This window comes from Flavobacterium sp., from assembly GCF_031422135.1.
Classification (GTDB): Bacteria; Bacteroidota; Bacteroidia; order Flavobacteriales; family Flavobacteriaceae; genus Flavobacterium.
On record NZ_JANOQD010000118.1, the window covers coordinates 1 to 57,671 of the forward strand.

At 32.6% G+C, this 57,671-nt stretch carries 47 protein-coding genes and 2 tRNA genes (1 of these 49 running past the window's edge); 25 read left to right on the forward strand and 24 right to left on the reverse strand.

Annotated features, from left to right (window positions below; genetic code table 11):
- The first annotated feature begins 43 nt into the window (after positions 1-43).
- From RMO70_RS15435 to RMO70_RS15455, 6 genes are all read left to right on the forward strand, one after another.
- Positions 44-190: a class IIb bacteriocin, lactobin A/cerein 7B family gene (locus RMO70_RS15435; RefSeq protein WP_310557339.1), complete on the forward strand. Its 147-nt coding sequence runs from the start codon at positions 44-46 to the stop codon at positions 188-190.
- An 8-nt stretch (positions 191-198) separates the two neighbouring features.
- Positions 199-348, forward strand: coding sequence for a class I lanthipeptide (locus RMO70_RS16970; RefSeq protein WP_409025098.1), 150 nt, complete (start codon positions 199-201; stop codon positions 346-348).
- Positions 349-572: 224 nt separating this feature from the next.
- Positions 573-1,727, forward strand: coding sequence for an HlyD family efflux transporter periplasmic adaptor subunit (locus RMO70_RS15440; RefSeq protein ID WP_310557340.1), 1,155 nt, complete (start codon positions 573-575; stop codon positions 1,725-1,727).
- Positions 1,720-3,879, forward strand: coding sequence for a peptidase domain-containing ABC transporter (locus RMO70_RS15445; RefSeq protein ID WP_310557341.1), 2,160 nt, complete (start codon positions 1,720-1,722; stop codon positions 3,877-3,879). The genes RMO70_RS15440 and RMO70_RS15445 overlap by 8 nt, the downstream gene beginning before the upstream one ends.
- An 18-nt stretch (positions 3,880-3,897) precedes the next feature.
- On the forward strand, positions 3,898-7,023 hold the full coding sequence (locus RMO70_RS15450) for a lantibiotic dehydratase (protein WP_310557342.1): 3,126 nt from the start codon (positions 3,898-3,900) through the stop codon (positions 7,021-7,023).
- An 11-nt stretch (positions 7,024-7,034) separates the two neighbouring features.
- Positions 7,035-8,132 carry a medium chain dehydrogenase/reductase family protein gene (locus tag RMO70_RS15455; protein ID WP_310557343.1) on the forward strand — a complete coding sequence of 366 codons (1,098 nt, stop codon included), beginning with the start codon at positions 7,035-7,037 and terminating at the stop codon, positions 8,130-8,132.
- Positions 8,133-8,193: 61 nt separating this feature from the next.
- Here the strand turns inward: RMO70_RS15455 and RMO70_RS15460 are convergent, their stop codons facing one another.
- Both RMO70_RS15460 and RMO70_RS15465 read right to left on the reverse strand, forming a co-directional pair.
- Positions 8,194-8,547, reverse strand: coding sequence for a hypothetical protein (locus tag RMO70_RS15460; RefSeq protein ID WP_310557344.1), 354 nt, complete (start codon positions 8,545-8,547; stop codon positions 8,194-8,196).
- A gap of 70 nt (positions 8,548-8,617) precedes the next feature.
- A complete protein-coding gene (locus RMO70_RS15465; RefSeq protein ID WP_310557345.1) occupies positions 8,618-9,592 on the reverse strand; it encodes a polyprenyl synthetase family protein in 975 nt (324 codons plus the stop codon).
- 140 nt (positions 9,593-9,732) lie between these two features.
- On the opposite strand from RMO70_RS15465, the gene RMO70_RS15470 reads away from it, so the two are divergent.
- The 5 genes from RMO70_RS15470 (at position 9,733) to RMO70_RS15490 (ending at position 16,776) form a co-directional block, all read left to right on the forward strand.
- Positions 9,733-10,329, forward strand: coding sequence for a TetR/AcrR family transcriptional regulator (locus RMO70_RS15470; RefSeq protein WP_310557346.1), 597 nt, complete (start codon positions 9,733-9,735; stop codon positions 10,327-10,329).
- On the forward strand, positions 10,329-11,660 hold the full coding sequence (locus RMO70_RS15475) for a TolC family protein (protein WP_310557347.1): 1,332 nt from the start codon (positions 10,329-10,331) through the stop codon (positions 11,658-11,660). Before RMO70_RS15470 ends, RMO70_RS15475 begins: the two co-directional genes overlap by 1 nt.
- Positions 11,661-11,677: 17 nt before the next feature.
- On the forward strand, positions 11,678-12,820 hold the full coding sequence (locus RMO70_RS15480) for an efflux RND transporter periplasmic adaptor subunit (protein WP_310557348.1): 1,143 nt from the start codon (positions 11,678-11,680) through the stop codon (positions 12,818-12,820).
- Positions 12,821-12,916: 96 nt separating this feature from the next.
- Positions 12,917-13,276, forward strand: a complete 360-nt coding sequence (locus RMO70_RS15485; RefSeq protein ID WP_310557349.1) for a four helix bundle protein — start codon at positions 12,917-12,919, stop codon at positions 13,274-13,276.
- Positions 13,277-13,308: 32 nt separating this feature from the next.
- Positions 13,309-16,776 (forward strand): efflux RND transporter permease subunit, encoded by a 3,468-nt coding sequence (locus RMO70_RS15490; protein WP_310557350.1) that lies wholly within the window; start codon positions 13,309-13,311, stop codon positions 16,774-16,776.
- Between the two features lie 161 nt (positions 16,777-16,937).
- Here the strand turns inward: RMO70_RS15490 and RMO70_RS15495 are convergent, their stop codons facing one another.
- The 3 genes from RMO70_RS15495 to RMO70_RS15505 are packed head-to-tail and all read right to left on the reverse strand — an operon-like array spanning position 16,938 to position 20,333.
- Entirely contained in the window at positions 16,938-17,714 is a 777-nt protein-coding gene (locus RMO70_RS15495) for a hypothetical protein (RefSeq protein ID WP_310557351.1), read from the reverse strand.
- A gap of 2 nt (positions 17,715-17,716) precedes the next feature.
- A complete protein-coding gene (locus RMO70_RS15500; protein WP_310557352.1) occupies positions 17,717-18,421 on the reverse strand; it encodes a hypothetical protein in 705 nt (234 codons plus the stop codon).
- Between the two features lie 4 nt (positions 18,422-18,425).
- Positions 18,426-20,333: a hypothetical protein gene (locus RMO70_RS15505; protein ID WP_310557353.1), complete on the reverse strand. Its 1,908-nt coding sequence runs from the start codon at positions 20,331-20,333 to the stop codon at positions 18,426-18,428.
- Between the two features lie 412 nt (positions 20,334-20,745).
- Between RMO70_RS15505 and RMO70_RS15510 the strand changes: the two genes are divergently transcribed.
- The gene (locus tag RMO70_RS15510; protein WP_310557354.1) at positions 20,746-20,982 is read left to right on the forward strand and encodes a helix-turn-helix transcriptional regulator; all 237 of its coding nucleotides are present in this window, start codon (positions 20,746-20,748) and stop codon (positions 20,980-20,982) included.
- Positions 20,983-21,034: 52 nt separating this feature from the next.
- On the opposite strand, the gene RMO70_RS15515 is transcribed toward RMO70_RS15510, so the two are convergent.
- Positions 21,035-21,111, reverse strand: a tRNA-Ala gene (locus tag RMO70_RS15515).
- Positions 21,112-21,207: 96 nt separating this feature from the next.
- Here RMO70_RS15515 and RMO70_RS15520 point away from each other — a divergent pair.
- Positions 21,208-21,534 carry a 2Fe-2S iron-sulfur cluster-binding protein gene (locus RMO70_RS15520; RefSeq protein ID WP_310557421.1) on the forward strand — a complete coding sequence of 109 codons (327 nt, stop codon included), beginning with the start codon at positions 21,208-21,210 and terminating at the stop codon, positions 21,532-21,534.
- A 13-nt stretch (positions 21,535-21,547) separates the two neighbouring features.
- Here the strand turns inward: RMO70_RS15520 and RMO70_RS15525 are convergent, their stop codons facing one another.
- From RMO70_RS15525 to RMO70_RS15545, 5 genes are all read right to left on the reverse strand, one after another.
- Complete coding sequence (locus tag RMO70_RS15525; RefSeq protein ID WP_310557355.1) at positions 21,548-22,453, reverse strand: metallophosphoesterase; 906 nt, start codon at positions 22,451-22,453, stop codon at positions 21,548-21,550.
- Between the two features lie 88 nt (positions 22,454-22,541).
- Positions 22,542-23,720, reverse strand: coding sequence for an acyl-CoA dehydrogenase family protein (locus RMO70_RS15530; RefSeq protein WP_310557356.1), 1,179 nt, complete (start codon positions 23,718-23,720; stop codon positions 22,542-22,544).
- Between the two features lie 230 nt (positions 23,721-23,950).
- The gene (locus tag RMO70_RS15535) at positions 23,951-24,664 is read right to left on the reverse strand and encodes a methyltransferase (RefSeq protein ID WP_310557357.1); all 714 of its coding nucleotides are present in this window, start codon (positions 24,662-24,664) and stop codon (positions 23,951-23,953) included.
- A 56-nt stretch (positions 24,665-24,720) separates the two neighbouring features.
- Positions 24,721-25,245, reverse strand: a complete 525-nt coding sequence (gene rimM, locus RMO70_RS15540) for a ribosome maturation factor RimM (protein ID WP_310557358.1) — start codon at positions 25,243-25,245, stop codon at positions 24,721-24,723.
- Between the two features lie 17 nt (positions 25,246-25,262).
- A complete protein-coding gene (locus RMO70_RS15545) occupies positions 25,263-25,847 on the reverse strand; it encodes a 30S ribosomal protein S16 (RefSeq protein ID WP_310557359.1) in 585 nt (194 codons plus the stop codon).
- A gap of 180 nt (positions 25,848-26,027) precedes the next feature.
- On the opposite strand from RMO70_RS15545, the gene RMO70_RS15550 reads away from it, so the two are divergent.
- Together RMO70_RS15550 and RMO70_RS15555 are read left to right on the forward strand one after the other, a co-directional pair.
- Entirely contained in the window at positions 26,028-26,720 is a 693-nt protein-coding gene (locus tag RMO70_RS15550) for a DUF6252 family protein (RefSeq protein WP_310557360.1), read from the forward strand.
- 110 nt (positions 26,721-26,830) lie between these two features.
- The gene (locus tag RMO70_RS15555; protein WP_309609476.1) at positions 26,831-27,238 is read left to right on the forward strand and encodes an RNA-binding protein; all 408 of its coding nucleotides are present in this window, start codon (positions 26,831-26,833) and stop codon (positions 27,236-27,238) included.
- Positions 27,239-27,509: 271 nt separating this feature from the next.
- On the opposite strand, the gene RMO70_RS15560 is transcribed toward RMO70_RS15555, so the two are convergent.
- The 7 genes from RMO70_RS15560 to RMO70_RS15590 form a co-directional block, all read right to left on the reverse strand.
- On the reverse strand, positions 27,510-28,871 hold the full coding sequence (locus RMO70_RS15560; RefSeq protein ID WP_310557361.1) for a hypothetical protein: 1,362 nt from the start codon (positions 28,869-28,871) through the stop codon (positions 27,510-27,512).
- Between the two features lie 70 nt (positions 28,872-28,941).
- Positions 28,942-30,327, reverse strand: a complete 1,386-nt coding sequence (locus RMO70_RS15565; RefSeq protein WP_310557362.1) for a hypothetical protein — start codon at positions 30,325-30,327, stop codon at positions 28,942-28,944.
- Positions 30,328-30,353: 26 nt separating this feature from the next.
- Entirely contained in the window at positions 30,354-30,671 is a 318-nt protein-coding gene (locus RMO70_RS15570; RefSeq protein WP_310557363.1) for a Bor family protein, read from the reverse strand.
- 35 nt (positions 30,672-30,706) lie between these two features.
- A complete protein-coding gene (locus RMO70_RS15575) occupies positions 30,707-32,419 on the reverse strand; it encodes an ELWxxDGT repeat protein (protein WP_310557364.1) in 1,713 nt (570 codons plus the stop codon).
- A 16-nt stretch (positions 32,420-32,435) separates the two neighbouring features.
- The gene (locus RMO70_RS15580; RefSeq protein ID WP_310557365.1) at positions 32,436-34,691 is read right to left on the reverse strand and encodes a tail fiber domain-containing protein; all 2,256 of its coding nucleotides are present in this window, start codon (positions 34,689-34,691) and stop codon (positions 32,436-32,438) included.
- A 55-nt stretch (positions 34,692-34,746) separates the two neighbouring features.
- Entirely contained in the window at positions 34,747-36,252 is a 1,506-nt protein-coding gene (locus RMO70_RS15585) for a hypothetical protein (RefSeq protein WP_310557366.1), read from the reverse strand.
- Positions 36,253-36,254: 2 nt separating this feature from the next.
- The gene (locus tag RMO70_RS15590) at positions 36,255-36,737 is read right to left on the reverse strand and encodes a T9SS type A sorting domain-containing protein (protein ID WP_310557367.1); all 483 of its coding nucleotides are present in this window, start codon (positions 36,735-36,737) and stop codon (positions 36,255-36,257) included.
- 161 nt (positions 36,738-36,898) lie between these two features.
- Between RMO70_RS15590 and RMO70_RS15595 the strand changes: the two genes are divergently transcribed.
- The 6 genes from RMO70_RS15595 to trxA all read left to right on the forward strand — a co-directional run bounded on the left by RMO70_RS15595 (position 36,899) and on the right by trxA (position 46,179).
- Positions 36,899-38,833 (forward strand): sensor histidine kinase, encoded by a 1,935-nt coding sequence (locus RMO70_RS15595; RefSeq protein WP_310557368.1) that lies wholly within the window; start codon positions 36,899-36,901, stop codon positions 38,831-38,833.
- 2 nt (positions 38,834-38,835) lie between these two features.
- Positions 38,836-39,450 carry a response regulator transcription factor gene (locus RMO70_RS15600; protein ID WP_310557369.1) on the forward strand — a complete coding sequence of 205 codons (615 nt, stop codon included), beginning with the start codon at positions 38,836-38,838 and terminating at the stop codon, positions 39,448-39,450.
- A 98-nt stretch (positions 39,451-39,548) separates the two neighbouring features.
- Entirely contained in the window at positions 39,549-44,150 is a 4,602-nt protein-coding gene (dnaE, locus tag RMO70_RS15605; protein ID WP_310557370.1) for a DNA polymerase III subunit alpha, read from the forward strand.
- Positions 44,150-45,046: a hypothetical protein gene (locus tag RMO70_RS15610; protein WP_310557371.1), complete on the forward strand. Its 897-nt coding sequence runs from the start codon at positions 44,150-44,152 to the stop codon at positions 45,044-45,046. Before dnaE ends, RMO70_RS15610 begins: the two co-directional genes overlap by 1 nt.
- Entirely contained in the window at positions 45,039-45,680 is a 642-nt protein-coding gene (locus RMO70_RS15615; protein WP_310557372.1) for an ATP-binding cassette domain-containing protein, read from the forward strand. The genes RMO70_RS15610 and RMO70_RS15615 overlap by 8 nt, the downstream gene beginning before the upstream one ends.
- 181 nt (positions 45,681-45,861) lie before the next feature.
- Positions 45,862-46,179: a thioredoxin gene (gene trxA / locus RMO70_RS15620; protein ID WP_310557373.1), complete on the forward strand. Its 318-nt coding sequence runs from the start codon at positions 45,862-45,864 to the stop codon at positions 46,177-46,179.
- A gap of 130 nt (positions 46,180-46,309) precedes the next feature.
- Here the strand turns inward: trxA and RMO70_RS15625 are convergent, their stop codons facing one another.
- The 3 genes from RMO70_RS15625 to RMO70_RS15635 form a co-directional block, all read right to left on the reverse strand.
- Positions 46,310-49,585 carry a reprolysin-like metallopeptidase gene (locus tag RMO70_RS15625; protein WP_310557374.1) on the reverse strand — a complete coding sequence of 1,092 codons (3,276 nt, stop codon included), beginning with the start codon at positions 49,583-49,585 and terminating at the stop codon, positions 46,310-46,312.
- 138 nt (positions 49,586-49,723) lie between these two features.
- A complete protein-coding gene (locus RMO70_RS15630; protein ID WP_310557375.1) occupies positions 49,724-51,703 on the reverse strand; it encodes a tetratricopeptide repeat protein in 1,980 nt (659 codons plus the stop codon).
- Between the two features lie 19 nt (positions 51,704-51,722).
- Positions 51,723-52,421 (reverse strand): LytTR family DNA-binding domain-containing protein, encoded by a 699-nt coding sequence (locus tag RMO70_RS15635; RefSeq protein WP_310557376.1) that lies wholly within the window; start codon positions 52,419-52,421, stop codon positions 51,723-51,725.
- A 277-nt stretch (positions 52,422-52,698) separates the two neighbouring features.
- Here RMO70_RS15635 and RMO70_RS15640 point away from each other — a divergent pair, with 277 nt between their 5' ends.
- The 3 genes from RMO70_RS15640 (at position 52,699) to RMO70_RS15650 (ending at position 54,563) form a co-directional block, all read left to right on the forward strand.
- Positions 52,699-53,325, forward strand: a complete 627-nt coding sequence (locus RMO70_RS15640) for a hypothetical protein (protein WP_310557377.1) — start codon at positions 52,699-52,701, stop codon at positions 53,323-53,325.
- A 152-nt stretch (positions 53,326-53,477) separates the two neighbouring features.
- Positions 53,478-54,404 (forward strand): DUF58 domain-containing protein, encoded by a 927-nt coding sequence (locus RMO70_RS15645; RefSeq protein ID WP_310557378.1) that lies wholly within the window; start codon positions 53,478-53,480, stop codon positions 54,402-54,404.
- 85 nt (positions 54,405-54,489) lie between these two features.
- Positions 54,490-54,563, forward strand: a tRNA-Asp gene (locus RMO70_RS15650).
- Positions 54,564-54,723: 160 nt separating this feature from the next.
- Here the strand turns inward: RMO70_RS15650 and RMO70_RS15655 are convergent.
- Positions 54,724-55,227, reverse strand: a complete 504-nt coding sequence (locus RMO70_RS15655) for a DUF456 domain-containing protein (RefSeq protein ID WP_310557379.1) — start codon at positions 55,225-55,227, stop codon at positions 54,724-54,726.
- A gap of 54 nt (positions 55,228-55,281) precedes the next feature.
- Here RMO70_RS15655 and RMO70_RS15660 point away from each other — a divergent pair, with 54 nt between their 5' ends.
- Entirely contained in the window at positions 55,282-55,746 is a 465-nt protein-coding gene (locus RMO70_RS15660) for a hypothetical protein (protein WP_310557380.1), read from the forward strand.
- A gap of 515 nt (positions 55,747-56,261) precedes the next feature.
- On the opposite strand, the gene RMO70_RS15665 is transcribed toward RMO70_RS15660, so the two are convergent.
- The gene (locus tag RMO70_RS15665; RefSeq protein WP_310557381.1) at positions 56,262-57,164 is read right to left on the reverse strand and encodes a glycosyltransferase; all 903 of its coding nucleotides are present in this window, start codon (positions 57,162-57,164) and stop codon (positions 56,262-56,264) included.
- Positions 57,152-57,671 carry the 3' portion of a hypothetical protein gene (locus RMO70_RS15670; RefSeq protein WP_310557382.1) on the reverse strand. The gene runs 407 nt beyond the window's last position, so 520 of the gene's 927 nt are visible here — the last part of the coding sequence; its start codon lies off the right edge, out of view — the gene reads right to left on this strand; its stop codon occupies positions 57,152-57,154. Before RMO70_RS15670 ends, RMO70_RS15665 begins: the two co-directional genes overlap by 13 nt.

Below are 57,671 nucleotides of genomic sequence, written 5' to 3' on the forward strand. Positions count from 1 at the left end.
ATTATCAGTTTATTAATAACAAGACTAGACGAAAATTAAGAAGATGAAAAAACAAAATGGAATCAACAAGTTGGCTTTTAATAAAGTTGCTGTTGCAGAATTAAACGAGAATCAGTTACAAGACGTGAATGGTGGAACTTCGCCTCTTTGTGTAGGAATCATTATCAGTTTATTAATAACAATGGATTAATTAAGAAGATGAAAAAACAAAATGGAATCAACAAGTTGGCTTTTAATAAAGTTGCTGTTACAGAATTAAATGATGGTCAATTAAATGACGTAAATGGAGCAAGTACTCCATTGTGTTTAATATCTATTATTTCTATTACATACTATTTTCTAGATTAGTATTACTATTTTATTCCAAAAATGCTATCAATTTATACTAAATTGGTAGCATTTTTTATATTTCTAAAACGCAACCATTGTATGTGTATTGATAGCTATAAGTTATTGAAAATCAATACAATAAAATTATTTATTATTGTCTTTTTTTATAAAAATAGGTTTTTTTTATTTTTTAATTCCTTAAATAGTATGTTCATTTGCCTTAAGTTTTAAAAATAAATACAATGAATAGTAAAAACATATTTCCGCAAGAGATTTTAGACAATACTATAGAGAGTCATGTTGTAAAACATAATAAGAAAACGTCACTACTTTTCTTAGTTACATTTGTTGCATTACTAACTGTTGCTATCTCACTTCCGTTTATATACCTAGATATATATACGACTAGTCGAGGGACTATAATTCCTGAAGAAAAGAAACTAAATATATACGCTCCAAATAGTGGTAAAATTTCTTTTTTTAAAATTGAAGAAAATCAAAAAGTACGTAAGGGAGACACGTTACTAATTATTGAACATAAAGTTTTGAAAGAAAGAGAAAATTTAAATAGTATTCAGAGTTCAGAAAACAATACGTATGCAAACGATCTTAAAAACTTAATGAATAGAAATTATGTAAATGTAAAATCGGAACAATATAAAAAAGAGTATTTAAGATACCAACAAGAAGTGTATAACATTGATGTGATACTAAAAAATGTTCAAACTGAATTTGAGAGAAAAGAACACTTATTTCAAAAAAGTGTTATTTCAAAATCAGAATATGAAAAAGCACAATTGGATTTGGATAAAGTTAAAAATGACAAAACCAATTTAATAAAACAAACAGAACTTTCTTGGCAAAAAGAATTAACACAATTAAATCAATCAAACAAAAACATTTATTCAAATCAAAAACAATTAAAAGAGGAAGAGAATAATTATATTATCATTTCTCCAATTGATGGTGAATTGGTAAATATGCAAGGTTATCACGAAGGAAGCGTGGTTGCCCCTGGAAATTTAATAGTTGAAATTTCTCCCGATAAAGATGTTATTGTAGAGACCTATGTAAATCCATCTGATATAGGTTACATAAAAGAAAACGGGATAGCGATTTATCAAATAGATGCTTTTAATTCTAATCAATGGGGTTTTGCAACTGGTAAAATAATCGAAATAAGCAAAGACATATTGATAGTCAATAATACTCCCTTTTACAAAATAAAAAGTTCCCTTGACAATAAATCTTTAGTTCTAAGAAATGGATCTAGAGGAAATTTAAAAAAAGGAATGACATTGACCAGCCGTTTTTTCTTAACCAAAAGATCTGCTTTTCAATTACTATTTGACGGAGTAGAGGATTGGCTTAACCCATATAACAATAAAAATGAGTAAAATAGAAATAAAACAGCATGATTTTTCTGATTGTGGCGCAGCATGTTTGGCATCAATATCTGAATATTACAATTTAAGTTTACCAATATCAAGAATTAGACAATATGCTAATACGAATCAAAAAGGAACTACATTACTAGGATTAAGAGAAGCTTCGGTAAAACTAGGTTTTTTGGCAAAAGGGGTTAAGGTATCTCCTGAAGGATTAGTAGATATTCCATTGCCAGCTCTTGTTCACGTAATAATTAAAAAAGGAGGCCATGAATTTCCACACTATGTGGTGGTTTATAAAATAACGAGTAAGTATGTTCAAGTAATGGATCCTGCTGAAGGGAAATTAGAAAAAAAACCACTAAGCGAATTCGAAGAAATGTTTACTGGATTTGCTCTTATCTTAATCCCTGATGATGATGTTTTTAAAGAAAAAAATGAAAAATTTTCTAATTTTAGGAGAATGACTTTCTTGCTGAAACCACACAAATTTATTTTAATTCAAGCCATTATAGGAGCTGTTTTATATACACTGTTAGGTTTTTCGGTTTCAATATATATAGGAAAAATAACGGATTTTGTTTTGGTCAGTGGCAATAAAAGTTTGCTTAACTTAATGAGTGTTATAGTCATAGGATGTTTAATTCTTCAAATACTATACAGCGTTTTAAAAGATGTTTTTATTTTAAAAATCAGTCAGCAAATAGATTCAAGATTGATTTTAGGATATTACAAACACCTTTTCACAATGCCACAAAAATTCTTTGATACGATGAGAATTGGAGAAATTATGTCAAGAATAGGCGATGCCGTAAAAATCAGAGCTCTAATCAATGAAACTGCTTTAAGCATATCCGTGAATGTATTAATTGTAATTTTTTCGTTCATCTTAATGTTTATCTACCATTGGAAATTGGCTTTAATTGTTTCGCTTATTATTCCGTTTTATATTATAATTTATGTTATAGCCAACAAGCTAAATAAAAAAGTAGAGCGAGAAATAATGGAAAAAAATGCATTGCTCGAATCGCAACTGGTGGAATCAATCAAAAACATTGGAACAGTAAAAAGATTGTCACTTGAAGATTTTTCTAAAATAAGAACCGAACTTAAATTCATTGATTTATTAAAAAGTATATATAAATCAGGGATTAACGGAATTTTCTCTAGAACATCTACCGATTTTATTTCAAGGCTTTTTACAATAATTTTATTATGGGTTGGTACCTATTATGCTATTGATGGTGAAATTACGCCTGGAGAATTATTTTCGTTTTATTCCATAATTGGATATTTTACGGGACCAGCTTCACAATTAATAGGAACAAACCAATCCATTCAAAACGCTATGATTGCAGCAGACCGATTGTTTGGTATTATGGATTTAGATCGTGAAGAAATGGAATCTAAAATAAATTTAACAAACAAGAATTTTGGCGACATTCAATTCAAGAACGTAGATTTTTCTTATGAATTAGGAAGATACATCTTTAAAGATTTGAATTTGCTAATTAAAAAAGGACAATTTACAGCATTTATAGGAGAAAGCGGAAGCGGTAAGAGTACAATTGCCTCACTTATTCAAAATATATACCACCCAAAAGAAGGTAAAATATTGATTGGCGAATACGATTTGAATTACATCTCTAAAGATAGTATTAATTCTCTTATTACTACAGTTCCTCAAAGTGTTGAATTATTCGATGGGACCATTGCTTTCAATATTTCAATAGGTGAATCTGAACCAGATATGCAAAAAATAATTGATGTGAGTAAACAAGTTGGAGCTTATGATTTTATTGAAGCTTTACCGAATGGATTCAATACCTATCTAGGAGAGTTTGGCGCCAATCTTTCTGGTGGCGAAAGACAACGAATTGCTTTTGCAAGAGCTTTATATAAAGATCCTGAGATTTTAATTCTTGACGAAGCTACTTCTGCATTGGATTCAGAATCAGAATTGGTAATCAAAAAACTAGTGGAAGATTTAAGAAAAAACGGAAAAACAATTATTGTAATTGCTCATAAATTACAAGCAATTAAAAATGCCGATATTATTTATGCTTTCAAGAAAGGGGAAATTATAGAGTCTGGATCACACGAAGAACTCATGAATAAAAAAGATTATTATTATAAAATGTGGAACAATATAACTGTTTAATAACAAAATTTAACAAAAATGAAAAACTATTCTTTTACAAAAACTGCGATTGTTAGAACTCCTATTGGAGAAAAACAAATTGACCTTACATGGGAAAAAATACAAGAAATTTTTTCTAAAAAAGAAAATAGAGAAGCATTGTTTATCGGATCACCAAACATTTATAAAGCAATGTTATTGTGGGAAAAAGGCGAAGCTTTCCAAACAGATGAAGATTTAAAAAATCTCAAAGGCTCATTGTACAAATATGCGTCTCGATTGTCTAATAGAAGCACGCCTTTTGGAATGTTTTCTACAGTAGCCGGAGTTGATGTAACATCGGAGACTAATTTAAATATTGCAGAAAGCACTTTTGGTAGATATACAAAATACGACATGTATTTTTTAGGGAGCTTATTACCCATTTTAACTAAAGAAGACTCCATTCGTTCCGTCCTAAAATATCGATCTAATAACTCATTATATACTGTTTTTGATAAATACAGGTATGTAGAATATTATTTCAAAGACAACGTAAGATTTCATAAAATTTCTGAAGTAGAAATCACAGAATATCTAGAATTAATTATAGAAAAAAGCAAAAACGGAATTTTAATCAAAGATTTGATTCCTATTTTAGTTTCTGATGATATTTCTGAACAAGATTCGCTAGAGTTCATCAATACACTTATCGAGAGTCAGTTTATAGTGTCTGAATTAGAATTTACAATTACGGGGGAAGATTATTTCGAAAAATTATTAAGAACATTCTCTGAAGAACGATTTGATTTTTACGAAGGACACGTTGTCAAAAAATTAGTAACGAATTTAAAAAATAAAATAAATGAGCTTGATCAAAATACTATTAACGATCCTTCTTTATATTCTGAAATCCATCAGCTTCTAGAGGATGAAATAAACAATGTTGATATCTCTAAATTATTTCAAGTAGATAGCTACAGAAAAATCGAAAATGGAGCTATTGGATTCAAAACGCTAAAAACATTACGACCTGCGATAAGTGTTTTAAATAAATTACAATCCAGTTATGAAAATGCAAATTTAAAAGAGTTTAAAAGAAAATTTCAAGAGCGATACGAAGAATATGAGCAACCTCTTGTAAAAGTACTGGATCCTGATATAGGAATTGGATATGGTAATAAATCTGGAGCAAAAGCACCACTTATAGACGAGCTTGCAATAACCCCAAATTATTCAAAAGAGAGACAAGTAATTCTTGATGACAAAAAATCTTTTTTATTAAAAAAATTAATACAATCTACAAAAAACAATACTGAAACGGTCGAATTAACGGATGAAGAGATTAATAAATTTGAAGAAAACGAGTCGCTATATCCTGATACATTTTCAACTTTTTTAAATGTTTTTAACGAAAACGGAAAAGAAAAAATTTACATTAAATCCATTTCAGGTCCTTCTGCCAACGGATTAATAGGGAGATTCACGCATTTAGATTCAAAGATATTAGACTTATCAAATGAAATATCTTCGATAGAAAGCCAATTGCATCCAGATAAAATAATTGCAGAAATTGTTCATTTGCCACAAGCAAGAACAGGAAATGTTTTATATAGAAATTTTCAAAGAGAATATGAAATACCATATTTAGGAAATGCCTCTGTAGATCAAGAGCATCAAATAGCAATCGATGACTTATACATATCTATTAATAAAATGAATAGAGTGGTGCTTTTTTCAAAAAAACTAAATAAAGAGATTATTCCTAGATTAAGCAATGCTCATAATTTCAGTTCAAATGCTTTGCCTATTTATAATTTCTTGTGCGATATTCAAAACCAAGAAGCTACAGGTTTTGGATTTAGTTGGGGTGGTTTGCAACATGATTTCGATTTCTTACCAAGAGTAAGTTATAAAGAAGTAGTGTTGTCTAAAGCGACTTGGAATATTAACAAGAATGATATAGACACTATACTAGCTAACCAGGAATCGAAAGCGATTGAAGTCGTTAGAAAGTTTCAAGAAGATAGAAATATTCCAGATGTAATTTATTTTACACAAGGAGATAACGAAGTGTTAATCAACTTTAAAAATGATTTAAGCTGCTTTGTTTTTTACATTATGTTAAAAGGGGAAAAATTCATTCAACTAAAAGAATTCTTATTTAATGACGATTCCATAACTAATAATTACTGTAACGAAATTATCTTTTCTGCGCACAAAAATATTGAAGTTAAAAAAGAAGTAGTAACAACTGGATATGCACCAGTAGAGAGTAAAGCGAACGTTATTTCATCATTTTCAATAGGAGAAAAATGGTTGTATTATAAGTTTTATTGTGGTGAAAGAGCTGGGGAAGAACTGCTTAATAGAGCCATAAACCCAATTGTAGAGGAATTGAAGTCTAAAGAAATAATCGACAAATGGTTTTTTATTCGATACCAAGATGCGAGCGGACCACATTTAAGATTTCGAGTTCTTTTGAAAAACACCGATTTTTTTACAGAAAGTATTCAAATTGTAAAGAAACACATTAAACCATTTGAGGACACACATATCATTTGGAAGACCCAAACTGATAATTATTTAAGAGAATTGCAACGGTATGGTTTTGAGGCCATAGAAGATACAGAAACACTTTTCTATAATGATAGCGAATGTACTTTGCAATTTGCAGATATGATTGAAGGGGATTCTGGCGAAAAGATACGATGGTTATTTTCTTTATTGTCAATGGATCAGCTATTAAATGATTTTGGATTTTCACTAGAAAACAAAATAGAAATGTTAAACGTAGCAAAAACAAATTTCGGGAAAGAATTTAATCGTAATGGAAATTTAAACAAACAAATTAATGAAATGTTTGCCAAAAATGAATACGAAATAGAATGTTTTCTTAACCATGAAAATATTGATGAGTCCTATAAACCATTATGGGAAATTGTGAAAGAACGTTCTGAAAACAATAAACCAGCTGTAAAAAATATTAGACATTTATTTCAAGAAAGAAAATTACCAATATCCCTTCATAGCATTGCCATAAGTTATCTCCATATGATTTGCAATCGAGTATTCTTATCCAAGCAGAGAATACATGAGATGGTAGTTTACGATTATTTATATAAATATTACAATAAGCAATTGTATATGGGGAAAAAAGTGGTTAAAGAATTAGCGGAAGTATAAAACGAAAGGAAATGAAAGCATTAGCAGTTGTAACGTCTTCATTATTTGAAGAAATCGATGATAATAATAAACATTTGCTCTCGATTGATGGCTTGCAAATTCCTTTGGCATTCGTCAAAGGAACTAAACCTGATTTTGATAGTCAGTCGGATCAATGTGCTGATTTAGTTTTGATAAAAAAATCGAGTTTTTCATTAAATTATCGCGACTTAGCAATTATTGAAATGGCTTGGTATAGGTTAAAATCTGTTGAAGAATATACGTATTACCCAATAGGCTCTGATTTTTCGGGATATGTTGAAGCAGTTGGCAAAAATGTTACATCATTAAAAATTGGAGATTTAGTAATCGCAGATTGTTTTTTCCCTGAAGCTAAAAATGGAGTTATGCCTGGCATACCATCAAATCATTCTAGTCGAGAATATGAAATATATCATCATGCAAAATTATTAAAAGTCCCTTCTAATATTACAGATTACGAAGCGGGAACATTAAGTATAGGCACTCAAACCGCCACTTCAATGATTAGGAAAGGTGATATAAAAAAAGGAGAAAATGTTTTGATAACATCCATAACATCCAACACTTCTTTTTTCTTGCTTAATAATCTATGGGACAAAGATTGTAATGTTTATGGACTTTCTTATTCTGGGGAGAATATAGTGGCGGTAAGAAATCATTTCCCTTTTATCAAAGATGTATTTTCTATAAAAGAAAATAATATACCACAAGATGTGATGTTTGACGTTGTTTTAGATGCTTTTTCAGATACGTATTTAGAACGATTAATTCCAAAATTAAATTCGAATGCGAGGTACGTAACTTGTGGGATTTTTAATCAATCAAATGATAAAATAACGACTGCTAAACCTACTAATTTGTCTATGTTAATTGCAAATTTAATGATGAAAAATGTTAGTTTTATAGGAAATTGTTTGGGAAGCACTCAAGATTTAATTGACGGTTTAGATCAGTATAAAAATCATAAAATGGTTATTGACAAAGTGTTTACCGAAGAAGATTCATTGTCAGATTTTATTTCTAAATCATATAATTTGGATGGTAATAAGTTTGGAAAAGTGGTGTACCAATATGCGAATGATCTTTAAAAATAATTTAAAAAACAATTAGATTTAAGAAAGAGCAACTAAAATGGTTGCTCTTTCCGTTTTAATATCGATTTCGAAACCAAACCTTCATCCATTCTCTTTTCAGAATCAAAAACGCCACTTGCTCCGCTAATTGTGAAATATCAGATCCGTCTAATTTTTTAATTTGATCTTCGGGAACATCAATTATATAAAGGAGGTTGAGGTATTCAGCAAATTTGTATTGTATCAATCGATACATTTTTTCGTGCAACTGAATTTTTAACTCATCAGGTAAAGTGCTTACAGGAAAATCTATGGACTCGTTTGCTAGATTAAAATCTTTGTTGATTTGTTCAATTAATTTCAGATACAAGTTTTGGCTTTCTGCTTCAGAAAGTAATAAATCGGTATTTTGTGGAGAGATAAAATTCATTTTTTAAATATCAATTACAAAAATTAATTGCAATATAAATAACAGTTTCCAAATTTTGTAATTGATATTGCTAAACTTTTCTACCCATTAAATTTTCACCAAACGAATGCAACATATCTTTCTTTTCATTGTCGATACTAATTTTTTGCAAAGTATCAAAAGCTTTTAAAGTATAGTCTTGAATAGCTTGTTGTGTTGCCTTTGAAGCTCCTGTTTTATTAAATAGTTCTTTTACAGAATTTATTTTCTCACTATTATCATTGGGTTGAATAGAAAACAAATGCAATAATTGTATTTTCTCATCTGCCGAAGCAAATTCAACAGCTTTCAAATAAAGATAGGTTTTCTTATTCTCAATAATATCTCCACCAACTTGTTTGCCAAATGTTTTTGGGTCACCAAAAGCGTCTAGGTAATCGTCTTGTAGCTGGAAAGCCAATCCTAAATTCAGTCCAAAATCATAAATCAAAGCCGCATTTTCTGGAGAAGTTTCTGCAACAATAGCTCCCATTTTCATAGCAGCAGCAACTAAAACGGCTGTTTTGTATTCAATCATTTTTAAATACTCTGGAATCGAAACATCATCGCGAGTTTCAAAATCAACATCCCATTGTTGCCCTTCGCAAACCTCAATGGCGGTTTTACTGAACAGTTTTGCTAAATCTCTAAAAACATCTGTGTTGTATTTTTCAAAATATTGATACGCCAAAATCAGCATCGCGTCACCTGAAAGTATAGCGGTATTGGTGTCCCATTTTTCGTGAACTGTTTCATTGCCTCGTCGTAGTGGTGCAGCATCCATAATGTCATCATGAACCAAGGAGAAATTATGAAAAACTTCTACTGCAAGAGCTGCTGGCAACGCTTTTTTGTAATCGGCATCAAAAACTTCAGCACTCATTAATGTCAGAACAGGACGCATTCGTTTCCCGCCAAGACCTAATATATAATGTATCGGCTCATATAAATTTCGGGGTTCTTTAATTTCGTATTGGGAGTTTAAATAATCTGAAATAAATTCTTGGTACTGATAAATGGAATGCATTGTAAATAAATTTTTGCTAATTTAATGAAATATGCGCGGTTTCAAAATTAAAAGTAGTGTTAAATAATTGTAAATACTTTGGAAACTATTTTGGTATTTAAAGTTTCCGTTTTATATTTGCCCAGGATTTTTTATTACAAATGAAAGACAAAATTATACATAAAGCCACGGAACTATTCTTTAAACTAGGGTTTAAGAGTGTTACAATGGATGATATTGCCTGTGAAATGTGTATTTCTAAAAAAACTATTTACAAGTTTTTTGCCAATAAAGAAATTTTGATTGAAGAAGGAAACAAGGTTTTTCACGAAAAAATTCAAAATGGGATTTATGATATTATGGCAAAAAGTGACAATGCAATTCAAGAGAATTTTTTAATTCGAAAAATGTTTGTCGAAATGTTTAAAATCGCAGATACTTCCCCTTTATATCAACTCAAAAAACATTACCCTGAAATACATCAAAAAGTAGTAAATCAAGAAATTCAAGTTTGTTCGGAATGTTTTCGGCAGAATATCATCAAAGGAATCGAACAAGGCTATTACAGAAAAGATATTGATGTCGAATCCTATATCAAATTTTATTACACCCTGCTTTTTAGTATTAATGAAAATACAGTTTCAGAAATCGAGACTCAAAAATTAGAATACAAAGCTTTAGAATATCATACAAGAGCTATGGCAACCCAAAAAGGAATTATAGAACTCGAAACACAATTACTAAATTATATCAAATAATGAAAAGATTTATTGCATCACTCCTTATTGTTTTTTCGCTAACAGCGAAAGCACAACAAACAGAAAAACAAAGTCATACTTTTACTTTAAAACAAGCCATTGAACACGCTTTGCAATATAATTATTCTTCTATAAATGCAAATCGGGACATTGAAATTTCAAAACAAAAAAAATGGGAAACAACAGCTGGTGGACTGCCGCAAATAAATGCAGGAGTTGATTATCAAAATTTTTTAAAACAACCCATCTCTTTGGCAGATCTTAATCAAGATGGTGTCAATGAGGAATTTGTTTTTGGGACTAGACAAAATATGACGGGAAAAGTAACGTTAAATCAGCTTATTTTTGACGGATCCTATATTGTGGCACTTCAAGCTTCTAAAGCCTACTTGGAATATTTTGTAAATGCAAAAAAGAAAACAGATTCTGAAATCAGAGCTATGGTAACCAGTTCCTACGGCAACGTACTTTTAGCCGAAGAAAGCACCAAGGTCTTAGAAAGAAATCAAACCATACTCGAAAAAAACTATTCGGATATAAACCAAATTTATAAAAATGGTTTAGGCGAAGAAGAAAGCGTGGAACAAATAGCCATTACTCTTGCATCCATAAAAAGTAGTTTAAGTAATGTGAAAAGATTAAAAGAAATTTCATTAAAAATGCTAAAAATAAATCTTGGAGTTGAAATAAATGACGATTTGAAATTATCAGACAATTTAGATACTTTATCTCGAAATAATCTCGATTTAGCTTTATCTACTTCGGAATTTGAAATAAATAACTCCATTGATTACCAGATAGCGTCTAGTTTGGTTACTCAAAAAAGATTACTTTTAAAATTAGAAAAAAGCAAAGCATTACCGTCGTTATCCTCATTTGTAAATCTAGGAGCAACCGCAAATAGTAATACGTTTACTTTTGCTAATGCAAGCCAGAAATGGTTTGCTTCTTCTCTTTTGGGAGTCAGTTTGAATGTTCCTATTTTTTCAAGCTTTGCAAGAAGTGCTAGATCTCAACAGGCTAGAATTGCTTTTGAACAGTCCAAAACACAACAAACAGAAACGGAACAAATGCTTAAACTTCAATATCAAAAAGCAAAAAGCGATTTTGAATTTAGTGTGGAAGAATATGCTACTGCTAAAAGCAATTTGAATCTAGCCGAAAGAATTGAGAGAAAGCAACAAATAAAGTTTAAAGAAGGGTTGTCAACCAGTTTCGAATTTAGCGAAGCACAAAGACAATTGTATGCTACACAACAAAGTTACTTACAGTCTATGGTGGATGTTATCAATAAAAGAGCTGCTTTAGAGAAAATAACAAACAAAAACTAATCAAACAATTATATAAAATGAAGAAGATACTATTAATTTTTACGGTTTCGATATTACTTTTTTCTTGTGGAAAAAAAGACGACAGTGCTGCTATTGATGATTTAATTAAATCAAAAAATTTAGAACAACTTAAAGCCAAAAGAGCTTTAATTCAGTCTGATTTAACAAAAATTGACCAAGCGTTAGCAACTCTAGATACACAGAAAGAAAGTGAAGCTTTAGTTGAAACGATGGCTTTGAAGGACACTATTTTTAATCACTATCTTGAAATTCAAGGAAATGTAGATACTAACGAAAACATTCTAATTCAACCTGAAATGCCAGGAACGCTAGTAACATTAAATGTGAAAGCAGGGCAACGTGTTTCTAGAGGTCAAGTTTTAGGAAAAGTAGATGATGCGGGTATGAGCCAACAATTAGCTTCTATTGAAAATCAATACAGTCTAGCAAAAACCACTTTTGAACGTCAAAAGAGATTATGGGATCAAAAAATTGGTTCTGAAATACAATATTTACAAGCACAGACTCAAATGGTGGGATTGCAAAAATCAGTTTTACAAATGAAAGCACAACTTTCAAAAACACTTATAAAAGCACCGTTTTCAGGTGTTATTGATGAGGTTTTTGTAGAGCGTGGCGAAGTTGTTGCTCCAAGTCAAGAAGGATTAATGCGAATTGTAAACCTCAGCGATATGTATGTTTCTACATCCGTTCCTGAAAGCTATATTGGGAAATTAAAAGTAGGAACTACAGTTGATGCAGAAATCACATCCATTGGAAAAACATACAAAGGTAAAGTTCGTCAAGTGGCAAACAACATCAACCCAACCAATAGGAGCTTTGGTATAGAAGTTTCAATTCCAAATCCTCAAAATTTATTGCGTCCAAATCAAGTAGCCAAACTGAAAATAGTGGATTACAGTAACAAAAAAGCAATTGTTGTTCCAACAAATATTGTTCAAGAAGATGGCGAAAAAAACAGTTATGTTTATGTAGTTGCAAATTCAGATTCAAAATCAGGAACGGCCAAAAAAGTCGTGGTTAAAATAGGAAAGTCATCGGATAATGTTACTGAAATTTTAAGTGGATTAGCTGTAAAAGATATTGTCGTTACGGAAGGAGTGAATTCCATTTCTGAAGGAATGAAACTTAATTTTTAGGGAATATGGTTTATAAGGTTTATTAAGTTTAGTCAGCGACTAAAGTTTTTATATCTTATACATTTATTTTTGAATAACAAAATCAAATAAATTCGAATGAAAATATATTCTTTTGAAAAATTAATTGTTTGGCAGAAATCGATAGATTTTTCTACGGAAGTTGATAAGATTACAAGGAATTATCCAAAAGAAGAATTGTTCGGAATGGTTAGTCAAATGAGAAGATGTGCCGTATCGATTTCTTCTAATATTGCAGAAGGTTCTGGAAGGCAATCTTCCAAAGACAAAGCTAGATTTACAGAAATTGCTTATGGTTCAGCATTAGAATTATTAAATCAATTTATAATTTCATTAAAATTAGACTACATAACAGAAGATTTATACCAAGAAAGAAGAAAAATTTTAGAAGAAATAACCTTTATGCTAGATAAACTTCATAAATCTCAACTAAACTAAATAAACATTATAAACCTCATAACCTTAAAAAAATGAGTCATCAAAATAAAGAATTCGGAATATCAAGTTGGGCTGTAGACAATCGGGTTACAGTATATATCTTGACGTTATTGATTGTTGTAACGGGAGTAATTGCCTATGTGACTATGCCACGTGAAGATTTCCCAGAGATTATCGAAAATAAAATTTACATTTCTTCCATTTTTCCAGGAAATTCTGCCGAAGATGTCGAAAAACTAATTGTAAAACCACTCGAAAAAGAATTTAAAAATGTTTCAGGTGTCGAAAAAATAACCTCAAGCTCTTTTCAAGATTACGGAATGATTATCGTGGAGTTTGCGGATAAAGTTTCCGTTGAAGAGGCTAAAACCAAAATCAAAGATAAAGTTGATGTCATAAAAGCAGATACAGACTGGCCAAATTTGGATAACGGAAGCAAAGTAGAGCCAAACGTTTTTGAACTAAACATTTCCGAAGAAGTGCCTATTTTGAACATTAATTTGCAAGGAAATTATACAACGCAACAATTAAAGAAATATGGTGAACTCCTTCAAGATGACATAGAAGAAATACCGGAAGTCAAAAAAGTAGATATCCTTGGAGTAGACGATAAAGAAGTAGAAATTGCAGTAGATATTTACAAAATGACTGCGGCGCAAGTTTCATTTGATGACATTCAAAATGCGGTTAAGTATGAAAACATGACGCTTTCTGGAGGAAATTTAATCTCTCAAGGTTCTAGAAATAATATTAGAATTGTTGGGGAAATTAAAGATCCAAAGGAATTAGAAAACATTGTTGTAAAATCATACGGAGGAACAGTTTACCTAAAAGATATTGCGGTTGTTAGCTTCAAAGAAAAAGAAAAAACAACCTATGCTCGAGAAAAAGGGACGGAAGTAGTAATGCTTAACGTAAAAAAACGTTCCAATCAAAATATGATTTCTGCTATTGATCAAGTAAAAGAAAAATTAGAAGTTGCTAAAAAATCATATTTGCCTTCTAATTTAAAATTGGAACTTTCAAACGATCAATCGTCAAGAGTAGAACATCAAGTGGACGAGCTTTCCAACCACATTATTTTTGGTATTGTATTGGTAATGATTGTATTAATGTTTACAATGGGATTGCGAAATTCCTTGTTTGTGGGAGCAGCCATACCATTATCAATGATGATGGCGTTTACTATTCTTTCTGCATTTGGACTTACGTTAAACACGATGGTACTTTTCGGATTAGTTATGGGATTAGGAATGCTGGTCGATGATGGAATTGTAGTCGTCGATAACGTATTTGCCAATATGCGAAAAGGAATGGATCGCATTAGTGCATCCAAAATTGGTATTGGCGAGATTGCTTGGCCAGTTATCTCCTCGACAGCTACTACTTTAATGGCGTTTTTGCCATTTGCTTTGTGGCCTGGAACAATGGGGAAATTTATGAAATATTTTCCAATCACTTTAACAGTAACACTTTCAGCATCATTATTTGTGGCAATGGTTGTAAATGCAGCTATGACTGGTGGTTCTATGGATACTGTAGATAGAAATATTTCTAAAAAATCCATAAAAACCTATTCTATAATTTTTACTATTGTTGCGGTTATTTTTGTAATTCTAGGGAATGTTTACGATTCAAAATTTTTAAGAGCCATTGGTCATTTGGCTATAATTTCCTTGGGATTAATGTGGTTGTACCGAATCAAATTACACCAATGGACACAAGATTTCCAACATAGTTTTTTCCCTAAAATGGAAGACAAATACAAGAAATTTTTATCTAAAATTCTTACTGGAAAAAGAGCTTGGCTAGCTTTAGTTAGTATAATTGGGCTATTGTTTTTCTCTTTTATACTTTTAGGAATTTTTCCTAGAAAAGTATTGTTTTTTCCTGACAATATTCCAAATCAAGTTATCACTTATATCGAATACCCACAAGGAACAGATATTGCTAAAACGAACAAAGCAACAAAATTTGTTGAGAAACAAGTAATTGCTATTTTAAGCAAATATGTAGATGAAAAAACAGACAAAAATTTCCTAGCCGAATCCATTGTTTCTCAAGTAGGTGTTGGTGCTGGAAATCCAAATGTAGATGCAGGTTCCGCTTCCGAAACGCCATTCAAAGGGAAAGTAACTGTGAATTTTTCTGAATTCAAATTTAGAAACGGCATCAATACTTCAGATGTTCTAGAAGAAATTAGAGGTAAAGTAAAAGGAATTGCGGGTGCAACTGTTACAGTCGAAAAAGACGCCAATGGACCACCAGCGGGTTATCCTATTAGTATTCAGTTAACGGGTATTGATTATGATGTGATGTTGAAAGAAGCAGACAAAATGATTGCTTTTGTAAATTCAAAAAACATTCCTGGAATTGAACGTTTGAGTGTTGATGTCAACAAAGAAAGCCCAGAATTGGAGGTAAAAGTGGATCGTGTAAATGCAGGGAGTTTAGGGGTTTCTACTGGACAACTGGGTTTCAATTTGCGTCGTTCTGTATATGGACAAGAAATATCCACCTTCAAAGAAGGCGATGACGATTACAATATTACAATGCGAATGCAAGATGACCAACGCAAGAACGAAAATGTATTGTTCAATCAATCGTTAACATTCCGAAATCAAAACAATGGTAAAATGATGCAAGTGCCTATTTCTGCGGTTTCAAAAACAGAGAAAACAACCACTTACAATCAAATCAAACGAAAAAACCAAAAAAGAATAATGACGGTTTATTCTAATGTTTTGACGGGTTACAATGGTGATGAAATTACAAATCAAATCAAGGCAGAACTTAACGATTATAATTTACCAAAAACGGTAACCTATTCCTTTTCGGGAGTTCAAGAAGAGCAAGGCAAAAACCAAAGTTTCCTTTTGTATGCATTATTTTTAGCATTAGCAGGAATTACCGTTATCATTGTATTACAATTTAATTCGGTTTCAAAAACGATGGTAATCTTGTTCACTGTTATCTTGAGTTTTAGCGGTGTGTTTTATGGTTATGTAATTGCCAATATGGATTTTGTTATCCTAATGACGATGATGGGAATTATATCGCTAGCAGGAATTGTGGTGAAAAACGGAATTGTACTAATGGATTTCTTTGTGCTGTTATTAGACAAAAAAGTAGCAGATAATAAACTACAAAGCCACGACGATTTAAGTTTAGAAGAAATAAAAGAAGTTATTATCGAGTCAGGAAAATCAAGACTTCGCCCTGTTTTATTAACCGCTTTGACCGCAGTTTTGGGATTAATTCCGTTGGCTATTGGTTTAAATTTTGATTTCTTCTCTTTGATTACGGATTTAAACCCACATTTATACATAGGTGGTGACAACGTAATTTTCTGGGGACCACTGGCTTGGACTATTATCTTTGGATTGACCTATGCAACTGTTCTGACCTTAGTTATGGTGCCTGTAATGTTCTATCTGGTAAAACGAGTAAAATATTGGTTGCGTGACAGACGCGAGAGAAGAATATCCATAATGGATTAAATTTTCTAAAAACACAAAACGCCCCAATTGAAAAATTGAGGCGTTGTTTTTTAGTTTGATTACAATTTGCTGAAATTCGTATAAAATTCTATTTTACAGTTTGATACTTAAACAGATAAATACTAGGACTTTGTTTAAAAATTGTTTCATATTTTAATTGATTATTTCAAACTAATTTCTTCAATTTTATATTCTTTAATAATTCCTTTTTGCATATCCGAATATTCTGTTATTTCTAGTGGATAATATTTTTCTAAAATCATAGGGTATTTAATAATTGGATGATGTAAACATTTTATTTTATCGCTAACCCAAAGTTCTTTGTAGAAAATATAACTATTGAAGAAATCTAAATCATCTAAAGTTTCTTTGTATGATATTAAAACCTTAAAACAATTAAATTTTTTTATTTTCCTTTTTTCATTTCTGTACTCTTTAATTTCTATAATATCATTATCATCAAAATATGCAAATTCATTGATAAAAGACATTTCATTATTTTTTCCTTCGATTGCTCGTGTGTTTATTTTATCATTTAAATCTATAGTTTGATTTTCACCTATTAATTCATCATTTTTTGTAACATAATAAGTTATTTTATTATTATCGAAAGTATGATGATAATGATAATCTTCATTTAAATTAGTAAATAAGTTATTAAAAATAAGGTCATAACCATCTTCAGAGTTTTCTAACACATTTTTTAATTTTAAACTATCAATCTCTTGATTATGTTGTCCACTTTCAGTAATAATTTCATTTTTTAAAAATGAAGACAAATTAGTTTTTAATTCTTTTTTTGATATTTCATATAGCTTTTCATCAGTAATTATTTCTTTGCAATTAAAAACAACTGTCCCTTTTTTAGGAACAATTGTTTTACTTTGAGAATGAATAGATAATGAAAAAAGGAATGCTAAAATACAAATTGCTTTCATAATTAGATGGTTTCAACCTCTACAAAATTATTTATTTCATTTAGTTCTTGGAATCTTATGCCAGTAAAACCTTGTTTTTCTATTTCGTTTTTTAATTTTTCTGAAACATAATAACCCGCAATTGTGGGGGAGCTAGACCTAAAAAAATCACAATTGTTACCATCTAAAATTAGTTTTTCTGCTTCAAAAAACGGTTTTTCAATACCAATTGATGGATATTCTCTGTATTTATCCATACAATCTTCATCAGAAATCACTTTAATAGTTTTATCAAGTTTAATCCACTTTCGATCATTACTTTTTATGTATAATCTGAAAACGGATTCCTTATAATTAATAAAATCATATTTTGGATTATCTATGAAAAATATATAATAATTATAATTCAAATCCTTTTTTTTAGCTTGTATTTTCCAAGTTTGAAATATTCCTTCACAGTTTGCAATTAAAAAGTTTAGAAAAGTTTTATCAACTATAAGATATAGATTAATACCAATTGTATTAATACTTATCATTGAAGTAGTCTTTGCGCTTTTATAAAATTCAATGCTGGGTATAGCTGGATTGTTATGAAAACTATTAAATAACCCTTGCGTACCAAATGCTCCCTCATCATAAGGTCTTCCATCCCAAATCGTTTTCTGTACTTGGGGATTATGACCAATTTCTTTTACGTCATTAGGATATGAAAGTCTATAATACTTCATTTATTTATGGTATTAAAGTTGCTATTTGTCCTAAAGTCAAATTAGGATTTGCTGCGATAATGTCTCTTACATCATCCATATAGTCAGTTAGTAAATCATATGCTAATTCTATATTCCCATTTGCATATCCATATAAAACTTCCATTCTAGCTTTAATTTTATTTGAGTAAGCAAGATGTCCATTTAAATGAAAATCTTTAGGCATTGCAATTCCATTTGCAATGTCATTAATATGGAATGCTTTCTTTGTTGGCGAACTAAATCTGGCAGCTAGTTGAACCAAACGTTCACTCGACAATCCGTATGGTATGACATGATGAGCATGAATTGCATTATTTACTATTCCTAAAACTTTTCTTAACTGACCCCTATTGCTAAATACTATTGTGCCATCAATAAGCTTGTAGGCTTTTAATATAACTTTCTTCCCAGTAATTAAGTTATAAATTCGTTTGGTAATCCTTGCAACCGTTGTCCAGTCACCAGCAAAAGGCACAGCCGCTGTAAAACTAATTGCACCATTTAAATAATCACCGCTACACGTATAAATCAATCCACTTGTTACGTCAAAAAAAGCTCCCACAGCTGGTGCCATTCCTAAAACATCACTCATCAATAATAATGATTCTTTACAAGATTCCAAATAGATCTTTAAAATTTCCATTTTAGAAAACACGTGCCCATTTGGGTAAGAACTCATAATAATACTCATCTCTTGCAAAATTATGGCATTCAAAACAACAATATGATCTGTAGTGCCAAAACTAGGTCCCAAAATCGCAAGATTTGATGTAGAGGTACTCAAACTATTCGAACTTGCAAAATCTAAAGTCATATCTAAAGCTATTTCCAATTCTGGATCGGTACTGTTCTCGCTATAACTTAACTCTTCTTTAAAATATTCCATTAATTCATAGGCGATTTGAACTGCTTCAGAATCTATATTTTGCCCATCAAGAGTAATATCTATATTTAAAGTAATATATTCTTTTATTGATTTAAGTACAGAATTATTAGTTGCTAAAAGTTGTTGTTTATCTAATGATAATACATCAAAAAACTGTGTTTTAAAAATATCCGCTTTTAGTTCTTCTGGAGTTTTTGGTATCACTGGAGTTGTGATAGGATTAGAGGTTGTAATGTTGTTAGAACCATTCCCTGTGCCGCTTCCGCCTGGTCCGTTTCCTGTTGGTGTGTCTCCATTGTCGGTTGATATGCCACAACCGCTACTAATTTGTATGTTTAAAGAACACATTTGTTTTAAATACTTATGCTGACAGTATGGTGTAGCACGATGCTCAGGCCCTATTCCTCCGCCATTTCTCCCATTACACATAAGCACCCAAGCACACGTTGTCCAGCCTGTAGCACCTCCACCTCCTTCTTCATAATCCACTCCGCCTTCTCCAAAAAAAGTAGTTATTAATGCAGACATCCCTATATTTCCTATTAGCGTGTAGGATTTAGTAGCCTCATCATAAACAGGAGGTTGTGTTGGGGTGTATTTCATAAGAAATACTTCTGTTATAGTATCCTGTTTAACGTGAACTACCAAGTTTTCAAAATAATCTTGGGTATCAGTTTCCTTTTTAACTAGCATAGTGTAGGATGTAAAATCATCAAAAGATATTTCCTTAACCGTTGCCGCATCAATAGCGATATAATCTCCTGTTTCCCTAGAACTTGTTTTATTGCTTTTTCTTGATTTTTTCAATTCATTTAATGCTTTTTGATTTGCAATTCTAAACTGAGGTATTTTATTTGCCTGATCTAAAGAATATTCTTTTAATATAATGTTTTGTTTTTGAGTTGTATGGTCGTGGGTGTGCTCAAAATCATCTTGGCAACCATACAGTAATAATCCTGTTATGATTGTCAGTATTAATAGTTTTAATTGTTTTAATTGTTTCATTTTTTGTTTCATTCGGTTTTAATTTAGTTTGTTTTTATATATAGAGATTAATAATGATGAAAAGGTTGGGACGGATGTAATTTTTTTTTTGCATTTATTAAAATCAATAGTAAATTTTCCCTTTTATACCTTTTTTAGGATAACTTAGGTTAAACTATTTTTCAGGCGCAAAATTAAATTACTTTATGCCATTTTAGGTTACGGTAAAACCACGTATTTTTTGTTAAATTTGAGCTAATTTTATTTTTTTATAAGAAAAATAGGCTTAAAATTATCTCAACATAAATTGAAATAGTCATAATTCGAGTGGCAATTTTGTTTTGGGTTTTTGTGTCATCTTGGTTTGCAAATATAATAAAATTGGTAACATATATGATTCCATACAAATAATAAATCTTACCAATTTTGAAATATGGATATTTCAGAAGAAGAATTTATTATTAAACTTGGAATTCACATCAGAAAATTGAGAGAAAAAAAAGATATTTCTCAACAAAATTTAGCTGATGACTGTAATATTTCTAAAGCACAAATAGGTAGAGTGGAACGAGCTGAATTTAATACGACGATCAGAACACTTGTCAAAATAGCTAACGCATTAGATATTGAGCCAAAAGAATTATTGAATTTTCAAATAAAAACGCTCTAAAAACACAAAACGCCTCAATTCAAAAAATGAGGCGTTTGTTTTTTATAGTTTCTGGTGGAGAATATCGGATTCGAACCGACCACCTCTTGCCTGCCAGGCAAGCGCTCTAGCCAAATGAGCTAATCCCCCAAATTCTGGGGCAAATATAATACATTTAATTAATAATTTTATTTTCATTAAAAAATAAAATTTCCAACTCATAGTTATACTTTTGTCAAAATTTTTATAATGGATGTTACTTTAAAAATAACCGACCGTCAAGGACAGTTTCACGAGATTCAAGCACCTACCGATATGAATATGAATTTGATGGAGGTAGTTCGTATGTATGAGCTGGCGGAAGAAGGCACCATAGGGATTTGTGGCGGAATGGCAATGTGCGCTTCATGTCAATGTTATGTTTTAAACGATGTAACACTTCCTGAAAAATCCGATGATGAAGAGGCAATGCTTTGGGAAGCTTTTAACGTAAAAGGCAACAGTCGTTTGGGGTGTCAAATACATATAACTCCTGAAATTGATGGGTTGGAAATTGAATTAGCTCCAGAATAAATGTGGGTTTTAGTTAAACCGATTGGTATTCTATAATACTTTCAGGATTTTCAACATACTCTTTTACTATTTGTAAAACACCATCGTCTTTGGTGTCAATAAACCATTTGATTAAGGCAATTTTACCTTCGGTAATTTCGATTCCTGTGATACTTCTTGGATGTACACAACTACCATCGTTAAAAAAATTAAGTTCCTTGTCTTGTGGTTTTGGAAAATGAGGTCTGTGCGTGTGTCCAATTATTGTAATGAGGTTTTTGTTATCGGCAATCCATTTTTTAATTTTTCGTTCTACTTTTAAAAGTTCACGATAGTTTTTAGCGGGACTTGTTGGATCTTTTATTCCCCATATTTGTAAAGGTTTCCATAACACACGTACAAAAAACCGATTTATTTTCCACCCTACATAATTCATAAAATCGGCTTGATGTCCGTGGGTTAAAAACAGTTCTTGCTTGGTTTCTGCATTTTCTAGAATTATACCCTCGTAAAATTTTAAATCAGGCATTAACGGAAGTTTCTTTCCTCCTTTAATATCAAAATATTCTGAAAAATGTTTTTTGACAATATCTGGATTTCTATGAACCATATCGTGATTGCCATAAATCATATGAAGACGATTAGTGTCATAAAATTTTTTGAGCTGCAAAAACACACTTTTATTGGCTTCTAAAATGTCTTTAAAAAACAAATTTTCCCAAAGTTCATCACCATCTCCTAATTCAATATAGGTAAAATCATTTTCAAAATAGTGCTTAATTGCGTGTTGGTATATGTTTCGATTATTCGCAAAATCATCTGCAAAACTTCCGTCGCCACGATGACAATCCGAAAAAAGTATAAATTTTGATCTATTATCAAAAGAAATTCTTTTTGCTTCTGTATAAGCTCTAGTTAGTCGGTCTTGAGAAGTAAACATAAATACAATTTAGAATAAAATTAATCATTTTTTTAAACAAAAAAGCTTCCTGTTTCCAAGAAGCTTTCACTATTAAAAATTTCAAAACCTATTTAAAAGCTGGAATTCCAGTAATATCCGCACCAGTAATCAATAAGTGTATGTCGTGTGTGCCTTCATAAGTCAAGACAGATTCTAAATTCATCATATGACGCATAATCGAATATTCGCCTGTAATTCCCATCCCACCAAGTATTTGTCTCGCTTCACGAGCAATATGAACTGCCATATCAACATTGTTTCTTTTGGCCATCGAAATTTGAGCGGTTGTAGCTCGTCCTTCGTTTCTCAAAACACCTAAACGCCAAGTCAGCAATTGTGCTTTGGTAATTTCGGTAATCATTTCGGCTAGTTTTTTCTGTTGCAATTGGGTTCCAGCAATAGGTTTGTCGAACTGAACACGCTCTTTAGCATAACGCAAAGCCGTATCATAACAGTCCATTGCAGCTCCAATTGCACCCCAAGCAATTCCGTAACGAGCCGAATCCAAACAACCAAGTGGCGCTCCAAGACCCGATTTGTTTGGTAATAAATTGGTTTTAGGAACTTTTACATTATCAAAAATCAATTCACCAGTAGATGAGGCGCGAAGCGACCATTTATTATGCGTTTCAGGTGTTGTAAAACCTTTCATTCCACGCTCTACAATCAATCCGTGAATTCTACCTTCTTCATTTTTTGCCCAAACAACAGCAATGTCTGCAAAAGGAGCATTCGAAATCCACATTTTTGCACCATTTAAAAGGTAATGGTCACCCATATCTTTAAAATTGGTAATCATACTTCCAGGATCTGAACCGTAATTTGGCTCCGTCAAACCAAAACACCCAATAAATTCTCCAGTGGCTAATTTTGGTAAAAATCGCATACGTTGTTCTTCGTTTCCGTACTTCCAAATAGGATACATAACGAGCGATGATTGTACTGATGAGGTCGAACGAACGCCAGAATCGCCACGTTCAATTTCTTGCATTATCAATCCGTACGAAATTTGGTCCAATCCAGCACCACCATATTCCACAGGAATATAAGGGCCGAAACCGCCAATTTCACCCAACCCTTTTACAATTTGTTTAGGAAATTCAGCACGTTGGGCATATTCTTCAATAATCGGAGAAACTTCTTTTTTAACCCAAGCACGAGTCGCTTCACGAACCAGTTTGTGTTCGTCGGTCAATAAATCGTCTAATAAGTAGTAATCAGGAGATTGAAATAAATCTGGTTTCATATATGGTAAATTGTATAAAGTAATAATTGTTACGCAAACGTTTGCAAATTTACATAAACTAAAACTTCAAAACAACGAACAGATGTTATAATTTTATTGTTTTTTTGGAGCTATTTCCTGCTGTACGTTACAATCTTTTGCTTTTTTTGCCCTTCGACAAGCTCAGAATGACAAAAAAGCAAAAGGATTTTCACTTCCATCAGGGCTATGGCAGTACTGTTTAATCGAAATTACATTTTTAAATAAAAATCTTTAGTCAAAGCAATATATTCATCAGTATATTCGTGTCTGTTTATTTCAATTGCAATTTCATCGGTTTCCAAAACAGGCAGTTCAAAACGCTTAAATGCCAACAAACTTCTAACAATTTGGGAGGTTTTATTACCTCTAACACGGGTAGTTTTTACAGGATAAAGTTCCAATTCTGCACACAAATCAATAAATCGTTCTTCTTCTTTATAAGGTATAATAACACTAAAAATTCCATTTTCTGAAAGCAGTAAATCCGCCGCTTCCACCAAATCTTCAAACGGCATAGCATCTTGAAAACGGGCTAAATCTCGCTGTCCATCATTGGTTTTGTAATCTTCGGAATAAAAAGGAGGGTTACAAACTATTAAATCATACTCATCTTCTGGATCGTCAACAAACTCGTCTAAACCAGCGTGAAAACAGTATAATCTATCGTTCCAAGGCGAATTTTCAAAATTATCAGTGGCTTGTTCGTAGGCTTCTTCATCAATTTCTAAAGCATCAATTTGTGTTGCATCGCTGCGTTGCGCCAACATTAATGCGATCAAACCAGTTCCAGCACCAATATCTAAAATCGATTTTGGGTTATTGTCAATAGGACACCAAGCTCCAAGCAAAACACCATCGGTACCAACTTTCATTGCTGTTTTCTCTTGCTGAATGGAAAATTTTTTAAAATGAAATACTGACATTTTATGGAAGATTAATTTAATCTAAAAATCTAATTGTCCAATAATCTAATAATCGGTTAAAGGTACATTTCCACCAATCCTTCTGGCAAATCCATTAAAACTTTTTTGTTTTCTCTGTCAATTTTGACAATAAAATGATCAATCATAGGAATCAACATTTCCACTTCACCGTTTAAAACTTCAAACAAAGGTTGTGCAGTGGTATCATTTACAGAAACAATTTTTCCAAAAATACCCACACGTTTGTCTTCGATTTCAAAACCTATTACTTCGTGAAAATAAAATTTGTTACCAGTAAGTTTAGGCAACATTTTGAGTGGAAGATACACTTCGCAATTCATAATGGCATCCGCTTCTTCTTCGTTACTTACATCTTCAAAACGAACACGAAGAAAATCGCCTTTGTGAAGGTTACTATTTTCAATAAAAAATGGAATCAAGTTTTTGTTGCATTCAACAAAAACTGATTCCAAATTTTCATAAATTTCAGGTTCGTCAGTATCTAAATAGATAAGAACTTCCCCTTTGAAACTAAATTTTTTTGCAATTTTACCTAAATAGAAACAATCTTCCTTACGCATTTTGCAAAAAATAAATATTAAGCTTCTTTTTCTTCTGTACTTTCTTCAGCAGCTGGAGCTTCTTCAGCAACTACTTCTTCAGTAGCAGCTTCAACTTCAACTACTTCTTCTGTAGCTACTTCTTCTTCCACTACAGCTTCTGGAGCTTTAGCAGCTTCAGTTTGAGCAGCAATACGTTTTTCGTTAGCAACAGTTTCTGCTTTGAATGCTTTCGCTCTTGCAGCAACTTCCGCTTTAGACAATCCGTCTTTTTTAGAATCTACTTTACCAGCTTTTGCTTCTAACCAAGTTGCTAATTTTGCATCAGCTTGATCTTGAGTTAATGCACCTTTACGAACTCCTCCATCAAGGTGGTGTTTCAATAAAGCACCTTTGTAAGAAAGAATTGCTCTAGCTGTATCAGTTGGTTGAGCACCATTATGCAACCATTGTACAGCAGCATCAAGGTTCAAATCAACTGTTGCAGGATTTGTGTTTGGATTGTAAGTACCAATTTTTTCTAGGTATTTACCGTCTCTTTTTGAGCGTGCATCTGCAGCTACAACCCAGTAAAAAGGTTTTCCTTTTTTTCCGTGTCTTTGTAATCTAATTTTTACTGACATAATCTAGTGATTAAATTTTGAGGTACTCGACCTCTATTAATTAAGGGTGCAAATATACATATTTTTTTGAATCAAAATACTTGTATGCTGTTTTTTAATGAATTGTAATAAAAATACTTTACATATAGTGTATTATTAATTGTATTCGGTTATTTTTGTGGTCTACAAATTCAAATTCAAATGAAAAATATTTTTTTATTGCTGTTTTCAAGTGTTCTACTTTTCTCTTGTCAAGATAGCGTAGAATTTAATAATCCTGCTATGCAGGCTAGTATTGATAATCAACTATGGAGATCAGTTAGTACAGTAGCTACAAAAAGCGCAACAGGTTCGCTTGTCATTAAAGGCAATACAAGTAATGGTCAAGTAACTTTGAATATAAATTCTTCTGCTTTAGGAACGTATTTATTAGGTACAACTAATCAAACGAATAGTATTTCTTATTCAGCTTTATTCAATACTGAGCAGACCTTATTCGGGACTACAATATATTCAGCGCCTGTAAATAAAATTTCAATTTCATCGGGTGGTTCTGGATATACTGCTGCTACATCAGTAGTCACGACTACTAATGGAGCTGGAACTGGTTTGAAGGTTGATATTAAAATAAATTCCACTGGTTCCGTTAATGAAGTGCTAGTTAATGCACCTGGAAATGGATACAAAGCAGGAGATTTTGTAACTATTACTGGCGGTAATGGTGCAGCAAGAATTATCATTCAAAATGTAACCAAAAGTAATGGCGAAATTGTTATCACAGAAAGCGCTAATGGTTTTGTCTCTGGAAATTATAAGTTTGTTGCTGTGAATACAGTATCGGGTAATATTGTAGTAGCCCGTAACGGTGTTTTTTATAAAATCCCTGTAAAATAGTTTTGCACAAAGTGCTTATAATTACTATTTTAAAACAAATTACTTAATAATGAGAGTTTTATAAATTAATTAGTCTACCTTTGTACTAATTATATTTTTAAATTATATATATGAACATTTTTGTTGGAAGCCTTCCTTGGAGTATTGAGGAAGCAGATTTAAGAGAGTCTTTCGAGGCTTATGGTACTGTTGATTCAGTAAAAATTATAACTGATAAATTTACAGGTAGAAGCAAAGGTTTTGGTTTTATCGAAATGCCAAACGACGAAGAAGGCCAAAAAGCTATCGACGAGTTAAACGGTGCATCAGTTGATGGTCGTGCTATTGTAGTAAACAAATCAGAGCCAAAACCAGAAGGGGAAAGAAAAAGCTTCAATAACAGTCGCCCAAGTGGTGGTGGTTATGGTGGCGGTGGAAACAGCCGTGGTGGTGGAGAATCTCGTGGAGGTTACAGTGGTGGTGGAAACAACCGTGGTGGTGGATCAAACGACCGTGGTGGAAACAGAGGCGGATACTAAATCTACACTTATTTCAAAATATATTAAAACCACTTGTGAAAACAAGTGGTTTTTTTGTTTTTAAATAATGTAAAAATTATCCCAAGTAATCAAAAAAAATCGCCGTGTTTGTAAAACTAGACGATTTAAAAAAGAACACAACATCACTCAAATTTAATTTGTAACATACAAAATATTTTAACTATTTGCCCAGGCTTTGATATTCCAGTTAAAGCAACCATAACAATAGCATTGAATTAATGTTGTATCGCTATAAACAATTCAAATTAAATTATTCTCTTTTACCAAAACCTGTTTCGCCAATCCATAAAATTCTTGCTCCTTTTATACAAGAAAATTGAATGTTGTAGCTTTTTGGTTTTCCTTCGATATCGCTAAATTTTATTTGCCAATTATTAAGATTAGTAAACTTGCCAGCCGATTTTACGCTTTGAAATTTTATATTGCCCACAAAACCACTAGCTACACCAAGATCCCATTTGTAAGTATTTCCGGCACCAAATTCAAAGCTTTCATTTGACGCATGTGTATTGGCACCAGCATTGGCACCCGTATAAGCATTTACATATTGTGTCATTCCAGAAAAATTGCTGGTCCATTTTCCTTTTAAGTCAGTTGTGGCAACCGCAAATTTATTATAATTAGTCATATTTGCCATTTTATCCCAGCTAGATGCTAATGCTTGGTTTGTGTAGGCGCCAAATTCTTTTTCAAAAGAAAATTTATCGGCTGCAATAAACTCAACATATCGTCCTGAACCATTATTATAATGTTTTTTAAAAAATACCACATACACTGTTTTGCCAGTCGATTTTTCAACCATTTCTGCTTCTGCAAACTCTATGGATTGCCAACTGTATAAAGGTTTAAATTCCATATTGGTTGCACTACTGTATTTTGGTGCAACAAGCATATCCCAAGCATATTTTAAACCAGCCATTAAGTCAGAACTGTAATCATCTACGGCTTTATTTGGATAGTGAAGTACCACTTTTAGATTTTCATTTGTAACCTCAACCCAATCGTCTTGGACTGTGCTATTCCAACCATCATCAAAATTAGTGGTTGTAAATGCAAAACCATCATTTTTTGCAATTGAAACTAACGTATTAGTTTTAACAGTATTTTTTACTGGTTTTATTGAACTCTTATTTGATTTTTTTAAAATTATCGATGCTATAAAATTGGTGATTTCGGTTTGATAAGCATCACTATTGGTCAAAATAAGCATACTCATCATCGTTACATTGTCGCTTGAAGTGATTAAATAAACTACATTTTTAGTACCTTCAGCTTCAAAAGTAGCGAAACCAGTTTGGGTTTCCCAGCCATTTTCAGTTTCAGTAGGTTGTAATTGAGGCTCGGCAGTTTCAGAAACCATTTGTTTTACGACTGATTTCCAAGTTAGATCAAAATTTTCTGCAGTCGTTGCTGTCGATGGCATCGATTTAAATAATGTGATGGCGCAATAAGTACCTTTATTTGTATCTTCTTTTGTGAATTGAAGCGTGCTTTCTGATGTTTGTTTTTTCCAACCTTTTGGAACGGTATACGTTGCAACATCAAAAATTTCTTTTTGAGCGACCATATTTATTGAGAAAAGGATCAGTAAAAGTGAAATTATATTTTTCATAATTTGCATTTAAAATTAAATCCAGATTACAAATTATACTAATTTTTTGTAATCTGGATTAAATTGCTATTTAATTTTGGGCATACAAAATATTGGCTCCACTTGCCCAAGCTGAAGTATTTCGGTTATAATATCCGTACCAATCATTTGCAGCTGGTGCGGTAGCAGTGCCATCACCATTAGTATCGCCACCACGAGCATCATCTTTTATAGAAGTAAGAAATGCCGTTACATCAAGTGATAGATTAATAACATTAAGCCCATACGTATTGCCTTGTGGAAATTTCATTATGGCACCTGGACCAATATTCATTGAACCCGTACTTTTCTGTAAGTAACCATCCATAACATACGCTACTTCGGTTTCGTTATAATTTACAGTAATATTGTTACCTCCGTCAGGGAAAACCCAAATGCAATTTTTGGCGTTTTTTTGAGCTGGATTTGCAGGATTAAAGTAAGAATTATTTGGATTTAAAGAATAAGTACCGTTTACATAAATCGGAATATTATTATCATAAAAAGTATTGTTGGTAAATACGGAGACTGCGGGATCTTTCATATTAGCACCTCCATAAAATGCAAACTGACTTGTAAAACCAGTGCTAGAAGCCGTGTGTGCAAAAACACATACATTAAACGAAAACGAAGTACCGCCAACGGCAATTTGTACAGCACATCGATAACCACCATCGTTGGCTCCAGCATAAAGAAAATCGCAAAATTCAAATTGGTGATTTGTTCCACCATTAATGTAAAGATTAAGCCAATCACCTTTTTGTGGTGTGGTTGCATTCCCATCTCCATTAGTATCTCCGCAAACCGAATCGTCTTTTAATGAGGTGAATACAATGTGATTACCATTCTCTCCATCGGCAATTATTTTACCACCATTCCTAATTTCGATTTTACCTGCATTACCTAGTTTGATTACAACTCCTGGTTGAATTGTAAGTGTTTCGGTTACGTTTACTTGAGTATTAATAACATAAACATTGCCTGTTGTCCAAGTAGTTGGTGTGGTTATTCCAGCAGTTACGTTTACAATAGGACAACCGCCAAGCGTAGTAAATGTTTTGTTTTCTCCATAAACAGTGCCAGTGGCGTTGGTTGCAAATGCTCTAATGTGACCTGTTGTGTTTGATGGTAAACCAGTAAAAGTATCTGAAAAGGCGCCGATGCCAGTTCCCATTTCTATCACATCATCGTTGTTTGGATCATCAATTGTTGGGTTTATAGTTAAACTAATGCAAATTCCTCTTCGGGTTACTATACTTCCACCATCGGAAACCACATTACCGCCCAATTTCGCTTGCGTATTTGTAATATCTGCAGGAGTGTCAGTAGTTACCGCTAAAACATTGGGAACATTTGTATTTTTAGGCACATCGTCTTTAGAGCAACTTGTTACAAGAGATGCAATTATAAGTAGTATAATTATTTTGAAATTTTTCATAGTATTTGTTTTTAAAAAAGTTGATTTTATTTAGTTACTATTGTAGTAGTAGGAGCATAAATACCAAAAGTTATTGCTGTTAACAATCCGTTTAGGAAAGTATGTTTAGTTTCTATGGTGTAGTTTGCTGCGCCATCTGCCATTTCTTTAGGATTGGATTGGTTGGTTTTTACAAGACCGTGAATAAAATAGGTATTGTTTTTAACTACTTTTGTATCCCCTTGGGCACCTTTACCAACTACACTGGTGTAACTGTAGCAAGAGTTTAGTAATAACAGCATTAGTACATAAAAAGACGCTTTTCTTGCTGTCTTTTTAATTTGAATTGTGTTTACATTTTTCATAATTTTTGTTTTTAAAGATTATTATTTGTTTTACATTAATTTTTAATAAATTTATTTAGAGAACTTTTTCCATCAGATATTATTTGAACAACATAGATTCCGTTTTGCAGTTTTTCGACATTTATGGTATTAGAATTTGTATTTTGTTCTAAAACTTTTTTACCTGTTAAATCGGTAATTGAAATTTTATCAATAGTTAAGTTTTCAGAATTTTGAATGGTTAAAATATCTTTCACAGGATTGGGAAAGATTTTAATTTTGGTTTCATTAGATGTATTTTCTGTTATAGAAAGCGGGTTTAACTCTAAACGCCATAATTCTCTACCGTTTTGTCCGCCATTGGTTGCATTGAAAAATAAATTATCAGCAACATTTATCAAACCTTCTGGAGAGGAACTTTCACTCAAAAATCTAATATTATAGCCAATAGTTCCGCTTGCTGTACCATCCGTTTTAAATAGCTCTTGACCAATAATTGCATCATTTGCAACGAAATATACCGTACCATTTATGTTTGTAAATTGACCAGGTTCTGAACCTCCAACACCGGCATAAAGATCTTTTATCATAGTAGTTCCTGCTTCTGTACCATCGCTTTTCCATAATTCAATACCATTAATTCCATCATTTGCAGAAAAATATAGAGTGCCATTTGCATTTGTTAAATTATTAGGAAATGAACCATAGTTATAGGTACCAGTTCTAATTTCTTTAACTTTTACTGTTCCTGCTGAAGTACCATCAGATTTCCATAATTCAGAGTTTTGATTATTAGAATTTACCTCACTATCTGAGGCACTAAAAAATAAAGTCCCATTTATATTGACTAAACTCCAAGGCGTAGAATTATTAGCAGTAAATCCATTATTACCAGGAAAAATATCTTTTACCATCATAGTTCCTGACGCTGTTCCATCGGATTTCCATAATTCTCTTCCATTAGTAGTGTCTTCTCCCACAAAAAACAATGTTCCATTTACATCAGTCAAAAACGGATACGAGCCAATGCTTGATTGTAAACCTGGCTGACCTCCAACAATTATAGTTCCTGCACTTGTACCATCACTTTTCCATAATTCAATGCCATTTATTTCGTCAACTGCTCCAAAAAATAAAACACCATTGACGTTGGTTAAGCTGTAAGGAACGGAACTATTTGGTGTACCATACGAGTTATTGCCAGTATAAATGTCTTTAACCATTACGGTACCAGTTGCTGTACCATCACTTTTCCATAATTCATATCCGTTGTCGATATTATTACATCTAAAATATAGTACTCCATTAACAGCTGTAAACATTGCTGCATCTGAATTTCCATCTGAAAAATTAGGGTAAATATTAATGTCTTTTACCATTACTGTTCCAGCTTCAGTGCCATCGCTTTTCCAAAGTTCACTGCCATTAATGCCGTTATTTGCTGTAAAAAACAAAGTGCCGTTAACATTCGTTAAATTGAATGGGTCAGAATTATTAGGTACGCTAGCAAACTGGTAGCCTGGATAAATATCTTTAACCATAACAGTACTAGCATTGGTGCCATCACTTTTCCACAGTTCAAATCCATTTACACCATCATTAGCAGCAAAAAATAGGGTTGAATTAATTTTTGTAAAACTTGGATCATACGAAAACGAAGTATTTGTTCCAAGATTAATATCCTTGACCATATAAGGTTGTTGAGAATATACATTCCAATTAAATACAAATGAAAGCGCGGTAATTAAAAAATAAAATATTGTTTTCATAACTTTAAAGTTTAAATTATTTTTTCTCTAATGCTTCAATACGTTTGGTTAGTTTATCAATAATTGCCTGTTGCTCTTGAATGGCTTTTACCATTGGTGCCAGCAAATCGTTGTAACGCACACTGTACATTCCTGCATCGTCTTTAGTAATGATTCCATTTTTTTCTGTATTGAGTTGGTTTAATGTTGCTTCTACTTCTTGGGCAATAAAACCGTATTCTACTTTTTTGGAATCATCATTATTTCTGAAATAGGATACAGGATTGAGTTTGTTTATAAAATCCAAACCAAGAGAAGATTTTTTAATATCCGATTTCCAGCGTTTGTCTGAGGTTACTGATAATGCGACTTGGCAACCGAAATAAGTAATATTGGCATTTCCTAAACGAATTTGATTAGAACCTGTGGCATTGGGCACATTTGCAGCAAAACCTATACCTATATTATTTGATCCAGCCGTCAATAAATTAAGTGCACTACCTCCGAGAGCAGTATTAATATCACCCGTTGCAATAGTATATAAAGCTTGACTCCCTAACGCTGTATTGTTGCTACCTGTGATGTTTGAATATGAGGCATAATGCCCATGAGCAGTATTGCTGCTTCCTGTTGTGTTTGACCGAAGCGCTTCTGTTCCCATTGCAATATTTGCATTCCCTGTTGTATTTGAAACTAACGATTGATAACCAAATGAATTATTATAAAAACCTGTTGTGTTGTTTTGTAACGCGAATGCTCCATTTGCCGTATTTAATGCCCCCGATGTATTTGCTTTTAATGCCTCTCCACCTATTGCGGTGTTATGATAGCCTACCGAGTTCGACTTTAATGCACTAAATCCTGTTGCAGTATTATTAGTTCCAGTAGTATTCAATTCTAAAGAACTCATACCTATTGCAGTATTGGCACCACCAGTAGTGTTTGCGTACATAGCAAAAGTACCCAAAGCCGTATTGTTTAATCCTGTTGTATTAAACCCAAGTGTACGATTACCAAAAGCAGTATTGAACCCACCAGTTGTATTGGCGTTTAATGCAAAATAACCAGTTGCAGTATTGTTGTTTCCTGTGGTATTGTATTGCAGAGAATTTGCACCAATTGCTGTGTTTTCATTTCCAGTTGAATTAAACCGAAGAGAACTTCTGCCATAAGCTGCGTTAGAATTACCAGTGGTATTACTGAACATTGATTCAACTCCAGATGCGGTATTGCCATAACCAGTAGTATTATTAGAAAGAGTATTGTAACCATTGGCTACATTTAAACTTCCTGAAGTATTGTTTAACATAGCTCCAAAACCAGTCGCGGTATTGTTACTACCATCTATATTTGAAAAAAGGGCATTTGTTCCAAAAGCAGAATTGGCGATTCCTGTTGTATTTTTATAAAGTGATTCTAAGCCTGATGCAGTATTATAGTTTCCCGTAGTATTGTATCCAAGTGAGCTAACCCCGATTGCAGTATTTCCAGCACTTATAGTGTTTGAACCTAAAGCATATAATCCAATTGCTGTATTTCGTGAGCCAGTTGTATTATAACCTAATGCCGATGATCCTAGAGCAGTATTTCCAATTCCTGTCGAATTTGTTGCAAGTGCATTGAAGCCCGTTGCTGTATTATCTATTCCGGTGGTTGTAAAATAAAGTGCGCCTGAACCAATTGCCGTGTTTTGCGCACCCGTTGTGTTGTTTAAAGCAGCATTTTTTCCGAGAGATACATTGTCATTGCTTATTCTACCTGCCAATATGCCATTTCTTTTGAAAACCAAATCATTATCATCATTAGTTCCTATAAAGTTTGATGCTGCATTGGTACCCCAATTTCCTTTGGTGTTCCAAGAATTTTTACTATTTTCAGCATACAAAGCATACGGCACACTCAACAATTGACTTGTTCCTACAATAGTATAATTGGTTCCACCTGCTGGGTCGGTTTCGGTTTTTATAAAGTAAATTCCAGACTCCCAATTTATATCCGAAAAAACACCAGTAGCGACTGTTCCATTGCCAACTTGTAATGTTGCCAGTCCGTTAATATTAGTTGTAACATTTTGTGTTTCGACATAAGTTGCTGTTCCTGTTGCTGAACCTTGTAAAATACTGATTCGCATTCCTACATTTGTATTTGCTACAAGAGTGTTAGTCGTATTTCTTATTACAGCTTGATAACTCATTTTTTGAGGAGTATATGCTTGAGCGAAAACCGAGTTCTGTGAGCAGATTGCAGTGAGCAATAGCAAAGATTTTAAGATGTTTTGTATTGAATTTTTCATAATTTTAGTTTTAAATGATTTCTTAATTCTTAAAAGTCAATGTTTTTAATTGGTATTATTGAGGAATTATTATTGCATACGCTCGAAAACCAACTTGTGGATCGTTAAAAATGTTTTTAGCTTTGAATTGAAATGTGTGCTGTCCAGGTTGTAAGTCAACTATATGTGGACCAATTGAGGCTGATGTGGGAACACTGTCTCCAGAATAATTAGCACCTACGATTCCAAATGTTTTAATAATGCCGCCCTGAAAAACCTGAAGTTCCCATTTTGTATTACAGGAACCTATCGAGCATGGTTTTGAAGTTGTTGTTTCATAGTTTAATATGACTCTTACAGGAACTGTTGTGGTAAAGCCAATGTGAGAATCTGGCAAATCAACCGTATTGAATCCAGAAAGATTTAGACTGGAAAAATTTCCTTGTACGGCTTTAATAATTGTTCCAACCGAACTCCAACTAGCACCAAAATTTGGACCATTGCTTGTTAATACTTGTCCTTTGACACCTTTATTACCATTAATTATTAGTGAACCATTTCCGCTTATTCCAAATTTTTCAGTTAATTGACCATTAGGTTCTCTTGTTGAGAAACCCAATCTTGAATTGTATTGACCAAAGAGACTGCCATCATCAATAAGACCTCCGATTGATGCCATTTTCTTTTCCTCAAATGCTGTATTATCAGCCCAACTAATAGTTCCAGCAGAACCTGTTGTGCCATTTGTAGATAAAATCAAATGTGGCTGGCTGTTGTTGCTACTCAACTGATTTTTTATTTCAAGTACTTTATCAGTTGTAGGATATCCATATTTTTGAGGAGTTGTTGTACCAATACCTATATCACCATTGCTTTTAGCTGTAAGTCTTGGAACATTTATAGTGGAAAGATGGGTTGATCCAGTAGCGTTGCTTCCATAAGTTCCCAATTCAACATCTTCAGGATTTCCAGCATAACTTCCTACATAACCACGATTGACGCCATTTTCTGCAAGCGTTACCCACATTGAGTTGCCTCCATCAAAAGTAGCGACATTAGGTGTATTAGATTTTACAGTTAATGGTGTAGCTGGTGTTGCTGTTCCAATGCCTACATGTCCAGAATTATTGTTACTAATAGCAGCACCATTAGTTGTCCATTTGTTATCGGCACTACTTAATGCATATGGCACGCTCAAAAGTTGGTTACTCCCAACAATACTATAATTGGTCCCACCACTAGGATCAGTTTCGGTTTTTATAAAGTAAATTCCAGAGCTCCAATTTATGGTTGCAAAAATCCCAGTCATAACAGTTCCATTTCCAATTTGTAGCGTTACTAATCCATTGGAATCGGTTGTAATAGTTTGCGTTTCTGAATATACAGCCGTTCCTATTGCAGAATTTTGTAAAATACTTATTCGCATTCCAATATTGGTATTTACAACTAAGGCGTTACTCGCATTTCTAATTACTGCTTGGTAGCTCATTTTTTGTGGCGCTTGAGCATGTGCAGAAAAAAGAGTCAAGAACAAAGAAAAAAGAAGTGTTATTTTTACGATATTTTGTATTGAATTTTTCATAATTAATTGTTTTTGATTATTTTAAATGTTTTAATAGATTTATTGTTGTGGGAAACATTTAAAAAATAAATAGCTGATGCCAGATTTTCTAGCGGAATTTGAGTTTGATTGGTTTTGATTTTTTGGTTGGAAATTTCTCTTCCATTAACATCAAATAGTTGGTAAGTAAAATCTTGAAAATCATAGTTTTCAATTTTTAAGTTTACAAACGATGTTGTTGGGTTTGGAAAAACCATCATCTGCAACTTTATTTGTGTAAATTCTTCGCCGCTCAAAGTAGAAATTTCAAAAGGTTGTTGCAGACCTTGACTTACAGAACCAGTTGTTCCTGTAGCCGCAATGTAATCTATTTGACCAATAGAGTAACTGGTACTTCCGCCAGTTCCTGTAGCATTTCCGCCCGATGCTAGTGTGGCTTGTTGCGCTTGAATTTTGTTGAAACCAATAAGTAATACCAGCATCAAGAGTAATTGTGTTTTTTTCATATTATTCATTATTAAGGTGTTATCGTTTTAATAATGTAAAATTAGCGGATAGAAAAAAACCTACTCTACTGTAAAATAATGATTTATAATATCCTACTTTTATAGGAGATAAGAAAAAGGAACTTGTGGTTAACTTTGTGTAACTATTCAAATAATAAATTATGAAAAAAAGAATTTTGATCTTAACAGTATTTGCTTTTTATTCTTTTGGAATGTTTTCTCAATCTAAATTAGATAGCATGTTGAGAAAGTTGCCTGTTATGAAAGAAGACACAAGTAAAATAAAGCTTTTGTTTGCTATTGAAGATGAATATTTAAAAACGAATCCCGACTCTACATTATATTATTTGAATATTAGTGATAAATTGATTAAAAAATTAAAGGCTTCAAAATACGATTATGATTATAATTTTGAACTAGTTAAAGTTTTCCACGCCAAATCTGATTATAATAAAGCTTTGAAATACACATTAAGGTCAAATCAAATTGCAAAAAACAATCGTAATATGCTTCAAGAAGCTGAATCGTATCGTACATTATTTTCGCTATATCAAAATTTAGGTAAGACAGATTTAGCTATAAAATATGCTCTTTATTCTTTGAAGTTTAGCAAATCTGTCGGAGATACACTCAATTTATCCATTAATTATGGAAACCTATCAAGGTTATACTTTGAATTAAATCAATTTAAAAAAGCTATTCATTATGGAGAGAAAGGAATTGAATCAGGCAAAAAATATAAAAACATAAAAGGATTGTTAATATGCATAAATAATACAGCCTTGACATATATGAATATGAATGAAAATGCAAAAGCAGAAAAATTATTTAAAAGTCAATTAGCTATTGCTAATAAAGAAAATTTTCCCAGATCTTCATCAAAAGCATTAATAAATCTATGTTCAATATATATTCAAACTGCTGATAAAGAAAATCTAAAAAAATCGATTGCAGAATTAAATATAATTGCTTCAGAAAACAATTCAGTTTTAAGTACAGCTGATAGAACTATTATTAAGAAATTGAATGCTCATTATCATATTTTTAATAATAATTTTAAACAAGCAGATGTTGAGTTGAATGATGGAATACAGATGGCAATCAATGATAGTTTACCATCTCAATTGTTGAATTTATATTACCTTAAAACAAATTTGAAATATGCCGAACATAAATATTATGAAGCTGAAAGATATGGATCAAAATATGATTCAGTAAATATTATAATTAATGATGAAGAAATGTCGAAATTTTCACTTGATTTAGAAGAGAAATATAAAGTGGAAAAGAAAGATAAAGAAATTTTACTATTAGAAAAAAATCAAATCAAACAAAGAACATTTATTTATTCCTTAGCAGGTATTGCAATGGGTTTATTAATTTTTAGCTTTTTATTATACAAAAATTACAGAGCTAGAAAAAAAATTAACGATCAAGAAATCATACAATTACATCAAGAAAAAAAGATTGATGCGACACAAAATATGATACAAGGCGAAGAGCAAGAACGAACGCGGCTGGCGCGTGACTTGCACGATGGATTGGGGGGGATTCTAACAGGTGTAAAATTTCAATTGAATAGTATGAAAGGAAACGTAATTTTATCAGAAGAAAATGCGGGTACATTTACTAAAAGTATTTCTCAAATAGACAATGCTATTGCCGAAATGCGTCGTGTAGCTCACAATATGATGCCGGAAGCTTTATTGAAATTTGGTTTGGACGAAACACTCAAAAGCTATTGCGATTCGGTTTCACAGAATTCAGAACTCACAGTTTCCTACCAAAGTTTTGGAATGGAAGAAAGATTGGAACAAACCAACGAAATTGTTTTGTACAGAATTGTGCAAGAACTTTTAAACAATACTATAAAACACGCCAAGGCTACAAAATCCAATATTCAATTATCTAGGAATGGCAATATAATTTCGTTAACTGTCGAAGATAATGGAAAAGGTTTTGATGTAAATGCGATAAAGAAAAATGGAATTGGTTTGTCAAACATCAACCACAGAGTGGAATACCTTAACGGGAAAATGGACATACAATCTGACAGCAAAGGAACATCAACTCACATTGAATTTGAAATAACATAAAAATGAAGCACAAAATTTTTATAGTCGATGATCACCCAATGGTAATTGAGGGATTCAAAGCATTGCTTAGCCAGAATGAAGAAATTATTATTGTTGGCAGTGCCGAAAATGCTTTTCAAGCCATTGATTTTCTCAAAAAAAATGAAGTGGATATTGCTTTTCTCGACATCAATTTACCCGATATTAGCGGTATCGATCTGTGCAAAAAAATCAGAACCGAATTTCCTACTATTCAATGCTTGGCATTAAGCACTTTTAACGATAGAAATTATGTTTCTAAAATGATTGAAAACGGTGCTAGTGGTTATTTGTTAAAAAATTCATCTAAAGAAGAAATTATTCAAGCTATTGGCACTGTTGCTAATGGCAATATGTTTTTTAATGTGGATTATCAGAAACAAAATACTTCAAAATACGACCAAAAACCCATTTTAACCCGTCGAGAACTCGAAGTGTTAAAAGAAATTGCCGAAGGATTAACCAACCAACAAATTGCCGATAAACTTTTTATTAGCATCACAACCGTAAGCACACACCGCCAAAACCTAATGCTCAAACTCGAAACCAACAACACGGCTTTATTGATAAAAATGGCTGTAAAATATGAGTTGATTTAATATTTTTGTTAATAACTAAAATTGCCTTTCAATCTCATAAAATGTATTTTTGTTTCAACAACTATTGCCTTTTGCCTAGTTATTAATGCCTAGAAATAATGTATTTAATCTTCGATACCGAAACCACAGGATTACCAAAGAGTTGGTCAGCACCCATAACCGATACCAACAACTGGCCTCGTTGTGTCCAAATTGCTTGGCAATTGCACGACGATATGGGAAACCTTATCGAGCATCAAGATTATCTCATCAAACCTGAAGGTTATAATATTCCTTATGATGCAGAACGCATTCACGGAATTTCAACAGAACTCGCCCAAGAAGAAGGGGCTTTGCTTAGTGAAGTTCTAGAAAAATTCAATATAGCTTTATCAAAAACTAAATTTTTAGTAGGTCAAAATGTAGGTTTTGATGTCAATATTATGGGTTGCGAGTTTCATCGTGCAGGAATTGATTCCACAATGGTCAAAATGCCTGTTTTGGATACGTGTACAGAAATTACGGCATCCCTTTTAAAATTGCCTGGTGGTCGTGGGGGAAAATTTAAATTACCAACATTAACAGAGCTTCACCAATATCTTTTTAAAGTTCCTTTCTCCGAAGCGCACAATGCAACTGCCGATGTCGAAGCAACCACACGTTGTTTCTTCGAATTGATTCGTACCGAATTTTTTACCAAACAAGAACTAGAAGTTGAACAAGAGTATTTTGAGGATTTTCAATCAAAAAATCCAAAAGAAATTCAACTTGTTGGTTTAAAACATATTAATCTAAAGGAAGCCTCCGCCGAAATTGCGAAACGATTTCAACAAGCTACAAAACTTGAAACTAAAACACCATTTTCAACTGAAGTTACGCAAGATTTAGCGTCTTCAAAGTTTGTTCATTTACACAATCATTCTCAATTTTCTGTTTTGCAATCCACCATTTCTGTTGCAAAATTGGTTGCCGCAGCTGCCAAAAATAAAATGCCAGCTGTTGCCATCACAGATCACGCCAATTTGATGGGCGCTTTTCATTTTGTTCGGGATGTTTTAAATCAAAATAAAGCGGCTTCCGCAAAAAATGCTACTGCAATAGAAAACGGAGAACCTGCAACTGAAGTCGAAATGAAACCAATTGTAGGTTGTGAATTTTTTGTTTGCGATAATCATAAAGACAAAACAAAAAAAGACAACGGCTATCAAGTGGTTTTCTTGGCCAAAAACAAAAAAGGCTATCATAACTTAGCAAAAATGTCTTCCATTGCTTATACGGAAGGTTTTTATTATGTACCAAGAATCGACAGAAATGTCATCGAACAATACAAAGAAGACATCATTATTTTATCTGGAAATCTCTATGGAGAAATTCCAAGTAAAATTTTAAATCTTGGAGAAAATCAAGCAGAAGACGCTTTACTATGGTGGAAATCGCAATTTGGTGAAGATTTTTATCTCGAATTAATGCGTCACAATCAAGAAGACGAAAATCGGGTGAATCAAACCTTAATTTCGTTTGCTAGAAAACACAATGTAAAACTTATTGCCACAAACAATACATTTTATATATCTAAAGACGATGCCAATGCGCACGATATTTTGTTGTGTGTCAAAGAAGGGGAAAAGCAAGCCACACCAATAGGTCGAGGTCGCGGTTATCGTTTCGGATTGCCCAATCAGGAATATTATTTCAAATCGGATGCCGAAATGAAACAATTATTTTCCGATTTGCCAGAAGCCATTGTCAACATTCAAGAAATTGTCGATAAGATTGAAATTTATTCGCTTTATAGAGACGTATTGTTACCGAAATTTGAAATTCCAACCGAATTTTTAATTCCTGAAGATGAAACCGATGGCGGAAAACGAGGAGAAAATTCCTTTTTGCGACATTTAACTATGGTTGGTGCCAAAAAAAGATATGCTGAAATTATAACAGACCCGAGCGATAGCGTACAGGCGAAGCTAATTCAAGAACGTATTGATTTTGAATTATTAACCATAGAAAATTCAGGCTATCCAGGTTATTTCCTAATCGTTCAGGATTTCATTGCCGAAGCTAGAAAAATGGACGTTTCTGTTGGACCAGGTCGTGGTTCAGCTGCGGGTTCTGTGGTAGCCTATTGTTTGGGAATTACCAATATTGATCCACTTTTGTACAACTTACTTTTCGAGAGATTTTTGAATCCAGATCGTGTGTCTCTTCCCGATATTGATATCGATTTTGATGACGAAGGGCGAAGCAAAGTAATGGATTATGTGATTCAGAAATATGGATCCAAACAAGTCGCACAAATTATTACTTATGGAACAATGGCAGCCAAATCGGCTATTCGTGATACAGCTCGTGTATTGGATTTACCCCTTTTTGAAGCCGATAAAATTGCCAAACTGATTCCAAATTTAATTCCGTCCAAATGGAGTTTGTCTCGTTTTATGAACGATACTGAAGCAGAAATCAGAAAAGTATTGCGTCCAGAAGATTTCGATAAAATGAAGGAATTAGTTCAACTTTCTAAAGATGAAGATTTGAGTGGCGAAACCATTCAACAGGCTCAAATTTTAGAAGGAAATCTTCGTAACACAGGAATTCACGCTTGTGGAGTGATTATCACGCCAAGCGATATTACCAATTTTGTACCAGTTACGACTGCAAAAGATTCCGATTTATATGTTACCCAATTCGACAACTCGGTTGCAGAAAGTGCTGGATTACTCAAAATGGACTTTTTGGGTTTGAAAACCCTAACTTTAATAAAAGATACTGTAAAATTAGTCAAATACAGATCTGGAATTCAATTGGATCCAGATACTTTTCCTATTGATGATGTCAAGACATATGAGCTTTTTCAACGTGGCGAAACGGTTGGGATTTTTCAGTATGAAAGTGCTGGAATGCAAAAATATATGAAAGAGTTGAAACCTACCGTTTTCAATGATTTGATTGCTATGAATGCCTTGTATCGTCCAGGACCAATTGCTTATATTCCGAGTTTTATTAAACGAAAAAACGGCGAAGAACCTATAGAATATGACTTGGAAGCTTGCGAAGACTTACTAAAGGACACCTACGGAATTACGGTTTACCAAGAACAAGTAATGCTTTTGTCTCAAAAACTAGCCGATTTCTCCAAAGGAGATGCCGATGTTTTGCGAAAAGCGATGGGAAAAAAACAACGGGATGTCTTAGACAAAATGAAACCTAAATTTGTCAGTCAAGCAGCTGCCAAAGGTCACGCCGAAGACAAACTAGAAAAAATTTGGAAAGACTGGGAAGCCTTTGCCGAGTATGCGTTTAACAAATCACATTCCACTTGCTATGCTTGGATTGCTTACCAAACTGCATACTTAAAAGCGAATTATCCAGCGGAATATATGGCAGCGGTTTTGTCAAATAATATGAGCGATATCAAGCAAGTTTCCTTTTTTATGGAAGAATGCAAACGAATGGGATTGCAGGTTTTGGGACCAGATGTGAACGAATCCTTTTATAAATTTACAGTAAATGATGATTATGCGGTTCGCTTCGGAATAGGTGCCGTAAAAGGTGTTGGAATGGGAGCTGTAAACACTATTGTTGAGCAAAGAAAAGAAGGAAATTATAAATCTATTTTTGATTTAGCCAAACGTGTGGATCAAAGAGCTGCCAACAAAAAAGCTATTGAAAATTTGATTCTAGCTGGAGGTTTTGATTGCTTTAAGGACACACACAGAGCACAATATTTTCATACAGATGGCGATAATTTGACTTTTTACGAAAAAGCAATTCGTTTTGGAACAAAATTTCAAGAAAATGAAAACTCAGCACAAGTCAGTTTGTTTGGCGATGCTAGTGATGTGCAAATAGCAGAACCTATTATTCCTGCTTGTGAAGAATGGAATACGATGGAAAAACTCGCCAAAGAGAAAGAAGTAGTTGGAATTTACATTTCAGGACATCCGCTTGACGATTACAAATTCGAAATGAAATATTTTTGTAATAATAAACTAGATTCGTTACGAAGTTTAGACCAGTTTATTGGTAAAAATCTCTGTTTTGGCGGAATTGTGACCAACGTCCAACATCGAACTGCCAAAAACGGAAAAGGTTGGGCAACATTTGTATTGGAAGGTTATGACGAAAGTCACGAGTTCAGAATTTTTAACGAAGAATATTTAAAATTCAGGCATTTTCTAGGTCAGAATCATTTTGTATTTATCAAAGTGAACATCAAAGATGGTTGGGTGAATCGTGAAACGGGCAAAAAATCGGATCCACAAATTAATTTTATGCAAGTGCAATCCTTGCAAGATGTATTGGCGACTTTTGCTAAAAAATTAATTATTCATTTGGATATTAAAGATTTACGTGAGGAATTGGTAACCAAATTAAATGCCGTTTTCAACTCAAATAAAGGCGACAGTGCATCTGTTACTTTTGAAATAATGGAATTAGAAAAAACCACCAAACAGGTAACCTCCCTTTCTGAACCAATAAAATTGGAACAAAAACAAGAAGATGTTTTGTTTGATGATGACACGTCTACTGAAGAAGTTGTTTTTACTGAAGAAATTTCTGAAGAATTAGATATTCCATTGGTTGCAGAAACCGTTATAGAAGTGGAAGAAACCATTGTGGTAAATCGAATATCAATGCCAAGCCGAAAGTTGAAACTTAAAATATCCAATGAATTGTTATTAGAATTAGAAAAATTGCAGGTTAATTTTAAGTTGAATTAATGCGCCAAATTCTAAAATATCTAATTACCATTCGGTTTCGAAAAATCTTTGCAAAAGAGGATTATTTAGCCATTGCTATTTTTGTTTTTGCGATTGGTTTTTTGACTTATTTGTTTCAAGTTAAGGCAAGTCAATATGCTAATTATTTAGGGATTTTTGCCCTTCAAGTACTTGCAATACATAGTAATAGAAATGATTTAGAGTTGTTGAAACTAAATTCTAAGTATCGATTAATTCTATTTTTTGAATATAGTATTTTGAGCTTTCCAATTTTAGTTTTGTTATTAATAAACTTAGAATTTATTTATGTTTTAGGTTATTTAATGTCAGTTTTTGCAATAACTTTCATCAATAAATCAACTTCAAAAACATTTCGATTTCCGTTTAAAATGTTTGATCCTTTTTGGACAATATCCTTCCGAAAACACAAATTGTTTTTAGTAATTCCCATTCTAGGATTTCTTGCTTTTATGGGTTTTACATATCAAAATCCAAATTTGTATTATGCAGTTTTGTTCGTTGTGGGAATTGTGATATGTGTTCCTTCGAGCGAAAGAGAAAAAGTGCATTTTATAAAAGCAAGTTCGTTTATTGGAAAAGAATATTTGTTTCAACAAATAAAAACAGTTGGTTACAATTCGATATTTGTCTTGATTCCTGTTTCGATTGTATTTTTGGTTTTAAAACAATTTCAAATCTTGTTTTTTATCCCATTACTGTTGCTGTTTCCAGTAGTAAATTTACTTTTTAAGTATGTTTTTTTTGAACGTAAAATAGTTCACAGTATCTTTTTTGCTTTGTTTGTTGGAAACTTAATGTATGGATTTCCGTTGCTTTTTATTCCGTTACTCTACATAAAATCAATTAAAAATTTGAAACTCACTCAGAATGCTTAACATACAAATTAAAAAAAAGAGTTTTACTTCAAAAACCATTTTTGAAAACATCGATTTCGAAATTCTAGAAAACGGAATTTATGGATTTGTGGGTAAAAATGGCCAAGGAAAAACCACTTTATTCAAGTGCATTTTAGGATTAACCGAATTTGATGGAAAAATTGACTTTAATGCTGAAAAACTAATTCTGAAAAATATAGCTTGGTGTCCAACGGAACCTGATTTGTATGAAGAATTAACGGCTGCTGAGTTTTATGATTTTTATCGGGAATTGACTAATTGCAAGAAAACAAAAGAGAATTTATTATTTGATGTTCCTAATAATCAGTTATTAAAAGATTTTTCGACAGGAATGAAAAAGAAAACTTATTTGAATGCTATTTTTCAAAACGAACATCAAATATATATTCTTGACGAGCCATTTAATGGACTGGATTTAGAATCCAATTATGTATTGATGAATTTCTTGAAAGAAAAAAGCAAAGAGTCAATTGTACTTATTTCGTCCCATATTTTGGAAATTTTGTATGCGAATTGCAAATCAATTTTTGTTGTGAAAAATAAAAGTGTTGAAAAATTTGAAAGAGAAAACTTCAACAAAATTGAAAGCACTCTTTTTGCGATAATGCCCTAGCCCAGACAGCAGCGGCATCCTTTTTATTTTTTCTTTAAAAATAAAAAGATATAGCGAATGGCTGGAAATAGCTCCCAATAAAAAATATCAATGAGCGAATAGTTAAAACTGATTTTCAATTAACATCATTTTAAGGATTTTATATTTACTTTTGCAGTACAATTTTAAAAAAAATAAAAAAATGGCATTAACAATAACAGATGCAACTTTTGACGAAGTTGTATTGCAATCAAAACAACCAGTTTTAGTAGATTTTTGGGCAGCTTGGTGTGGTCCTTGCCGAATGGTGGGTCCAGTTATCGAGGAGATTGCTGTCGAATTTGAAGGAAAAGCAGTGGTTGGAAAAGTAGATGTAGATGCAAATCAAGAATTTGCTGCAAAATACGGTGTTAGAAATATCCCAACGGTTTTGGTTTTTCAAAATGGGGAAGTAGTAGGGCGTCAGGTAGGTGTTGCTCCAAAGCAAACCTATGCAGATAGTTTGACCGCTTTGTTGTAGTTTGTATTAAAAAACTATTTCAAGTAAGTTTAAACTGAGAATTGTTTTTTTGGTTATAAACGTTACATATTGTTCCAAAAAAATCCCGCTAATTAGCGGGATTTTTAATTTTGACTATTTCTAAAAAAGATTATTGTTTCACAAAACGTTTTGTAATAATCGATTCATTATCTGAAATCTCTATGATGTAATTTCCAGTATTAATGTTTGAAACATCAATAGCACTATTCGAAATTTTTCCATTCAAAATCGTTTGACCTAACAGATTATAGATTTTAAAAGTAGCTTTTTCAGAAACCGTAGCTATGTTTAAGATTGAAGATGTTGGGTTTGGGAATAGTTTAATTTCAACTAAACCAATTTTTTCATCAGATTGAATTTCTTTTGCTAAGGCTGTAATGTTTACAGTATAATCTTCCACTTGTCCGTAGGTAAAAGATTGACAAGAAGTAGGGATCGCATTGTAAGCCATAGAAACTCTCATTCTTGTTGTTCCTAAACTTGCAGTTGAAGGAATAGTAAATGAGCCAGTTGCGGGAGTTGTTCTTGAAGCAGCTTTTGAGAAAACCAATTCGCCAGCATCTGTAAACAATCCATTTTTGTTATAATCTATCCAAACGGCATAACCTTCACTGTATATTGTGCTTGTCCAAGTTGGTGTGATTGTAATTGTATAAGCAGTTCCTCTAGCGGCATTTGTAGATAATGTAGTAAAGTTTTCGTAACCTGCTGTTCCTGTAGAAGTATTGCTTATGGTTCCAAAAACTACTTTTCCAATTCTTTCATCATTAGTATTGCTACTTGTAGAAGCGCAATAGGTAATAGTTGGAGCTGCTAATGTAGTTATGCTAACCACATTACTCGCAGCAGAAATATTTCCAGCAGCATCTTTTGCTTTTACAGAAAAAGTATAAGCCGTTGAAGCCGTTAATGCAGTTACTGCAAAAGTTGTTCCAGCTACTGATCCTTTTAACGTTGTTCCTTGATAAACATCATATCCTATAACAGCTACATTGTCTGTGGAGGCTGTCCAAGAAAGATTTGTAGTAGTTTGTGTTGTTCCAGAAGCGGCTAAAGATGTTGGTGCAGTTGGTGCAGTTGTGTCTGATACAGGAGCAAGAGTTGTTACACTTACTACATTACTTGTGTCAGAAATATTTCCAGCAGCATCTTTTGCTTTTACAGAAAAAGTATAAGCTGTTGAAGCCGTTAATCCAGTTACACCAAAAGTAGTAGCGGTTGTTGTGCTTCCTTTTAATGTTGTTCCTTCATAAACATCATATCCAGTTACTCCAACATTATCAGTAGAAGCTGTCCATGACAAGCTTGTAGTTGTTTGCGTTGTTCCAGAAGCTGCTAAAGCTATTGGTGCAGATGGAGCAACAGTATCGGTAGAACCAGGAGTAATGGTAAAGTTTACATTAGAAATATCAAAAAAGATATGACTAGCACCTTTTACCATAATTCTATTGGTAGTTCCAGATATATTAGGAATTGTAACTGCTTGAGTTCCGTCATTAGGTGTTGCTAATAATAGAGCAACAGGATAGGTTAATCCACCATCTGTAGATAAATATATATCAACATTAGCGCAGTTTACACCATTTGCTGTTGTCCCTGATACATTCCAAGTTACTGTTTGAGAAGATCCACCTGTATAAGAAACCGCAGTATTTGGAGAACTAACTGTGAATGGACCTGCTGTAGCGTTAACCGTTACCACCATATCATCAAAATTAGTTTGCCCCACTTTAATTGGTGCTACTGAACTATATGGAACATTATCTCTTACTGTTAATCTAAAATTTAATGTTCTTGCTACAGAGCTTAATGCTTCCACATTAATGCCGTCGTTTCCTGTTCCAGCTGTTGTTGCTGAGTTTGCAATAACAGATTGTATGATTGGGAAATATCTTGTTGGTGAAGCTGTTGGATTCCAAGTTCTCCAGTTTGGCCCAGAAGCTTTGGTGATACTTGCTACACTACTGGCACCAGTTAGTGTTCCTCCATCATTATTTTGTTCCCAAGAATACGTTAAAGCATCACTAGTATTTGTGTCAGTTGCAGATCCAGTAAGTGTAAATGGAGTGCTTTTAGGAATAGTATAATCCAATCCTGCATTTGCAATAGGAGTTGCATTGCTTGAAGAAAGATAAGTAGTTACAGGACAAGTTTTTGTAGCTAAATTTGCTTGAATTTGAGCAATAGTTGCTTGATGATAAAAACTTATAGAGTGGGGAGCAACATCTTGAGATGTAATACCAGCATACCCCATAATTGTTACACCAGAACCTACTTCTTTGTTAACACCAGCTCCTTCATTGTTATTGGAAAAAGTATGGTTCCCGCCTAATTGATGTCCTATTTCGTGAACAACATAATCGATGTCAAAGTTATCCCCTTGAGGAATACCATCAGCAGGCGAAGTTATCCCAGAACCTTTGGCAGCATCACATACACAACCAATACAACCAGCATTTCCTCCTCCTCCAGAAGCACCAAACATATGACCAATGTCATAATTTGCAGCGCCAATAGTGTTTGTTAATGTAGTTTGTAGTGAAGCATTCCAGCTTGACAAAGTAGTTGAATATGGATCTGTTGAGGCATTATAGAAAATTACACTAGTAGTGGTTGAGATAAGATTTAAGTGTAAAGCTAAATCTTTTTCATAAACTCCATTACAACGAGTTAATGTAGCATTAAATGCAGCCAAAACTTTTGCTTGATCGGTAGAATTACCAGCTGTGCTTGCTCCAAAATAAGCAGCATACTCTCCATTACAAGATTGAGCTAATCTCATCACTTTTAATTGAGCTGTACTGGATCTGTTTGTACTTGGAAGTTGGTTTTTAACATTCAAATCTAATGCGTGATCATCAGTAGAGCACGTCCAAGGCAATTTACCTTTTTCTCTTTGTGACTTAAAAACGGCATAAACAGTATGGTCTTGAGAATATGGTTCGATAAATTCATTTTCTTTATCTGTTCTAAAAACCATAGTTTGGATTCCTTGAGGAGAAACACTTAATTTTATTGTAGCATATTTATCAGTAATTCCTTTTCCAGAATAGGCTCTAATTTCTGGAAATCGAGCTTGTAATTCAGCATCAAAATTTGATGCTTCTATCATTTCAAATTGCTCAAATTGCCCATTAGCATTAGGTAAGGTAATGATTGTTGTTTGGTTGCTTGATTTATTGCTTGTTGAAAACAATGAATTTCTTAATTGCGTCGTGTTCAAATCATATAGATCGAACTTCTTAGGGAACGAAAGTCTAGCTACACCTTTGTCAGTAACTGTAATTTTATTGGTAGTTGCATTGCGTGCAGACCAATATTTATCTGTTTGTGCTTGCACATATCCGCAAACAAGAATGAGTAAACCCAGAATAATCTTCTTCATAAAAATTTGGTTTTTTAGTTTTAATCTACGAATATATCAATATTTTTAGATTTTAGATGCAAAATATCTATAAAAAACGAATTATTTACAAAAATAAACATATTCTTACAATTAATAAATCGTCTTGAAACTAGTTGATCAAGAGTTAGAGAAAAGTGGTTTAATTTTTAAGATAAATGTGGTTCCTTGATTCAATTTCGATTCTACTTTAATTTCACAATTTATGCCTTTTGCCAAATCTCGAATGAGGTGCAAACCCAAACCAGTTTTGATGCCTATAACTTGAGTGTCATCATACAATGCTTTGAATTTTTCTTGGCTAGTTCCTGGACCATTATCGGTAATTGATAAAAATGTGGTGTCGTTTTCTTGCCAAGCTTTCCATTTTATGGTTGCGTCGGTGGTTTTTTCTAATGCTTTTATGGCGTTTCCTGTTAGATTTCTAATAATGGTTTTGAGGTAATTTTCGTCTGTTGTAAATTGAATATTCGATGGATTTTCGAAATGTATTTCCACTTTTTCCTCGCTATCAAAATGCTTTTTCGTATTTTCAAATAAACTAGAAATTAAAATAATTTTCGGCTGAGGTTTAAAGTTTTCCATCTGACCTTTGCTCCATAAAAGAATATCTTCCATAGAATTTAATAAATTCTCCGCGCCAGAAATGGTTTTGTTCTGCAATCGAGTTTTGCTTACTTCATCAAGAAGTTCCGGATTGTCTTTTTGTAAATGTAAAAAATGAATCAAATTTGAAACAGGACTCCGCAAATCGTGGTTTAATATGCTAAAAAAACGGGCTTTGGTCTTATTGGCTTGGTCTAATTTTGTATTTAGTAGTTGCAGTTTGTTGTTGTTTTTTTTACGATTTCTACTTTGGTAAAAAAGCAATCCTCCGATAATTGATAGTAATATTAATCCCAAAATTAAGAATCCTTTTTGTCTTTCTTTAGATTCTAAGGCTAGTTTGTTGATCTTGATTTCTTTGTTTTTAATTTTCAGAACAGCCTCTTTTTTTTCGTTTTCATATTTTGAAATAAAATCGAATAAATATTTTTGATTTTTTTCTCCTGAAATTTTTTCTTTATTAAAATAGTGTTTTTTCAGATATTCATTAGCTAATTGGTATTTTTTTTCTTTTTCAGCTATTTCGGCAAGTAACTTATAGGAAAGGGAAATATATGAAGGGTAGTTTTTTTGCTGAGCTATTTCTAGCCCAATAGTAATATTGGTTTTTGCTTTATCTATATCGTTTAATTCCAAATAAGCCCAACCTAAATTGATATACGAGGAGGAAATGTAAAAATCATCTCGAAATTTTTTTGCAATAGCAATAGTTGGGAAAATGTAGTTAAAGGCTTCCTTTGTTTTATTTTGTTTTAGCAATACAATTCCAATACTGTTTTTACAAATCATAAAACCTATTTCGGAATTTATTTTTTTGTTGAATTCTAACGATTTTTGATAGTTTTCTAGTGCTAATTTTAAGCGGTCTTGATATTCATAAACACCTCCAATATTTTGATAGTTGATGGCGATTCCTAAATTATTGTTTAATTTTTTTTCGATAGCCAATGATTTTGAAAAGGTAGTTAAGGCAAGCTCAAGTTGATTTAAAGTGAGGTACACATTTCCTAAACTATTTAGCGAAATAGCTTTGCTTCTCAATAAATCTTCCGTTAATGGATTTATTTTTTCAACTAGATTCAATGCTTCTTGATGGTTGTCAATAGCGGGTTTTATGGAATCTATTCTTCTGTAAACTACTCCAATCATATTGTAACTTACAATTTGAATGGGTATGTGTTTTATTTTTTTGGACAAATTCAATCCGTAGTTATGATACTGCAATGCTTTTTTATAATTGGATAAATCTCTGTAATTCACTCCAAGTTGATTCGCAACATAAGCTTCAATTGCATAAGCTTTCAATAGTTTGCTCTTGTTCAAAGCGTATTGTAGCTTGATAGTATCGTATTTGTCTGATTTGAAAAAGGAATCGATTGTGCTAAACTGTTTTTTATTTGAAAAAATAAAAGAATCATAACTTTTTTTAAAGTCTCCGTTTTGAGCATTTAATAACGTATTAAAAAGCAATATAAAGAAAAACTTTTTTATCATATCTCGTTTTAAATTACAACTAGAGAATTAAATTATCCTTGTAACTTCTGCCTAAAGGGATTAAAACATTGTTGTTGAGTTCGATTTCTAAACTTCCTATTTTTTTGATGTATTGTTTCTGAACAGCGAAACTTCTATGAATTCGAATAAACGATTGAAAATGAGATTCCTTCAATAAATTACCAATGCTGGACAACACGCAATGTCTTTTCTGATTGGTCACAATTAGCGTGTAATCTTTCAAAGCTTCGAGATAAAGTATGTCGTGAAGTTTGACTTTGGTTTGCTCGTGTCCTTCTTTAATATAAATAGTATCTCCACCAATACTTGACTCAAACAACTGTGCTTTGTGTTTTATTTCTAGAAACTCTTCAATGCGATTCATAGTTTGTGCAAACCGCTCAAATTTTATCGGTTTTATTATAAAATCTAAAGTTTCAAGCTCAAAACTTTCCACGGCGTGTTCTGGATGCGCTGTGATATAGATACAAACAGGAACTTCAAGTGTTTTTTTTCGAAGTTCTAAGCCATTCAACTCTGGCATATCAATATCTAAAAACAGAATATCTATTCGTTCTTTTTCAATGACAGGCAATGCTTTTTCTGCGGATTCAAATACCCCTACAATATTCAAATTAGGAAATCTTTTAACAAATGAGGTAACCATTAAACGATCTATTTCGTCATCGTCTACAATAATACAATTTGCTATTGCCATAGAATTTTATTCATATTCAACCAAATATAGAAAAAAAGAATCAAAACACAACATTCGTCTATTTAAAACGTCGTCTGTCTATTGGTGTTTCTTTAACTTAACAAGCACAGCTATATTTACATCAAATAATACAGAGTGTTTTTAATTAATTGTAATATATAAAGTTAAAAAGGGGAAAAACACCCTAACTAAATGGGTAAATTGACTTTGGTATATGCGATAAAATAATGAAAACTTTGTCTTATTAAAACAACAACAATAATTAAACATTAAAATTATGAAAACACTAAAATTAGAATTCTCGAAAAACGGTTTCATTAGAAAAGCCGTATTATTATGTGCTTTTGGAGTAGCAACAGTATTTACCATTTCTTGTAGTAAGGACGATCCGGCTCCAATACCTCCAGTAGTTTTGGCACCTTTACAAGATCCATTAGCGGGTTATTTAGCCGCTTCAGGATTTGATCAAAAATCAACCAATCAAGTTAATCTTACAGATTATGAATTTGGTTATTCTTTTATTCCATTAGTGAATGGAAAAATGACAGCCATTGTTGCTAAAATTCCTGATGTTCACGCTGGAATGCGGGTAACTGTTTGGGATAAAGTGGCTGGAACAGTACTGAGAACTGAAACCATAGATATCACAGCTGCTGGAGTAGAAGTGACTAAAGCGATTACACCTTTAGATTTAGTAAAAGACAAAGAATATTTTTTAACCTTTAACAGTAATGATTGGTACGACCATAGAAGAACAGATAACGCTAATGTTGTATATCCATTTATAGTGGGCGATCTTAAAATAACTTCTTATTCTTTTACGAGTGGATCAACCCAAACTATGCCAAATTCCCCGCAGTTAAGTTACTTCGCTGGTGATTGTACTTTTAAATTTCAAAAATAATAAAATATTGAACAAATACTAATTCGTATAGGCAACATACTTATAATAGACATTGTGAAATGTCATAAAGTAAAATTGTTTGATTTAGTTGTTAAGAAGGTTTGGCGAAAGTCAAGCCTTTTTTTATTTAAAATTTCACTACTTTTGAAGTTATGAATCTAGAATCTCAAATAGCCAAAATATCCAGTTTCCAGCATTTAGAATTGTTGGCCAATCAAATTGTGGAGGGTTTTATTTCTGGAATGCACAAAAGCCCCTTTCACGGATTTTCGGCAGAATTTGCCGAACATAAAATTTACAATCCTGGCGAGAGTACCAAACACATCGATTGGAAATTGTTTGCCAAAACCGATAGATTGTATACTAAAAAATACGAAGAAGAAACGAACTTGCGATGTCACTTAATAATCGACAATTCCAGCTCGATGCATTATCCTAAATTAAAAGAGAATCAGTTTTTTTATGAAAATAAAATTGGATTTTCAGTTTTAGCTTCTGCAGTTTTAATGAATTTACTCAAAAAACAACGCGATGCAGTAGGATTAAGTATTTTTTCGGATACCTACGAGTATTTCTCGCCCGAAAAAGGTTCTGATCGACACCATAGAATGTTACTCAACAAGTTGGAAAGCATTCTCGAAACGCCAAAACAAACTAAAAACACGGACACCATTACCTATTTGCATCAAATAGCCGAAAAAATGCACCGCAGATCAATGATCGTTTTGTTTACAGATATGTTTCAAAAAGGCGATGATGAAAGGCTGTTTAAAGCATTGCAACATTTAAAACACAATAAACATAAAGTTGTATTGTTTCACGTAGTAGACAAGAAAACAGAATTGAATTTAGAATACGACAACACACCACGGAAATTTATAGATTTGGAATCAGGAGAAGAAATTAACTTGTTTGCAGAAAACATAAAAACCGATTATGAGAAAGCAGTACAAAACTATTTTGACAAAGTAGCAAATACGTGTGCTTTGTATAAAATTAAGTATGTTCCAGTCTCAGTTGACGAATCTTTTGAAAAAATAATGTCAACCTATCTAGTTGAAAAACAAAAATTTGGATAAAATAAAAATCATTTTTTAATTTTTTTTTAAAAAACACTTGCAAAAGTTAAAAAACGTTGTATCTTTGCAACCGCAATTAAGAAGAGGTTTGGTAGTTCAGTTGGTTAGAATACGTGCCTGTCACGCACGGGGTCGCGGGTTCGAGTCCCGTCCAGACCGCTAAAATTGGGAAAGGTTTCTAGAAATAGAAACCTTTTTTGCCCAATAAAGGTTTTTAAAATTAGTTGTGTTGTTCGCTACGACTTTGTAACTCGTAGCACGGTTTAGTAGTTAGACCAGTGAAAAGCTTTTCATCGAAAGATGAATGGCTTTTTTGTTTTTAGTCAAATAAGCTTCCCGAGTTCTGCCAAACCACAACTACAAAAACACCCAAAAATATTATACAAACCACAAATTTCACAAACGATGAAGCCAAAAAACCTAAAAAGGATCCAGTAGCCGCTTTCAAAGCCCGTTTTTTATCTTGTTTGTCATAAATCAATTCTCCAACAAAAGCACCCAAAAATGCACCCACAACAAACCCAAACGGAATAGGAATAAAAAAACCTACAATAAGCCCAATATTGGTTCCCCAAACACCGTAGGAACTGCCACCAAATTTTTTGGTGCCTTTGGCAGGAATCACATAATCCAGAATAGTGATTACAATAGTAACCAAAAGTGTAATTCCCAAAACCCAGTAATTATTAGGTATTGCAGTCGTCAAATACAGCAATAATAAACCTATCCAGCTGATAGAAGGCCCTGGAAGCACCGGCATAAAACTACCAAAAACCCCAGCAATTACACAAATTAAACCAAGTAGCAATAAAATAGTGTCCATCAATTAGAAATTTAGTATTTTTGACCTTAAAAATAAGCATTTTTGAAATCACAAATGAAAAATAGTGTTCTATCCCTTATATTCGTCTTACTTTTTCAAAGCTGTCAATATTTTGAGAAAAATGTTCCTGCAAAAGAAACCTTGGTCAAAGAAGAATTAAATAAAATCAATTGGGATCAAGTCGATGAGTTTCCCAGCGCCACACAATGCGATAGTATAGTTGATAAAGAAGAAAGAAAAAACTGTTTTTTCAATTTCTTGACACAAACAATCCAGCAGAAATTGGCAATCGATTCCATTAAAAAGCTGTATCCAAAAACAGATAGTTTGAGTCTTAAAATCACTGTTTTACCAGATTCAAAGTTGGTTTTCGAATCGCAAGATACATTAAATGCAACAAAAATTGATAGTTTAATGCAACTTCATTTTAACGATTTTCCAACAGTCGAACCCGCCATAAAAAGAGGAATCAAAGTAAAATCGCAGTTTATTTTGCCAGTAGTTCTAAAGAATAAATAATTTTTTTAGAAGCCAATCCAGCTTTCCATTTCAAGTTTTTTCTAAAACCACTTTTTTTGTAAGCCACAAAAAGAGCTTCCTTTGGTCGCTTTTTTATGTCAACAAAAATAGTAGTTTTATTCAAAAAGCTTTCCATTTCAATCTGGGCTAGGAGCAGACATCATTCAACTTAAGGAAAAATTATAATACCTAACAGGTTTTTGAAACCTTTTAGGAAAACGATTCCTAACAGGTTTTTGAAACCTGTTAGGTGTAAACTGAACATTACCTTAACTTAATCGAATCGTTCTTAGGTTCATTGACTTCAATTTAACCTTACTTTTTAAATTGCCTTCCTTTCCATTCATATTTCCCAAAAACAGAATAAAAAACTACTAAAACAGAGAATAAAGGATAAACCAAACTACTCAAAAAAACAAAACGCAAGCGAACTTTAAAAAAGGCTGCGGTTTTATGAAGCACAACAAGATCTACAAAGAATTTTGTTGTAAAAAACGGTAATAAAACCCAATAATTCAATAAACCAACAACCCACAACCCACAACCAAAATTAAATTCATCAAAAAAACCGAAAGCGCCAGTTGCTTTGCATAAACACCATTATAATTGGCCGTTTTGCTCGCCCAACGAACCCGTTGATAAAATAAATCCCCCCAAGTTTTCATCGTTTGCGTTTCCACAACAGCGGTTTCCGATTTCAAAAAACAAACAGTTTCAGGATTATTTTCAATCGCTTTTTGCAACAAAAAAACATCATCACCACTGGCAATATTTGAGTTTCCTTCGAAACCCTTCAATTTATAAAAAAAAGATTTTTGATAACAAAAGTTGGCACCATTACACATAAATCCATTACCATTTCCAAAACTCCCAATAGTTGTACCTTGCAAACTCAATAAATCGAGTTGCTGAAAACAATCTAGAAAATTTTTATTAGTTTTATAAAAAACACCAGCAGCAATCATCTTCGGATTGTTTTCTTGAATAAAATTATCAAAAGTTTTTAGCCATTCAGGTTCCACTACACAATCTGCATCGGTGGTAATAATCCAATTGTATTTTGAAATGGCAATTGCCGTATTTATAGCATCTTTTTTTGGAGAATTGGAACTTCTGAAATTATCGATAAGAGAAATCTGAAATCTAAAATCTAAAATCTGAAATCTAAAATCTGACGCATCATCAACCAAAATTACTTCAAACAAATCCATCGGATAATCCAACATTGAAATCGAATGCAACAATTTAGGAAGGCTCTCGGCTTCATTCCGAAAAGGAACAATAATAGTAAATTTCGTTTTTGGAACAACATCTGAAATTTCGAAATTTTTGACTTTCGAAAAACCCAAAATCAGCCAAAGTATATTCATAAAATACACCAAGGCAATAATCCAAAATATAAAAATTAAGATTTCCATTTTGGTTTAAACTTAAGTACAAAATAACTTCCCATAATTACAGGAATGACAACATTCAAAAACCACATTAAGGTAGTAATAAAAATAACAATCCATTCGTTAACACCCAATAATGAGAAAAAATATACACCAACACTTCCTTTAACCGCAAAATCCAAAAACTGAAAACTCGGCAACGATGAAGCCAAGAAATATACACTCGTAATAGTTGCCATTAAAGTAAAATAGGGCAAATCAACATCAAAAGCCAAAAACAAAAAGTAATATTGATGTGAAAAAGTAATGTATCTCGCAATTCCCAACAAAATATTTTTGCGATGAATTGCTTTGGGAATCTCATTGATTTTTTTGATAAATTTCTCAATAGAATAACCCTTAATTTTTACTTTTTTGGAGAAAAAAGTAAAAACAAAAAACAAAGAAGCAAAACCCATTATCATTAAAACCCAAAACCTAAAACCTAAAATCAACAACCCAATTGTTCCAAAACCAACAGATAAAATCAAC

What these genes read in the sequence shown, in the direction of transcription:
- RMO70_RS15435 (WP_310557339.1), top strand. Translation starts at nt 44, where the DNA reads ATGAAAAAACAAAATGGAATCAACAAGTTGGCTTTTAATAAAGTTGCT.
- RMO70_RS16970 (WP_409025098.1), top strand. Translation starts at nt 199, where the DNA reads ATGAAAAAACAAAATGGAATCAACAAGTTGGCTTTTAATAAAGTTGCT.
- RMO70_RS15440 (WP_310557340.1), top strand. Translation starts at nt 573, where the DNA reads ATGAATAGTAAAAACATATTTCCGCAAGAGATTTTAGACAATACTATA.
- RMO70_RS15445 (WP_310557341.1), top strand. Translation starts at nt 1,720, where the DNA reads ATGAGTAAAATAGAAATAAAACAGCATGATTTTTCTGATTGTGGCGCA.
- RMO70_RS15450 (WP_310557342.1), top strand. Translation starts at nt 3,898, where the DNA reads ATGAAAAACTATTCTTTTACAAAAACTGCGATTGTTAGAACTCCTATT.
- RMO70_RS15455 (WP_310557343.1), top strand. Translation starts at nt 7,035, where the DNA reads ATGAAAGCATTAGCAGTTGTAACGTCTTCATTATTTGAAGAAATCGAT.
- RMO70_RS15460 (WP_310557344.1), bottom strand. Translation starts at nt 8,547, where the DNA reads ATGAATTTTATCTCTCCACAAAATACCGATTTATTACTTTCTGAAGCA.
- RMO70_RS15465 (WP_310557345.1), bottom strand. Translation starts at nt 9,592, where the DNA reads ATGCATTCCATTTATCAGTACCAAGAATTTATTTCAGATTATTTAAAC.
- RMO70_RS15470 (WP_310557346.1), top strand. Translation starts at nt 9,733, where the DNA reads ATGAAAGACAAAATTATACATAAAGCCACGGAACTATTCTTTAAACTA.
- RMO70_RS15475 (WP_310557347.1), top strand. Translation starts at nt 10,329, where the DNA reads ATGAAAAGATTTATTGCATCACTCCTTATTGTTTTTTCGCTAACAGCG.
- RMO70_RS15480 (WP_310557348.1), top strand. Translation starts at nt 11,678, where the DNA reads ATGAAGAAGATACTATTAATTTTTACGGTTTCGATATTACTTTTTTCT.
- RMO70_RS15485 (WP_310557349.1), top strand. Translation starts at nt 12,917, where the DNA reads ATGAAAATATATTCTTTTGAAAAATTAATTGTTTGGCAGAAATCGATA.
- RMO70_RS15490 (WP_310557350.1), top strand. Translation starts at nt 13,309, where the DNA reads ATGAGTCATCAAAATAAAGAATTCGGAATATCAAGTTGGGCTGTAGAC.
- RMO70_RS15495 (WP_310557351.1), bottom strand. Translation starts at nt 17,714, where the DNA reads ATGAAAGCAATTTGTATTTTAGCATTCCTTTTTTCATTATCTATTCAT.
- RMO70_RS15500 (WP_310557352.1), bottom strand. Translation starts at nt 18,421, where the DNA reads ATGAAGTATTATAGACTTTCATATCCTAATGACGTAAAAGAAATTGGT.
- RMO70_RS15505 (WP_310557353.1), bottom strand. Translation starts at nt 20,333, where the DNA reads ATGAAACAATTAAAACAATTAAAACTATTAATACTGACAATCATAACA.
- RMO70_RS15510 (WP_310557354.1), top strand. Translation starts at nt 20,746, where the DNA reads ATGGATATTTCAGAAGAAGAATTTATTATTAAACTTGGAATTCACATC.
- RMO70_RS15525 (WP_310557355.1), bottom strand. Translation starts at nt 22,453, where the DNA reads ATGTTTACTTCTCAAGACCGACTAACTAGAGCTTATACAGAAGCAAAA.
- RMO70_RS15530 (WP_310557356.1), bottom strand. Translation starts at nt 23,720, where the DNA reads ATGAAACCAGATTTATTTCAATCTCCTGATTACTACTTATTAGACGAT.
- RMO70_RS15535 (WP_310557357.1), bottom strand. Translation starts at nt 24,664, where the DNA reads ATGTCAGTATTTCATTTTAAAAAATTTTCCATTCAGCAAGAGAAAACA.
- rimM (WP_310557358.1), bottom strand. Translation starts at nt 25,245, where the DNA reads ATGCGTAAGGAAGATTGTTTCTATTTAGGTAAAATTGCAAAAAAATTT.
- RMO70_RS15545 (WP_310557359.1), bottom strand. Translation starts at nt 25,847, where the DNA reads ATGTCAGTAAAAATTAGATTACAAAGACACGGAAAAAAAGGAAAACCT.
- RMO70_RS15550 (WP_310557360.1), top strand. Translation starts at nt 26,028, where the DNA reads ATGAAAAATATTTTTTTATTGCTGTTTTCAAGTGTTCTACTTTTCTCT.
- RMO70_RS15555 (WP_309609476.1), top strand. Translation starts at nt 26,831, where the DNA reads ATGAACATTTTTGTTGGAAGCCTTCCTTGGAGTATTGAGGAAGCAGAT.
- RMO70_RS15560 (WP_310557361.1), bottom strand. Translation starts at nt 28,871, where the DNA reads ATGAAAAATATAATTTCACTTTTACTGATCCTTTTCTCAATAAATATG.
- RMO70_RS15565 (WP_310557362.1), bottom strand. Translation starts at nt 30,327, where the DNA reads ATGAAAAATTTCAAAATAATTATACTACTTATAATTGCATCTCTTGTA.
- RMO70_RS15570 (WP_310557363.1), bottom strand. Translation starts at nt 30,671, where the DNA reads ATGAAAAATGTAAACACAATTCAAATTAAAAAGACAGCAAGAAAAGCG.
- RMO70_RS15575 (WP_310557364.1), bottom strand. Translation starts at nt 32,419, where the DNA reads ATGAAAACAATATTTTATTTTTTAATTACCGCGCTTTCATTTGTATTT.
- RMO70_RS15580 (WP_310557365.1), bottom strand. Translation starts at nt 34,691, where the DNA reads ATGAAAAATTCAATACAAAACATCTTAAAATCTTTGCTATTGCTCACT.
- RMO70_RS15585 (WP_310557366.1), bottom strand. Translation starts at nt 36,252, where the DNA reads ATGAAAAATTCAATACAAAATATCGTAAAAATAACACTTCTTTTTTCT.
- RMO70_RS15590 (WP_310557367.1), bottom strand. Translation starts at nt 36,737, where the DNA reads ATGAAAAAAACACAATTACTCTTGATGCTGGTATTACTTATTGGTTTC.
- RMO70_RS15595 (WP_310557368.1), top strand. Translation starts at nt 36,899, where the DNA reads ATGAAAAAAAGAATTTTGATCTTAACAGTATTTGCTTTTTATTCTTTT.
- RMO70_RS15600 (WP_310557369.1), top strand. Translation starts at nt 38,836, where the DNA reads ATGAAGCACAAAATTTTTATAGTCGATGATCACCCAATGGTAATTGAG.
- dnaE (WP_310557370.1), top strand. Translation starts at nt 39,549, where the DNA reads ATGTATTTAATCTTCGATACCGAAACCACAGGATTACCAAAGAGTTGG.
- RMO70_RS15610 (WP_310557371.1), top strand. Translation starts at nt 44,150, where the DNA reads ATGCGCCAAATTCTAAAATATCTAATTACCATTCGGTTTCGAAAAATC.
- RMO70_RS15615 (WP_310557372.1), top strand. Translation starts at nt 45,039, where the DNA reads ATGCTTAACATACAAATTAAAAAAAAGAGTTTTACTTCAAAAACCATT.
- trxA (WP_310557373.1), top strand. Translation starts at nt 45,862, where the DNA reads ATGGCATTAACAATAACAGATGCAACTTTTGACGAAGTTGTATTGCAA.
- RMO70_RS15625 (WP_310557374.1), bottom strand. Translation starts at nt 49,585, where the DNA reads ATGAAGAAGATTATTCTGGGTTTACTCATTCTTGTTTGCGGATATGTG.
- RMO70_RS15630 (WP_310557375.1), bottom strand. Translation starts at nt 51,703, where the DNA reads ATGATAAAAAAGTTTTTCTTTATATTGCTTTTTAATACGTTATTAAAT.
- RMO70_RS15635 (WP_310557376.1), bottom strand. Translation starts at nt 52,421, where the DNA reads ATGGCAATAGCAAATTGTATTATTGTAGACGATGACGAAATAGATCGT.
- RMO70_RS15640 (WP_310557377.1), top strand. Translation starts at nt 52,699, where the DNA reads ATGAAAACACTAAAATTAGAATTCTCGAAAAACGGTTTCATTAGAAAA.
- RMO70_RS15645 (WP_310557378.1), top strand. Translation starts at nt 53,478, where the DNA reads ATGAATCTAGAATCTCAAATAGCCAAAATATCCAGTTTCCAGCATTTA.
- RMO70_RS15655 (WP_310557379.1), bottom strand. Translation starts at nt 55,227, where the DNA reads ATGGACACTATTTTATTGCTACTTGGTTTAATTTGTGTAATTGCTGGG.
- RMO70_RS15660 (WP_310557380.1), top strand. Translation starts at nt 55,282, where the DNA reads ATGAAAAATAGTGTTCTATCCCTTATATTCGTCTTACTTTTTCAAAGC.
- RMO70_RS15665 (WP_310557381.1), bottom strand. Translation starts at nt 57,164, where the DNA reads ATGGAAATCTTAATTTTTATATTTTGGATTATTGCCTTGGTGTATTTT.